Origin of the sequence: Paenibacillus sp. DMB5, assembly GCF_001517085.1 — a bacterium.
Taxonomy (GTDB): Bacteria; Bacillota; Bacilli; order Paenibacillales; family Paenibacillaceae; genus Paenibacillus_AQ.
Genome location: NZ_LRAC01000125.1, coordinates 1 through 57,671, shown reverse-complemented (window position 1 = coordinate 57,671; position 57,671 = coordinate 1). Strand labels below are relative to the sequence as shown.

At 53.2% G+C, this 57,671-nt stretch carries 43 protein-coding genes, 1 tRNA gene and 2 pseudogenes (1 of these 46 running past the window's edge); 36 read left to right on the top strand and 10 right to left on the bottom strand.

Features of this window, described 5'->3' with window-relative positions:
* The 13 genes and pseudogenes from AWJ19_RS16670 to AWJ19_RS34155 all read left to right on the top strand — a co-directional run.
* Positions 1 to 1,652, top strand: partial view of a hypothetical protein gene (locus AWJ19_RS16670; RefSeq protein WP_068725383.1) — the final stretch only. Its footprint begins 4,012 nt before the window's first position; only the last 1,652 of its 5,664 coding nucleotides appear in the window; its start codon lies beyond the left edge, outside the window; its stop codon occupies positions 1,650 to 1,652.
* 28 nt (positions 1,653 to 1,680) lie between these two features.
* Positions 1,681 to 4,398, top strand: coding sequence for a hypothetical protein (locus tag AWJ19_RS16665; protein ID WP_068725382.1), 2,718 nt, complete (start codon positions 1,681 to 1,683; stop codon positions 4,396 to 4,398).
* Positions 4,380 to 9,341, top strand: coding sequence for an S-layer homology domain-containing protein (locus AWJ19_RS16660; RefSeq protein WP_068725380.1), 4,962 nt, complete (start codon positions 4,380 to 4,382; stop codon positions 9,339 to 9,341). Before AWJ19_RS16665 ends, AWJ19_RS16660 begins: the two co-directional genes overlap by 19 nt.
* A 150-nt stretch (positions 9,342 to 9,491) precedes the next feature.
* The gene (locus tag AWJ19_RS16655) at positions 9,492 to 18,188 is read left to right on the top strand and encodes a chitobiase/beta-hexosaminidase C-terminal domain-containing protein (RefSeq protein WP_198536584.1); all 8,697 of its coding nucleotides are present in this window, start codon (positions 9,492 to 9,494) and stop codon (positions 18,186 to 18,188) included.
* A gap of 22 nt (positions 18,189 to 18,210) precedes the next feature.
* The gene (locus AWJ19_RS16650; protein ID WP_068725377.1) at positions 18,211 to 18,900 is read left to right on the top strand and encodes a serine protease; all 690 of its coding nucleotides are present in this window, start codon (positions 18,211 to 18,213) and stop codon (positions 18,898 to 18,900) included.
* A gap of 150 nt (positions 18,901 to 19,050) precedes the next feature.
* Complete coding sequence (locus tag AWJ19_RS16645; protein WP_068725375.1) at positions 19,051 to 19,422, top strand: response regulator; 372 nt, start codon at positions 19,051 to 19,053, stop codon at positions 19,420 to 19,422.
* Positions 19,423 to 19,488: 66 nt separating this feature from the next.
* The gene (locus AWJ19_RS16640; RefSeq protein WP_068725374.1) at positions 19,489 to 20,667 is read left to right on the top strand and encodes a MalY/PatB family protein; all 1,179 of its coding nucleotides are present in this window, start codon (positions 19,489 to 19,491) and stop codon (positions 20,665 to 20,667) included.
* A 105-nt stretch (positions 20,668 to 20,772) separates the two neighbouring features.
* Positions 20,773 to 21,743: pseudogene (locus AWJ19_RS16635) on the top strand (nucleoside hydrolase).
* Positions 21,744 to 21,893: 150 nt separating this feature from the next.
* A complete protein-coding gene (locus tag AWJ19_RS16630) occupies positions 21,894 to 23,117 on the top strand; it encodes a stalk domain-containing protein (RefSeq protein WP_068725372.1) in 1,224 nt (407 codons plus the stop codon).
* 186 nt (positions 23,118 to 23,303) lie between these two features.
* Positions 23,304 to 24,263 carry a radical SAM protein gene (locus AWJ19_RS16625; protein ID WP_068725370.1) on the top strand — a complete coding sequence of 320 codons (960 nt, stop codon included), beginning with the start codon at positions 23,304 to 23,306 and terminating at the stop codon, positions 24,261 to 24,263.
* Between the two features lie 212 nt (positions 24,264 to 24,475).
* Positions 24,476 to 26,509 (top strand): methyl-accepting chemotaxis protein, encoded by a 2,034-nt coding sequence (locus AWJ19_RS16620; RefSeq protein WP_068725369.1) that lies wholly within the window; start codon positions 24,476 to 24,478, stop codon positions 26,507 to 26,509.
* Positions 26,510 to 26,621: 112 nt separating this feature from the next.
* Complete coding sequence (locus AWJ19_RS36725) at positions 26,622 to 27,665, top strand: hypothetical protein (protein ID WP_068725367.1); 1,044 nt, start codon at positions 26,622 to 26,624, stop codon at positions 27,663 to 27,665.
* Positions 27,563 to 27,862 carry a helix-turn-helix transcriptional regulator gene (locus AWJ19_RS34155; RefSeq protein ID WP_241781779.1) on the top strand — a complete coding sequence of 100 codons (300 nt, stop codon included), beginning with the start codon at positions 27,563 to 27,565 and terminating at the stop codon, positions 27,860 to 27,862. The genes AWJ19_RS36725 and AWJ19_RS34155 overlap by 103 nt, the downstream gene beginning before the upstream one ends.
* A 52-nt stretch (positions 27,863 to 27,914) precedes the next feature.
* Here AWJ19_RS34155 and AWJ19_RS16610 read toward each other — a convergent pair whose 3' ends face one another.
* Positions 27,915 to 29,231 carry a histidine--tRNA ligase gene (locus tag AWJ19_RS16610; protein WP_068725365.1) on the bottom strand — a complete coding sequence of 439 codons (1,317 nt, stop codon included), beginning with the start codon at positions 29,229 to 29,231 and terminating at the stop codon, positions 27,915 to 27,917.
* Between the two features lie 328 nt (positions 29,232 to 29,559).
* On the opposite strand from AWJ19_RS16610, the gene AWJ19_RS16605 reads away from it, so the two are divergent.
* The 3 genes from AWJ19_RS16605 to AWJ19_RS16595 all read left to right on the top strand — a co-directional run bounded on the left by AWJ19_RS16605 (position 29,560) and on the right by AWJ19_RS16595 (position 33,098).
* Positions 29,560 to 30,225: an HD domain-containing protein gene (locus tag AWJ19_RS16605; RefSeq protein WP_068725364.1), complete on the top strand. Its 666-nt coding sequence runs from the start codon at positions 29,560 to 29,562 to the stop codon at positions 30,223 to 30,225.
* Positions 30,226 to 30,257: 32 nt separating this feature from the next.
* Positions 30,258 to 31,703, top strand: coding sequence for a DEAD/DEAH box helicase (locus tag AWJ19_RS16600; protein WP_068725433.1), 1,446 nt, complete (start codon positions 30,258 to 30,260; stop codon positions 31,701 to 31,703).
* A gap of 120 nt (positions 31,704 to 31,823) precedes the next feature.
* The gene (locus tag AWJ19_RS16595) at positions 31,824 to 33,098 is read left to right on the top strand and encodes a M20 family metallopeptidase (RefSeq protein WP_068725362.1); all 1,275 of its coding nucleotides are present in this window, start codon (positions 31,824 to 31,826) and stop codon (positions 33,096 to 33,098) included.
* A 208-nt stretch (positions 33,099 to 33,306) separates the two neighbouring features.
* Here the strand turns inward: AWJ19_RS16595 and AWJ19_RS16590 are convergent, their stop codons facing one another.
* Positions 33,307 to 35,022 carry an ABC transporter ATP-binding protein gene (locus tag AWJ19_RS16590; RefSeq protein ID WP_068725360.1) on the bottom strand — a complete coding sequence of 572 codons (1,716 nt, stop codon included), beginning with the start codon at positions 35,020 to 35,022 and terminating at the stop codon, positions 33,307 to 33,309.
* 201 nt (positions 35,023 to 35,223) lie between these two features.
* Here AWJ19_RS16590 and AWJ19_RS35905 point away from each other — a divergent pair, with 201 nt between their 5' ends.
* Together AWJ19_RS35905 and AWJ19_RS16585 are read left to right on the top strand one after the other, a co-directional pair.
* Positions 35,224 to 35,325 carry a sporulation protein YjcZ gene (locus AWJ19_RS35905; protein ID WP_197071419.1) on the top strand — a complete coding sequence of 34 codons (102 nt, stop codon included), beginning with the start codon at positions 35,224 to 35,226 and terminating at the stop codon, positions 35,323 to 35,325.
* Positions 35,326 to 35,523: 198 nt separating this feature from the next.
* Positions 35,524 to 36,759: an MFS transporter gene (locus AWJ19_RS16585; RefSeq protein ID WP_068725359.1), complete on the top strand. Its 1,236-nt coding sequence runs from the start codon at positions 35,524 to 35,526 to the stop codon at positions 36,757 to 36,759.
* 63 nt (positions 36,760 to 36,822) lie between these two features.
* Here the strand turns inward: AWJ19_RS16585 and AWJ19_RS16580 are convergent, their stop codons facing one another.
* The 4 genes from AWJ19_RS16580 to AWJ19_RS16570 form a co-directional block, all read right to left on the bottom strand.
* The gene (locus AWJ19_RS16580; RefSeq protein ID WP_241781778.1) at positions 36,823 to 37,434 is read right to left on the bottom strand and encodes a methyltransferase domain-containing protein; all 612 of its coding nucleotides are present in this window, start codon (positions 37,432 to 37,434) and stop codon (positions 36,823 to 36,825) included.
* On the bottom strand, positions 37,383 to 37,580 hold the full coding sequence (locus tag AWJ19_RS36720; RefSeq protein WP_241781777.1) for a hypothetical protein: 198 nt from the start codon (positions 37,578 to 37,580) through the stop codon (positions 37,383 to 37,385). The genes AWJ19_RS16580 and AWJ19_RS36720 overlap by 52 nt, the downstream gene beginning before the upstream one ends.
* 103 nt (positions 37,581 to 37,683) lie before the next feature.
* Complete coding sequence (locus AWJ19_RS16575) at positions 37,684 to 38,286, bottom strand: LysE family transporter (protein ID WP_068725357.1); 603 nt, start codon at positions 38,284 to 38,286, stop codon at positions 37,684 to 37,686.
* Positions 38,283 to 38,750 (bottom strand): Lrp/AsnC family transcriptional regulator, encoded by a 468-nt coding sequence (locus AWJ19_RS16570; protein ID WP_068725355.1) that lies wholly within the window; start codon positions 38,748 to 38,750, stop codon positions 38,283 to 38,285. Before AWJ19_RS16570 ends, AWJ19_RS16575 begins: the two co-directional genes overlap by 4 nt.
* A gap of 203 nt (positions 38,751 to 38,953) precedes the next feature.
* On the opposite strand from AWJ19_RS16570, the gene AWJ19_RS16565 reads away from it, so the two are divergent.
* The 4 genes from AWJ19_RS16565 (at position 38,954) to AWJ19_RS16550 (ending at position 43,413) form a co-directional block, all read left to right on the top strand.
* A tRNA-Leu gene (locus AWJ19_RS16565) sits at positions 38,954 to 39,037 on the top strand.
* A gap of 205 nt (positions 39,038 to 39,242) precedes the next feature.
* The gene (locus AWJ19_RS16560) at positions 39,243 to 42,716 is read left to right on the top strand and encodes a PAS domain-containing hybrid sensor histidine kinase/response regulator (RefSeq protein ID WP_082707946.1); all 3,474 of its coding nucleotides are present in this window, start codon (positions 39,243 to 39,245) and stop codon (positions 42,714 to 42,716) included.
* A 24-nt stretch (positions 42,717 to 42,740) separates the two neighbouring features.
* Positions 42,741 to 42,923 (top strand): hypothetical protein, encoded by a 183-nt coding sequence (locus tag AWJ19_RS16555; protein WP_068725352.1) that lies wholly within the window; start codon positions 42,741 to 42,743, stop codon positions 42,921 to 42,923.
* A gap of 91 nt (positions 42,924 to 43,014) precedes the next feature.
* Complete coding sequence (locus AWJ19_RS16550) at positions 43,015 to 43,413, top strand: NusG domain II-containing protein (RefSeq protein ID WP_082707945.1); 399 nt, start codon at positions 43,015 to 43,017, stop codon at positions 43,411 to 43,413.
* Here the strand turns inward: AWJ19_RS16550 and AWJ19_RS16545 are convergent.
* Genes AWJ19_RS16545 through AWJ19_RS16535 form a run of 3 tightly spaced genes read right to left on the bottom strand, consistent with a single transcriptional unit; the run spans position 43,406 to position 46,368 of the window.
* Positions 43,406 to 44,284, bottom strand: coding sequence for a TIGR03943 family protein (locus tag AWJ19_RS16545; RefSeq protein ID WP_068725351.1), 879 nt, complete (start codon positions 44,282 to 44,284; stop codon positions 43,406 to 43,408). The genes AWJ19_RS16550 and AWJ19_RS16545 overlap by 8 nt on opposite strands.
* Positions 44,285 to 44,304: 20 nt before the next feature.
* A complete protein-coding gene (locus AWJ19_RS16540) occupies positions 44,305 to 45,294 on the bottom strand; it encodes a permease (RefSeq protein ID WP_241781776.1) in 990 nt (329 codons plus the stop codon).
* A 30-nt stretch (positions 45,295 to 45,324) separates the two neighbouring features.
* Positions 45,325 to 46,368: a GTP-binding protein gene (locus AWJ19_RS16535; protein ID WP_068725349.1), complete on the bottom strand. Its 1,044-nt coding sequence runs from the start codon at positions 46,366 to 46,368 to the stop codon at positions 45,325 to 45,327.
* Between the two features lie 223 nt (positions 46,369 to 46,591).
* Here AWJ19_RS16535 and rpmG point away from each other — a divergent pair, with 223 nt between their 5' ends.
* The 9 genes and pseudogenes from rpmG (at position 46,592) to AWJ19_RS16490 (ending at position 53,045) form a co-directional block, all read left to right on the top strand.
* A complete protein-coding gene (rpmG, locus tag AWJ19_RS16530) occupies positions 46,592 to 46,741 on the top strand; it encodes a 50S ribosomal protein L33 (protein ID WP_039871924.1) in 150 nt (49 codons plus the stop codon).
* A gap of 43 nt (positions 46,742 to 46,784) precedes the next feature.
* Positions 46,785 to 47,997, top strand: a pseudogene (locus AWJ19_RS16525) (GTP-binding protein).
* 60 nt (positions 47,998 to 48,057) lie between these two features.
* Positions 48,058 to 48,765 (top strand): metal ABC transporter ATP-binding protein, encoded by a 708-nt coding sequence (locus tag AWJ19_RS16520; protein ID WP_068725347.1) that lies wholly within the window; start codon positions 48,058 to 48,060, stop codon positions 48,763 to 48,765.
* Positions 48,711 to 49,574, top strand: a complete 864-nt coding sequence (locus AWJ19_RS16515; RefSeq protein ID WP_068725345.1) for a metal ABC transporter permease — start codon at positions 48,711 to 48,713, stop codon at positions 49,572 to 49,574. The genes AWJ19_RS16520 and AWJ19_RS16515 overlap by 55 nt, the downstream gene beginning before the upstream one ends.
* A gap of 36 nt (positions 49,575 to 49,610) precedes the next feature.
* Positions 49,611 to 50,717: a metal ABC transporter substrate-binding protein gene (locus AWJ19_RS16510; RefSeq protein ID WP_068725343.1), complete on the top strand. Its 1,107-nt coding sequence runs from the start codon at positions 49,611 to 49,613 to the stop codon at positions 50,715 to 50,717.
* Between the two features lie 39 nt (positions 50,718 to 50,756).
* Complete coding sequence (rpsN, locus tag AWJ19_RS16505; RefSeq protein WP_068725341.1) at positions 50,757 to 51,026, top strand: 30S ribosomal protein S14; 270 nt, start codon at positions 50,757 to 50,759, stop codon at positions 51,024 to 51,026.
* Positions 51,027 to 51,185: 159 nt separating this feature from the next.
* The gene (locus AWJ19_RS16500; RefSeq protein WP_068725339.1) at positions 51,186 to 51,605 is read left to right on the top strand and encodes a DUF6157 family protein; all 420 of its coding nucleotides are present in this window, start codon (positions 51,186 to 51,188) and stop codon (positions 51,603 to 51,605) included.
* Between the two features lie 22 nt (positions 51,606 to 51,627).
* Positions 51,628 to 52,380 carry a GNAT family N-acetyltransferase gene (locus tag AWJ19_RS16495; RefSeq protein ID WP_068725337.1) on the top strand — a complete coding sequence of 251 codons (753 nt, stop codon included), beginning with the start codon at positions 51,628 to 51,630 and terminating at the stop codon, positions 52,378 to 52,380.
* Between the two features lie 38 nt (positions 52,381 to 52,418).
* The gene (locus AWJ19_RS16490) at positions 52,419 to 53,045 is read left to right on the top strand and encodes a class I SAM-dependent methyltransferase (protein WP_068725335.1); all 627 of its coding nucleotides are present in this window, start codon (positions 52,419 to 52,421) and stop codon (positions 53,043 to 53,045) included.
* 99 nt (positions 53,046 to 53,144) lie between these two features.
* Here the strand turns inward: AWJ19_RS16490 and AWJ19_RS16485 are convergent, their stop codons facing one another.
* Entirely contained in the window at positions 53,145 to 53,729 is a 585-nt protein-coding gene (locus AWJ19_RS16485) for a helix-turn-helix transcriptional regulator (RefSeq protein ID WP_068725334.1), read from the bottom strand.
* Positions 53,730 to 53,893: 164 nt separating this feature from the next.
* On the opposite strand from AWJ19_RS16485, the gene AWJ19_RS16480 reads away from it, so the two are divergent.
* The 5 genes from AWJ19_RS16480 to racE all read left to right on the top strand — a co-directional run bounded on the left by AWJ19_RS16480 (position 53,894) and on the right by racE (position 57,307).
* Positions 53,894 to 54,181: a Dabb family protein gene (locus AWJ19_RS16480; RefSeq protein WP_068725332.1), complete on the top strand. Its 288-nt coding sequence runs from the start codon at positions 53,894 to 53,896 to the stop codon at positions 54,179 to 54,181.
* 214 nt (positions 54,182 to 54,395) lie between these two features.
* The gene (locus AWJ19_RS16475; protein WP_068725330.1) at positions 54,396 to 54,836 is read left to right on the top strand and encodes a HepT-like ribonuclease domain-containing protein; all 441 of its coding nucleotides are present in this window, start codon (positions 54,396 to 54,398) and stop codon (positions 54,834 to 54,836) included.
* A gap of 72 nt (positions 54,837 to 54,908) precedes the next feature.
* The gene (locus AWJ19_RS16470) at positions 54,909 to 55,586 is read left to right on the top strand and encodes a metalloregulator ArsR/SmtB family transcription factor (RefSeq protein WP_068725329.1); all 678 of its coding nucleotides are present in this window, start codon (positions 54,909 to 54,911) and stop codon (positions 55,584 to 55,586) included.
* Between the two features lie 103 nt (positions 55,587 to 55,689).
* Positions 55,690 to 56,151 (top strand): YtxH domain-containing protein, encoded by a 462-nt coding sequence (locus AWJ19_RS16465; RefSeq protein WP_068725327.1) that lies wholly within the window; start codon positions 55,690 to 55,692, stop codon positions 56,149 to 56,151.
* 349 nt (positions 56,152 to 56,500) lie between these two features.
* On the top strand, positions 56,501 to 57,307 hold the full coding sequence (gene racE, locus AWJ19_RS16460) for a glutamate racemase (RefSeq protein ID WP_068725325.1): 807 nt from the start codon (positions 56,501 to 56,503) through the stop codon (positions 57,305 to 57,307).
* The last annotated feature ends 364 nt before the right edge of the window (positions 57,308 to 57,671 follow it).

Here is a 57,671-nt window from a genome sequence, read left to right as displayed (position 1 = left end):
ATGCACTTGCCAGCATGAATACTACCAGCCCGGTGAATGCCACTGTCGGTGCCAATATTGAAGTGGCGGTTCCTGCAGGGGTCAAGGTTATTGTCGGCAAGGTGAATCCAACCGTACCGGCACGCACAGGCAATACCTTTAATGTCAAAGAGAATGGCTTCTACAGCTTTGATCTGATCGACCTTAATGATGCCGAGCGTACCGACACTCTGTACATCGTTGTTAAGAATGTGGATGGAACGGCGCCGATGGCAACCGTAGAATATCCGTTCACAGCACTGACGAACAGCAATGTTACGGCACAGCTGGTTGATCCGTCAGAACCGATTATTATTACGAACAACAACGGCAAGAGCTCTTATACCTTTACAGAGAACGGCTCATTTACCTTTGAATTCAAGGATGCCGCAGGCAACACTGGCACAGCGGTAGCCACAGTGAACAATATTGACAAAGAAGCACCTAAGGTAAAAATTGTCCGCTCGTACCAGTACGGGGCTGACGGCAGCAAGGCGTTCGGCACGATTAAGGACGGCAACGGCAATGTGGTGCTCTCCTCCGGAGTAACGCTGGAAGTGCAGAAGGCGGATAACTCGGCGAAGCAGATCTTTATCACGAGCCAGAACCAGACCGTATCCCTGAAAGAGAACGGTGTAGCTTCCTTTACCGTAGCGGACCAGTTCGGTAATACGACCGTAATCAAAGAGACTGTCACCAATATTCTGAACACAGCGCCGGATGCGGATAAAATCACTTATACGTTCGTAGATGCTGCAGGCAAAGCAGTTCCTGACAGCAAGATCGTTACGATCGGCGGACAGGAGTACGCACAGGGCAAGGTGAAAGTGACGGTGTCCGGCAAGACGACGGCACCGAATATGGTGTTCTCGGGACTTAAGCCGATCCAGTCGGGCGCAAGCTACACGAACAAAATCAGTGCCGCAGACGGTACATTCACTTACTCAAGAGAATTTGAAAGCGCGGGTTCAACGGTAATGACGATCTCCGACCTGCTCGGCAATTCGAGCAAAATTCCGGTTACGGTAAAAGGTCTGGATAACACGGCACCTGAGCTCACATTGAAAAAGAGTGCTGTCGGCATTGCCCAGAACAAGCAGAACTTTAACTTCGCCGTTGATCTCGGCGGCTACACCGTCTCCGATAACGTATCGGCGGCAGGAAATGTGAAGGTGGCTATCACCGGTCTTGATCTGACAAAGCTTGGCCGCCAGCAGGTTACTTACACTGCAACTGACCAGGTCGGCAATAAAACCATGGCAACGCAGGATGTTATTGTCGTGAAGGACGGCGGACTGCTTATTTTCGGAGACGATACACTGATTTCAGCCTCCTCCGGAGAATCCGCATTGTTCAGCAGCAATACCATTACCTTCAAGATCAGCGGCTACAACACAATGAAGGTTTCGGGCGCTGACAAAGTGAATGAGTGGGGTACATTCGATCTGATGTATCAGTCAGGACTCTACCGCGAAGGGCAAATGAAAACAATCGCTACCAAAATCACCTATGATCAGCTCGTGAGCGGACAGTACAAGGTTACTTTCCCGAAAGCCGGCTGGTACACAATTATCGTGAGAACGCAGGAGCGCGACCGTGAGTATGCGACCTTCTTCGTCAGCAGCACGAACTAGAAAAGAACTATGAACAGGGGGACTATAGGTGAAGCTGCTTAAAAAAACGTGTGCGATGATGCTCTCCTTTGTGATGGTATTCCTGTCTACATCAGAGAGCCTGCATGCCCTGGCGGATGCGGCCAAGGCGACGAATACAACCACGATCGCCAATGACTTCATCAAAGTCACTGTGGATAACGCTACGGGCCGTTACGGTGTCCGTACAGTGGATGGCCAGCCAATACGCAAGAAGGACCAGACTACCAATCTGTTGTTCCAGGGAGATGATCCGGAAACGTCGTTTACGACGTTCCGGATTGACGGAACAGATTATATCTACGGCAACAAATACAAGTTCGACAGCAAGTTTTATTCCGAAACCACAGCACCGCAGATTGTGGAGAACTCCAACGGAACCAAGCAGCTCGAAATGCTGTGGAAAATCAAAGGCGTAGAGATCAAGCAGATCCTGATGCTCTACACCGACAGCCAGGATATGGTGAATTCCGGTAATATCAATATCCGCTATGAAGTCAACAACAAGAGCGGAGCTGTCGTTGAGGTCGGCAGTCGGATCCTGCTGGATACAATGGTCGGCGCCAATGACGGGCCGTTGTTCCAGATCGGCACTGCCTACCAGGCTCCGCTGATGGTAGAAAGAAAGCTGGTGCATGACCCGCGGGCAGCGGGCATTCCGGAAGAGGATGCAGCGCTGTACAAGCTTCCTTCCTACTGGGTTATGCGTGACAAGCTGGACCTGACCAATCCGCAGGCGACCAATGTTGTCGCCTACGGCTTCAACAATATTGCCGAGCAGAATATCAATATTGTGGACGAGATGATTGTCGGCCATTGGAACGGGCTGGCCAACACCAAATGGGATTACAAGGTGAACCCGAATCTGGATTTCACCCGTGACACCAATGATTACGGAAGTGCCGACTCTGCAGTCGCCTTCTACTGGAACCCGGACAAGATTGCCGCCGGCGGTTCCCAGAGCTTCGAGACCATTTACGGCCTCGGGGAAATCATTGCTCCGGATAAAGTATTCTCGATCCGCTATGTAGATCAGATTCAGCAGCTGGCGACTCTTGAGGATGACAGTGCCTACCGGGATGAGGGCATTTTCGATATCACTGCAGAGGTAGAGAATCTGGCCGCTTTTAACATGGAGCATTCCAAGATTGAAGTGCAGCTTACGCTCGAAAGCGGGCTGAACTTCGTCAGACTTGACAGTAAAGGGAACGTCGTAAGAGATGCGAACGGCAATGCGGTGCTTGAGAACACGCGAAGCCGGACGCTGGAATTCAAGAAGACGGCATCGCCTGAAGAAGCGGAGCAGGGCATCCAGCCGAAGTACAAGCCGGGTGATACGATTGCCGCATCGTTCAAGGTGCAGGCTAAAGGCAGACCTTGGCCTACTACCCGCGAATATATGATTACAGCACGCAGTCCGGAGACCCAGAGTGAGATTGAGGGTATGGCGGATGAAAGTATCAAAGCACAGTATGAGTCGAACAAATCGAACTTCATTCTGCTTCCGCCGGTAGGCGAGGCAACACCGACCTATGTATATGGAATGTCTCCTGAGGAGCTGTACAGTACAGACGTGAAGTATATGACCGTCAACCTGTCGAACATCGAAGCCTACAATACAGGCAACGAGACGACTGCGCCTAACTTTGATCTGTATCTGAAAGAGACAGTGACCGGTGAACGCTACAAGGTTAACGTCCAGGATGCTGTAGTTATGCAGCCGACTGATGACGGAATGTCCGGTGATATGAGAATCACTTACCGCGGCGGAGATAAAGTGGATGAGGCCGGCAATGTAATCGAAGAAGGCCTGGGACCTGAGCTTCCGCTCGGTGAATACCAGGTGGAGATTGACTACAAGGGCGATGCTGGCGGTGACGAGGAAATTGCCTCGATGTATGACATCACCACTGAACAGACTATTATCGTATCCGATAATGACGAATCGCGGATCCGCGAAGCCGGCATTATGGTCGTATACAAGCAGCTGGTGGATGTCAGCGGCATTGCTAACGGATCGTCTGTAAGCGGAGATCTGCTCGACGATCTGAACAGCTTGTTCCCGGACGAGCCGTTTGAAGACGGAGCCTTCCTCTATAATGCAGTAACGGAATACAAAAAGACCAAAGCGGTAATCGGAATGGCCAGCAAGGCCGTTGATCCGGAGTTCGAGCTGAGTGAATTCATGGATGATGAAGCGCTTGAAGAAACGCCTCTCTACAACTACATGCTGTTTGACTCCGAGGAAGATTTGGAGGCATTCGAGGCTGAAGCAGAGGAAGAGGAAATTGACCGCGAAGTGGTTGTTGTCATCCGCGGGATGATCAAGCAGGTCGGCTCCAAGGCTGACGAGCAGGTTATTGTTGATACCAAGACTGAACCGGCCATTATTAATGATGCTGTAGCTTATACAGGTAAAGATCTGGCGTTTGTCCGCGGTAAGCTGGACATCTTCGGAACAACGCAGTCAGATGACATGCCGTTCCTGGATACCCTGTTCATCAAAGGGGACGGAACGCTGAGTGTAGCAAGCAGCGGTTTTATTTTCCATAAAGGGGAATGGACACTGGATTTCTTCAACGGCTTCAACAAGTCACTGGGTGATGAGAACTTTAACCTTCCATCGGCCAGCACAGGTGATGACGAGGAAGAAGAAGAGGAAGAAGAAAATACGAACCCTGAAGATGATACTCAAAACGGCAGCCTGAAATGGCAGTCGGGGGCGTAGGCGACAGATTGAATCCGCTGCGTCAGGTAATGATCGAGGATGTGTATTTCAACAGACAGTCGCTGTTCGCAGCGCCGAGCTTCTCGATTGACGGCTTTGGACTTTCTTTTAATGACTTTATGTTAAGAGAAGGCGGAATCTCCTTCGGCGGTTCCCTGTCGATGAAGATTATTAATGCAGAGATCAACAACGTTGTGTTCAATGATAAAGGTTTTGTCGGCATTGACGCGGCTCTCAAATTCGACTTGGGTGAGGAAGTTGGCTTATTCGGACCCAAGAAGGAAGGCGCCAAGAAAGAGGATGAGGACGGTCCGGCAAGCCCAAGCGGTGAAATTACAGTCACCCACTTTGTCCAGGATATCGGCGGAGAGCCGGTAGAGAACCAATACGGGCTGGCATTTGATGCCCAGCTCAAGAACATGCTCGAAGTATCGGTTGAGCTGTCCCTTAAGAAGGTTAGAGACGGCCGGATCCTGCCGGATGTCATTGCCTTCGGAGCAGGACTTCCTTCTCCGGGTATTCTGATCACCGGTGCTACGTACCTGACAGGAATCCGCGGCGCGGTCCGCGAGCTTGCGGATACCATTGCCGGCGGAAGCAAGGATGATCCGTTCCCGCTGACTGTGTCAGCCGGTGTAAGCTTACGCTTCGGTATGGCTCCGGCTTACTTCTTCGGAGATGTCGATCTGACGGTGAAACGGACCGGACTGAAAGTGGAAGGCAAGATGGATTTCTCCACGATGGCAGACCCGGAAGACGATGACAAGCTGCCGATGCTGACCAAAGCGCTGCTCGAAGCCCAGTGGGTTACTCCTTGGTTCGTGCGCGTTGAGGCAGAGATGGATATCGGCGGCTGGGATATCATTATCGGTAAAGCGGGGATCTTTGTCGGGCAGAATCTCGAGAAGAACCGCACCGATTTTGAAGGCTATATCGGCTCCAAGGTCCAGATTCCTAATGATGTGCCGATAGTCGGCGGTATGCCGCTTTCCAGCATGTTCCTCGGAGTCAACAATGATAAGGTATGGGGCAGCATCGGCATTCTGCTGATCTCGCTCGGAATCACCTATTACTGGGGCGGCGGGGTTGAATTCGGAACCTCGACAGACCAGCTTCCGGATGGCGTGATTCATCTTGTTGTAGATGACCCTGAGCTCGGACCTCGTCTGATGGTTATCGGACAGGGTGTTGAGACCGTAGCAACCTCCGAAGCCGCTGTTCCGGCAGCTGAGCAGGAGAATCAGGAAATTGTCTACCGCGAAGTTGCCGAAGGTGTGGAATACGTTGAAAATGGTTCACTGAACGTCAGCGTAGGCGGCATCACGGTTAAAAACAGCGGCAGAGTGCATGAAATTCCAATGGATAATGTAACCGGTAATGCGGTTATTGAAATGGAATATGAATCCAAGGATCGTCCGGAATTCACGCTGAAGGATGGAAGCGGCAAGGTATTTCCGGTTAAATTCGACAACACGAATACAGACCCGACTGCCAATGCGTTCACCCAGTACATTCCGGCAGCAAATTCAAAAGACCAGGTGGATGTGCGTAAAGCATATATCATCGTACCAGCAGATAAGGTAAATGGCGGTACATGGACACTGACGGCGGTTTCCCCTGTCAAGACCAAGCTGCTGAACGTACCGACTGCACCGCAGCTGAACGATATTGTTCTGGCTAAGGACAGCTCGAATGCAAACAAGTTCAACGCTTCCTGGAAAGTAGCGAATGCGGCCGAAGGGGATACAATCAATCTGTATCTGGCCCAGGACGCCGTATCCCAGACAACAACTACGCTGGACAACGGAGAGCCCGTGCTTGAAGCAGGTGATCCGGGTCTGCTGATCGCCAAGGATATTCCGGTTGGCCAAAATGGCGGCGTCAACGGCGGAGTAACCAGCGGAAGCACAAGCATTGACGTAACCAATGTAACCCTCATGGGCAATCCGGAGGATATCCGCGGACTGCTGAGACAAGGCAATTACTATCTGCGTGCCGAGCTGAAGTCCAGCGCTACCTTCGCTACGAAGACGTCGGTGCAGAAGTTCGAGATTGTTGATCCGTATGCACCGCAGAACGTCAGTGATCTGAAGGTTGAACCGGCAGGAAACGGACTGTTTGCCCTTTCCTTCAAACCGGGAGCGAAGAAGGCTGGACACAGCGGTTATGAGCACAGCTATATTATTGATGCAAAACGTCTGCAGGACGGCGAAATGAAGGATTATGACAATTTTGGCGAAATCCTGTTTACGGAAACCGAGCTTGCCCCTTACTGGAATGCGGCAACTGGCAAGTATGAAGATATTCTGATCGGCGGCTGGTCTGCAACCTCTACATCAGATGTTGTGGAGCTGGGCAGTCTGGAAGGCACCACGATGGACCTGAAGGATGTGAAGTATGTCGGTCTTGAAGTCGGCTATGAATACGAAATCGGCGTGTCGGCAGCAACTGTTCCGACCGAGGCTGATGACAAAAACCAGAATTATCATTACGCAGACCGGGTTGCTGCTGCGAAGAAGCTGCTTCCTGTACCTGTTAAGCCTAAGCTGAATGTGACAGGCCAAGGTACCGTGGAGAACACCGGTGATTACATCAATCTGCTTACCAAGCAAACGGAACAGACACTGACGTTTACTTCGGATCAGAAGAATGTAACGGTTGAAGCGTTCTACGCGGAAGAATCAATCGGCAAGGTAGCACTCAGCAATACTGCAAGCGGAAGCCAGGGTACGCTGAAGCTGACCAAGTTCCAGACAGACGGACCGTTTGCTGTAGAACTGCGGGCAACCAATACAGTAACCAAGGATCTCTCCGTAACCATGCTTTATCTGACAGTTGATACCATTGCGCCTGTGCTCTACATTGACCAGCCGGCGACCGGAGCAAGAACGGTGAACGACGGTTCGGGCAACAAGATCACTGTAGGAGGGACTACTACAAAGGGAACTCTCCTGAAAGTAGGCAGTACGGTAGTGCCGGTTGCTGAAGACGGCACCTTTAATGCTCAAGTGCCTGTGGCGTCGGCTGATCCGACTGTTGCGCTTCAGTTCACCGCTACAGATGGTGCGGGCAATGAAAATTCGGCAGTTGTGAACATCTCCAATGAAAGCTTTGATGTTCCTTCAGCGCTGATTCTTGAACAGGTTCCTTCCCTGCAGCCTGGTGAGAAGAGCATCATTACCAAGGCCTATATTAAAGTGGCCGACGGCAAGGATGAAAATGGAAAGACGAAATATAAGCAAGTCGAAGTAAGTCAAAGTGACATGAGCAAAATCACCTATTCTGTAGCATCCGGGGATTCGGTTGATGTGGAGACAGTGGTTAATCAAGCAACGCAGCAGCGCACTACTACCGTTACAGCCCTTGCAACAGGCTCAAGCCTGATTACAGGGGAGTACACAGTAGCAGATGGAGTAACAATCCAGGGTTACACGGTTGCTTCGGTTGAAGTGCCTGAGCCTGTGAAGCTGGGCAGCCTCATAATCTCGGCGGCAATTGTAGGAACTGATACTGCCCATACGCAGGTTGTGGTTTCTGATTCCGGAGATATGACCGGTCAGCAGTTGGCGTACAAGATTTACAGCGGAGGGAATGCAGTGCTTCCGGAGTTTAAATCTGATCTGAGCAGCTGGAAGGTGCTGCCTGGCGATGGCATTGTTCCTGTCAAAATCGGTGATGTCATCGTTGTTGCCAAGCGGACCTCTATGAATAAGCTGGCAATGGCAGCAGCAATTACGGATGCCAATATCTTCACCAATAAGCCTGGCGGAACGGGCGGCGGAGGAGGAGGTGGCTTCGGCGGCGGCGGCGGGGCACTGCCAGTGACTCCGGCACCGACGGGGGCACCGGCGGTGACGCTCAACGGCCAGGATGCAGAAGCAGCCTGGAATGGAACAACAGCTGTAATTCACCTGACTGACAGCAGCAAAGCTGCAGAGGGCAGCGGGGATATTGCAATCAGCAGTACAGATTCAGCTGCTGCAGGCTTCGATATTACTGTTGATCAGAGCGTTGTGCAGCAGGCTGTTACAGCCAAGAAGAAAGTGGTAATCCAAGTTCCGTTCGGATTACTTGTCCTGACACCGGAGCATCTGTCCGGACTGAATGGTCCGCTCCAGATCAGCATCGGAAGCAATACAGCTGCTGATAAGACAGCCATGTCCACAATCGCATCAGTGCAGAACTTCACTGTTCTGGGAGCGGGCGAAGGGGTACATGTCGCCGTCAATCTGCCTTCCGGCAAATGGGCTCCTGCTCTCAAAGCCAATGTAGGGATCCCGTCTGGCATTACTGCCGGCGCAATTACCGCAGTGGTTCTGAAGGATGCCGGCGGAAACTGGACAACAGTACCTTGGAAGCTGAATAGCAACAGCACTGCTGTGGATGTACAGCTGACCGGCGAAGGAAGCCTGTTCTTCATCAGTAACAAGAAGGCATTCAAGGATGTGGCTGCAGGCTTCTGGGCTCAGCAGGATATCAATGCCGCTTCCGGTAAACTGTTTGTGCTGGGTAAATCGGCTGACAGCTTTGCTCCTCAGTCCAAGGTTACCCGCGCAGAGCTGCCGACGATTCTCCTGAGAGTGGCAGGTCTGATGAACAATCCGTTCAGTAAGCAGAATTTCTCGGATGTGACGGCGAGCAGCTGGTACAGCCGCAGCGTATCGATCGCTGCTGAGCTGGGTATCGTTACAGGCCAGAACGGCGGTCAATATGCACCGCAGGCTACCCTGTCACGGATGGAAGCAATGACTATGGTCGGCAGACTCCTAAATGTTATCAGCGCCGGCGGCGAGACGCTCAGCGAAGCTGAGGTTGCGCAAATTCTCGCAGCATATGCTGACAAGGATTCCATTCCGGCATGGGCTCAGCAGTCGATAGCACTCAGCATCAAATACGGCATCATCCGCGGTGTGGACGGTAAAATCAACCCGGCCGTGCATTGACCCGTGCTGAAGCAGCTACGATTGCAATCAGACTGGACCAGTATATTACAGACAATCAATAGAACAGCAGGGCCCGCATCAGCTGAGAAGCTGATGCGGGTATCCTACTGTACAGCATTTCAAACAATTTAAGGTGGTGTCATGATGGCAATGAAGCAAAAATCAATCCTTGGGTTGGCGGTTGCACTGATAGTTCTGACTATCGCAGCGGTTGCCGGTGGCCTTATGGTTAAAGCCGACGGGCAGACCTGGTCGAGTGCAGCGGATACGTCATGGTACAACCCGGTTTATACAACCTTCAAGATTGATACAGAAGCCAAGCTCGCCGGGGTGGCGAAGCTCGTCAATGAAGATATTGACGCAGACGGCGGCAAGGTAAACGGGTTTAGCGGTAAAATTCTTGAAATTGACCGTAACATGAATCTCGGTGCGTATCTTTGGGTGCCGATCGGTAACGGAGAGCATCCGTTCCGCGGAACGCTGATTTCCAAAGAAGGCTCCATGATCACCATTTCTCAAATGAAGGTGCCATCCGGTTTGTCCTACCAGGGTCTGGTAGGCAATATGATTGACGGAACCGTTGGCGGCTTTGTGTTCTCGAACGACGGTGCAATCAGCGTAACTACCGTCACCTACGATGTGTATGCAGGGGCTGCAGTCGGTAAAATGGCCGGCACAAGCATTGTGTACGACATTACAAATAACCTTAAGATTGCTACAGACAGCGCGCCTTACCATAGTTACGCCGGCGGTATCGTCGGGATGGGTGAAGGATCGGTTGCCAACTCATTTAATAATGCCTCCATCACAGTAAACGGCACATCTGCTGCAGGAGGGATTGTAGGCTACGGAGACGCCGGCGGTTTGAAGCTTAAAAAGGTATCAAACACCGGTGCTGTGCTTGCTAACGGCCAGGGCAGCGACTCCATCTATGCCGGAGGTATCGCAGGCCATGCCATCGGCTCTGTGACTATGAATGATGAAGATACGGTTATCAGCAACAGTGCAGCCGTCACCGTAAATGGCGGAGCAACAGTATATGCTGGCGGTATTGTCGGAGGAATCGACAACACAGCAGTGTTCTCCGATTCGACGAGCAACAGCGGTGCTGTAAGCATCAATGCTCCGTCAGCAACCGGCACGTATGCCGGCGGCCTTTTCGGTGCAGTGGGAGCTGTGACAAACCCTGATTTCAGTATTGCTTTTGTCAATACGGCAACTGTAACCAATAACGGCGGAACGAATGTGCATACTGGCGGTATTGCCGGTTATGCGGCCAGTACGGTTACATGGACCAAAGAATATACCAATGCTACAAATGTAACGGCTACAGGTTCGCAAAATATCTACACCGGCGGATTTATCGGTTACGCTGCGAGCGGGATTGTTCTAAATAACCCTGCAGTAGATGCTTACCAGAACACTGCACATATTCAGACAAGCGGCGGAACCTCTGTTTACACAGGCGGAATCGCCGGCTATGATGCAGGCGGAAGTATTTCCAATGCCTCCTTTACCGGTGCCATTGATGCCGTAGGCTCGGCAGATGTGTATACCGGCGGTATTGCCGGTTATGAAGTAGGCGGAAGCATTCTGGCTTCGCAGACTGGCAAAGCGGCGTCCGTTATTCCAACAATCACTTCTGACGGAACAATCGGCGGGATTGCCGGTTATCTGGACGGAACGATTAACAATGCAGTAGTAAAGAACATCCGCCTGAAAGCAACCTTTGAGGGCGGTGTAATCGGCGGGATCGCCGGTAACGCTCAAGGAACAATCAACGGCGCTTATGCCGGGGATGCCGAAAGTGCAGATTATAACAGTCTTACCATCGAGGCTGCGGTGAAGAACCCCGCTTCCGGTGCAGATAATGTTACTGCCGGAGGTCTTGTCGGTATTAATGTCAAGGCACTGACTCTGACTAACAGTCAGGCTGCCAGAGTGGGACTGATCACTGAAAGCGGAAAAAGCGGCTACACACTTGGTACAGTAGCTGGTAACCTGAACACGCTGGCTGTGATTGGTACAACGGAAGCACCGATTGTGGCGAAGGACTTTGTCATTGAAATGAATGCGGACAACGGAATCGTCGGCGGTGCTGTCGGTGTCAACCGCACTTCCGCGCTTCATCTCCATGCCGAGCGTATTGAAATTAAGGCAAAGGGTGCATCTACCCATGCCGGCGGTATTTTCGGTGAGAACCATGGTGCAGCGCCATATGTGCTTGCCGAGAACATTATCCTCAGCTCTGAAGGCGCAGATGCGCTGCTGGGCGGGGTTGCCGGTTTGAATACAGGCTCCCTTACAGATGCAACGGCACACGCCGTAAGCATCACAGCAGGCGGAATCCGTACAGAAGCCGGCGGTATTGCCGGACGTTCGGCAGGTGCGGATGCAGCTGCTAACCGCGCAAGCATCAACACTCCGGTATTCCATGCCGGCGAGCTGGCTGTAGTCACTGTTAATGGTGCGGATGTCAAAGCCGGCGGACTTGTCGGTTACGCCCAGGCTACGGATATTGTTAATCCAGTCGTTGCAGCAACAGCGCCGGATTATGTCAATATTTCCGTTAAGGGAACAGGGGCAAGAGTCGGAGGTCTGGCAGGTGCACTGGAGAACAGTACGCTAAGCGGTGACACAACGACTGTCAACCTGGAGAACCTGCTTATTAATACTACAAAAGATGCCGCAAACGGCTATACGGGCGGACTTGTCGGCTATAACGACAAATCCAGAATGGAGCGCCTGGTCGGAAAGACGCTCAACCTGACCATCAATGGTGCAAACGCCAAAACAGCGGGTATTGCCGCTTACAACCTGGGTACCAATTCAGCAGTTATTATTAACAGTTATGTAACAGCACTCAGCTTGAAGGTAAATGCAACAGCGGTCAATTCTACCATCGGGGGAATTGTCGGGCTTAACGATGCCCGCACCGGTGATCCGGTGATGAATCCGGGAACTGCAGTGAGCACTCTTCAGAACACGCGTACACTGGGCAGCATTGCTGCAACGGCCCCGTCCTCCGTCCTTGGGGGAATGGTCGGCGAGAACCGCAGCCTGATTGCCAATAACAGCATTACAGACAAAATCTCGGTATCCTCCAAGGGCAACAACGTAACCTTTGGCGGCTTAGCTGGTCTCAACACTGAAAAGGGTACGCTTTACTACACCTATTCGAATGCCAACCTGACCATTGAAGGCGCAGGCACTCTGGCCGGAGGTCTGGTAGGGGAGAACACCGGAGCAGTTAAAGGCTCTTATATCGACATTGATCTGACCGGAAAAGCGACCGGTACAGCAGGCCAATCTGTATTCCTGGGCGGTCTGATCGGCCGCAACAGCGCAGGTACTGTTGAGCAGTCCTACACCTCATCCAGAGTTACCGCCAGCGGAGTGTATACGAATGTAGGCGGTCTGATCGGTGAGCTTACCGGCGGAACAGTCAAGAATTCTTATGTGGCAAAAAGTGTGGCTGCCACAGGTGATCATTCCTATGCCGGCGGCTTTATCGGCAGAATCCGGGACGGTAAAGTATCCAATGCCTATTCTGCGGCTGAGGTTTCGGCTGCTAACGGCGCATATGCCGGCGGTTTTGCCGGACGTTATGATAATGCCAGCAAAGAGCTTTTATACAAAACCTACTATATTAAAGATGAGTCGCTGAACATCAACAAGGATCTGCCGGACTTTGCCGAAGGCAACCACCGGTGGCTGAATGTGCATGTACGGCTGACGACCATTCTTTCAGCTTCCCTGAAAGACAGAACCGTGTTCCCTGACCTGTCTGGCTGGGATTTCACAGGCGCATGGAAATACGGCTCTCTGAATGCCGATTACAAATATCCTGAAGTGAACCGTGAAGCCAATACCGGCGGCGACCTCGGCAATGATGTCAACGCCAATATCAACTGGTACATGAAGGATAAGGACGCTATCGGCTTCCAGATTACTACTGAAGCTGAGCTTGCGGGTCTTGCGTCCATTGTCAACGGCACTATCGCCGGAGTGGACAAATTCAATTTCGCAGGCAGAACAATCACCATCATGAACCCGATTCATATTCAATCTAAGCAATGGGTTCCAATCGGTGACAAGGAAGAGAATGCATTTGAAGGAACCTTCATCGGCGGCAACCATCTGATTGACGGTCTGACACTGCAGCCGGTATTCACTTACTCCGGACTGTTCGGGGTTATAGGGGCAGATGCAGCAGTATCTGATATTAATCTGGAGCCTTTGACTGTATCAGGTAACCAGTTCACCGGCGCTCTGGCCGGCCTTAACCTGGGTACCGTATCGAACGTGGATCTGAAGCTGCTGAACGGCATCAAGATCAGCGGCGGAACAGTTGGAGCTGTAATCGGCAAGAACACAGGTGAAGTTTCTGGACTTCACGTCACTTTTGACGGCGGAAGCCGGGTTGAGACTGTATACAGCGGCGGAATTGCCGGCGGTATCATCGGTGATAACACCTCTGATCTGACTGCAGCAACCTATTCTGTCACTGCTATCGACGGCAGCATCGGCAGCTCTGCGGATCAGGCTGTAATCGGCGGAGTTGTAGGTGTGCAAACCGGTGATGTAACCGGACTGAAGTCCGAGGTGAGCTCCAAACTGCAGATTGCCTCCTCCGGAATGGAGAGCATTACCGGCGGACTATTCGGTTCTTATACTGCAGGAACAGCAAGCGATCTGGAAGTGAACTTCACTGACGGAGCACTGCAGGCAAGCGGCCTCGACTCCATTCTGGGCGGTGTTATCGGACATGCCGAGGCAGGCACAGTGCTTAATAACATTACCGTTACCGGAACAGGAGACGGAGTCCAGCTTACAGGTAATGGTATAGTGGGTGCAGCAGTAGGCGTTAAGGAAGGCACTCTCGGGGGCATGAAACTTAAGGCTCTGGGGCTTGCGGCCAGCAACCAAACCTTTGACCTTGACCATGTAACTGTAAACAAGGTTACGCTGGCTACTGCTGCAGACTCTCTGAATGCAGTAATCGGCGGTATTGCCGGACAATTTGTAAGTGCAGCCATGAACGACAGTTCATTTGCAGGCACAATACAGGCATCCGGTGAAACGGTCGCTGCCGGCGGTATAGCAGGACAATCTGACAATAGCATCCTTTACAATGTGGATGCAGCACCAGTAATGAACGCAGCTGCCAAGACAGGTGAGGCAGCAGCAGGCGGTATTGCCGGACTCATTTCTAGCAGTGATATTAATGAGGGCTTTGATTTCGGTAAGCCGTATCCATTATACCGCGGCATCTACCTTGCCAATGTTCATAACGGAATTGTAACAGTTGGTGGTACAGGTCATATTATGGATCTGTATGCCGGCGGTGTTACCGGACGTAATAACGACGCTTCGGTTTACCGTTCCAGCTCGCAGGCAGAACTTAATGTCAGCGGCGGTAAAACAGTAAATCTCGGCGGTATCGCAGGCTACAGCAACGGTATTATTGTGGATGCCTACGCGGCCAACAGCCTGAAGGCTGATGACAGCAGTGTCTATAATGTCGGCGGTATTGTCGGTCAGGGAGCTGACGGCGAGATTCATTACAGTGAAACAGCAGCACCTGCCGGACAGGCAATTACAGTTGGGACTGCTTTGACACTAGAGAATTCCTTGCCGGCAACACGTACCGGCGGAGTTGTGGGTATGGGGGATCACATCAAGATCACTTACTCCCATGCGGACATTCCGATAAATATTAATGATACCAATAAAGACAACACCATTTACGCAGGCGGCTTCGCCGGTCTGCTCGGTGATACCGATGTGCGCGAGGGACAGATTACACACTCTTACGCCACAGGTGCACTGAATGTAAGCGGAAGACTGGGATCTTATGTCGGCGGCTTCGCCGGTTCAGTTGACCACTACAGCATTAGCAGTTCCTATGCATCAGGTGATGTGGCGAACACCGCTCTTGATACACGTACAGGCGGTTTTGCGGCAGCTGTAGAAAGAAATGCCGGCATCAGCAGCTCCTATGCACTGCAGGCGAAAATATCTACTACAGGAATCAAATCGGCAACCCGTTCCTTTACAGGCGGCTTTGCCGGATACAATGACGGTACCCTGAGCAATGTTTATGCTAATGTGCCAGCCATTACGGCGAGTGCAACAGGAGCTGATTTCCAGCAGGGCGCACTTGTCGGCTACAATTTCCGTGACGGTAAAATCAATAGTTCGAGTTATGTAGGCACATTGGCAGCGGTAGGCAAAAATGCCGGTGCTGCAGTTAGCGCTGTGAAACTGGCGCCAGAAGAGGCGCTGAACCCGCTGGCTTCAGGTGCCTGGAACATTGATTATGATACATCCTTCATGGATAACGCATCAGAGGGTGTAATTACACTGAATTCTGCGGAGCAGTTAACCGGAGCAGTCCTGCTCTACAATGAGACTGGTTTAGACTACTACGTTCTTTACAACAGAACGGCTACTGAAAAGCCTGAATACAATACACTGCTCCTTGGAGCGGATATTGATCTTGAAGGCAAGCCGTGGGTTCCGTTCAACAGCTTGACTGGAACATTTGACGGCCAGGGTCATACAGTATCCGGGCTGGCAATAACCTCGGCTGACCAGACCTATAGTGGATTTGTTACCGAGAATTTCGGTACCATTGCCAATGTGAACTTTGCCGGTGTTAAAGCTTCCGGTAAAAATGCCGGAGCTGCTGCCGGAATTAACCGCAGTACCGGGATCATCACCGGTGTTACCATCAGCGGTGCCCTTCAGGGTACTGAAGCTGCGGGCAGTGCGGCAGCGGTCAACGAAGGAACAATCAGCAAGGTTAATGCTGTTAACCTGACTGTATCAGGTCCGGGACGGATCGGCGGAATTACCGGCGTGAACGCAGGTGCTATCACGGCTTCCAGCTCGGGCGGCGGCATCAGCGGGAACGGACAGGCAGCCGGCGGAATCACCGGCCAGAATGCGCCTGCAGGTGTGATCTCTGACTCCGTTTCTTACGCAGATGTGAATACAGCAGCAGCCGAAGCGGTCTCCGGCGGTATCGCCGGAACCAACAGCGGCAGTATCAGTAACAGTTATGCTGCAGGAAGAATCTCAGCAGAGGGTACACAGAAGGCATGGAGCGGCGGTATTGCCGGTTATGCGGCAGAAGGTAGCATTGCTTCTTCCCTGAGTACCGGTGAGGTTAGAGCAGCTGTCAACGGTGTGATTGCACCAGGACAGGCATTCTTCGGCGGAATTGCCGGACAGAAGGCGAAAGAAGCCTCTATCAGCAGCTCTGTATTCAATGCACAAATGCTCAAGGTGAATGTGGCTTACTTTGATGCTGAAGGCAAAGCTGTAACCGGCATTGCGGGCACCTCTAATGTCACAGGACTTAAAGCGTCTGAACTGGTTAACGGAACGCTTCCTTCAGGTCTTGCAGCAGGACACTGGACAGTGCATAACGGCTACTACCCTGGACTCACTGCTTTTGAAGGGGCGAAGGAAGGAATGCTCAGCACTGCTGCAGTTATCCTTAGCCCGCAGGACCTGATTAACCGGGTAGCCTCCAGCTTTGCACTGAAAGGTGCAGACGGGGTGAATTGGAGTGCAGATCCGGCAGCCGTTGTTCTGAACGGTACGACTGGCACACTGAGAGATGGAGCCGGCACTAAATTGACGGTATCCGCTCAAGGACTAAGCAGAAGCATCATGATCAACCAGCCTGCAGTGAAATACCCTGCAACAGCTGCTGCACCGGTATTTGTTAAAGGTGCTGATACTCAAACTATTAATTACGATGTTACTGTGGAACTGGGCACCAGTGAGCCAGGCGGAAATGTTTATTACACAGTGGATGGTACTATACCAAATGAAACATCACTGCTCTATACTGCGCCAATTGTGCTGAAGAGCACAACAACAATCAAGGCGGTGACCATTGCTCCGGGCAAAGAGTACAGCGGCGTGATCACTGGTTACTGGGAAACTCTGCCTCCTGTAAGCGGAGGAGGAGGAGGAGGATTCTTCCTTCCTCCTGCCAAAGAGCCTGCCATTACAGCAGTTACCAGCAACTCAAGCATTAACGGTGACAGCGAGGCTCCGGTGAAGGTTGCCAAGAACAGCAAGCTGAAGCTGAATGCGCCTGAAGGGCAAGTCATCTATTACACGCTTGACGGCAGCACACCGACGGTGAACAGCACGAAATATACCGGTGAGCTTCTCATTACTGGAAACATGACTATCAAAATGATCACCGATCAGGATGATACAGTTATCACTATCGAGTATGCGGTTGAAAATGCCAAATACAGCCTGAAGGGCACAGCGAATGAGACCAAGTATATGACTGCTTATGCAGACGGTACGTTCAAACCAAGCGCAGCAATTACCAGATATGAGCTGATCACTTCCCTGGCGCCGCTGCTTGATATGGAGAATGTAAATGTAGGGAATCTGTTCAATGATGTGCCGGCTGAACATGAAGCGCTGACGGCATTCTTTGCTTCGGCAGGCATCATTGAGGGATATCCTGACGGCGGATTTGGCGGTACAAAAGGCTTGACAAGAGCCGAGTTTGCGAAGATTATGACTACAGTGCTTAATCTGGATCTCAAGACTGCCGGCATTACGAAACAGTCTGATCTGAAGGGCCACTGGTCCGAGCAGTATGTGAACGCCCTGTCCAGAGCAGGGTATGTGCAAGGCTTCCCTGACGGTACCTTCAAACCGAACGCTCCGATTACACGTGCGGAGGCAGTCGTAATGATCAACCGGATTGTCGGCACGAAGAAGCTGACTGTAACGGCTGTGAAGTACAAGGATCTGCCGGCCACCCACTGGGCGTTCAAAGATATCATGTCAGTAGTGCAATAAACGATAAAGGAATGATAAGCGGATGAAAAAACAGCTGGCGTATCTTTGCATTATAGTATCCCTGTTGACTGCAGCGTTCTTATACAATGGTACTACCAGTGCCGATACGTCGGTTGTCAACAACGCTGAACAGACCTATCAGCTTGCAGAAAAAGCAATGTTCTATCTGCGGGTGCTGAAAAGCGACGGAACGGCAAGTGCCACGGGTACAGGAATTATCCTGTCCCCCGGCGGCACTGCGGTCACTGCGTACCACGTTGTAAAGGGTGCGGAGCGGATGGAAGGGGTAATGGCAGACGGGACTGTAATCAGTCCTGTCAAAGTTACCAAATACGATGAGCTCAAGGATTTAGCGGTGCTGGAGCTGCCTTCGCCTGCGGCGATGAAGATAAAAGACAATGCTTATTCCTATCTTCAGGTGCGCAAGAATGCGGTAAAACACGGCGAGACGGTATTCGCACTGGGGTACCCGCTAAAGAATACGAATATTATTACCGAGGGCATCGTCAACACGCCTGCAGCTGAGATTAACGGCCGCAGCAGAATTCTGACTTCGGCACAGATAGCAAGCGGAATGTCCGGGGGGCCTCTGATGGATGCGCACGGCCAGCTGGCCGGAGTGATTTCCGGTTCCCTCAGAACGATGAATAATATTCATCTGATCATTAACAATGATGATCTCCGCAGCCTGCTGCCGGCAGCGCTGAAATAAGACGCATTGTGCTGCAGCTCATTATTCTGGCAGAAGCAGAAAGCTGAAGGCGGATTAACTTCAATCACGGCTGTCCCGGGACGTCTGTTTGACAGGCGTCAAGGGCAGCTCTTTTTTTAAACCAATTTCCTGGTGAAAGGCGGGAGAGAAATGATTAGGGCGTTTTTGCTGGATGTGAATCAGGAGGATCTCTATAAGCTGGCTGCCATGCTGCACAGGTCAGGAAAAGTCGCTGTGATCGGGATGTCTTCTCATCCGCAGAGCGCTTTGGAACAGATGGCCGGGCTGCAGCCGGATGTGCTGTTTCTGGATCTTCAGCTCCACGGCCTGCAGGGAGTACTGGTGGCAGAGCAGATTAAGCAGCAGCTGCCGGCCATTCAGATCGTAGTTACGACGGGAAGTAAACAGCATGCGCTGTGGGCTTTTGACCAGGCAATTGTGGATTATCTTTTAAAGCCGTTTGAAGAGGAAAGGCTGTGCCAGTCCCTGGAACGGCTGCGTAAAGGCAGTGATGCGGTATAGGATGCCTGATTGCCCCCCCTTGTGATACAATAATCTGAAAAGCCTAAAAGATGGGGGATTGAAGGAATGTATGACTTCGAACGCAAAATAGACCGCCGCAATACCCGATCCTATAAATGGGACCAGAGTGAAAAGCTGTTTGGCAACAGCAATATTCTGCCGCTGTGGGTAGCGGATATGGATTTTGAGAGTCCGCCCGCGGTAAAGGAAGCGATATTGCGCAGAGTGGAGTCAGGCGTTTACGGCTACAGTGTAACCGGCGAATCCTACAAGCAGGCCATTGTGAGCTGGTACAGCCGGCGTCATGACTGGAAGATTCAGCCGGAGTGGATTACCGATTCACCGGGGATCGTAACCTCGCTCAGCCTTTCGGTCGAGCTGCTTACCGAGCCCGGGGACGAGGTAATTCTGCAATCGCCGGTCTATTATCCTTTTTATGATGTCATTAATATGAACGACCGGACAGTAGCCAAGAATCCGCTGCTTTTGAACAACGGGCGTTATGAAATGGATTATACGCATCTCGAAGAGGTGATGAAGGGCGGCGCCAAGCTGCTGCTGCTCTGCAACCCGCACAACCCGGGCGGCAGGGTCTGGGAGCGTGAAGAGCTGCTGCGTCTGGGCGAGCTGTGCCTGCGTTACGGGGTAACGGTCATTTCCGATGAAATTCATTGCGATATGATCATGCCCGGACATAAGCATATTCCGTTTGCTTCCTTGTCGGAGGAGCTTGCTGACATTACGGTTACCACGCTGGCAGCAACCAAAACCTTCAACCTGCCGGGCCTGCAGACCTCTTATATTGTGGCTAAAAACCCGGAGCTGCGCCGTAAATACGAACGCAAGCTGAAGGCGCTAAGCCTGCATATGTCGCATTATTTTGCCCAGGAAGCGGTAGAGGCAGCCTACAATGAAGGAGAAGCCTGGCTGGACGAGCTGATCCAGCATATTGCCGGAAATGCGGACTATGCAATCAGCTATCTGGCAGAGCATCTTCCTGCAGTCAAGGTTATGCGGCCTGAAGCCACCTATCTGCTCTGGCTGGACTGCCGGGCACTCGGGCTGGATGCCGCCGGGCTCAAAAAGCTGATGTACAAGGAGGCCGAAGTGGCCTTTAACGAGGGTTCCACTTACGGTCCTGAAGGCGAAGGCCATCTGCGCATCAATCTGGCTTGTCCGCGTTCAGTGCTGGCTGAAGCCCTGCAGCGGTTCAGCCGGGCGGCTGCACCTTATGTCCAGCAGTAAAACTAAATAATATTACAGTAAGCTTGCCGCAGATCCTCCTGAACACTGGCTGTTCAGGGGAACGCGGCAGGCTTTTTGCTTGACTGGACCACGCTGAATACAGAGATGAATGGAGAGAGACTGTACATGAGTTTGACCCGAATGATAATTGACTGTGACACCGGAATTGATGATGCACTGGCTATACTATACGCGCTCCGTACTCCGGGTGTAGTAATAGAGGGAATTACGATGGTCTTCGGCAATACGAGCGTCGAACAGGCGGCTGACAATACGCTCAGACTGCTGGATCTGGCCAAGCCGGATTATGAAATTCCTGTTGCCCTTGGCGCTTCCAAAGCGCTGGCACGTGAGCTTGGCGGCTTCTCGCCCCATGTGCACGGGGAGAACGGCATTGGCGACGTTCAGCTCCCTCCGTCTTCCCGGCTGCCGGTTAAAGAAAATGCTGCAGCGTTTATCGTAAGACTCGCTAATGAGCATCCCGGCGAAATTGTGCTGGTGACGCTTGGCCGGCTGACCAATCTGGCGCAGGCGCTTGAACTGGACCCGGATTTGACAGCCAAGCTGAAAAAGGTGGTTGTGATGGGAGGGACGATTTTCAAGCCGGGGAATGTGACTCCGGTAGCGGAAGCCAATCTTTGGGGCGATCCGCTGGCGCAGACCGGGTATTTACCTCAGGTCTGCCCGTGCTGATGGTGGGGCTGGATGTAACCCTGGAAACGCTGATTACCTCGGAACATCTGGAACTGCTGAAGCGTCACGGCAAGGAAGAGAACCGGGCGGTTATCGAATTTATGGACCAGTCTCTGCAGCATTATTTCCATTTTTACCGGGAGGCGAATTACATAATGAATGCCGCACCGATGCACGATCCGCTGGCCATGATGGCCGCGCTGCATCCGGACCTGCTGACCTGCCGGCAGATGAAGGTCCGTGTGGAGCATCAGGGGGAGCATACCTCAGGGATGGTTGTGGCTGATCTACGGGCGCAGCCTAAGGTAGGGGAATATATTGAGATAGCTGTTGGAGTGGATGCCCGGCGTGCGGTTGGTATCTTTTTAAGCGCGTTTATGTAGGCTCTCCCGGCTGCAGGGTTCTGAAGAAATGTCATTGGCGTCATTCAAAAGTGACAATCTATTAATTTGCTAAAATGTGCTAGTTTGGTAAAATGATAGGGTCGTGATTGTCCGTCATTCAGAAATCCTGCAGATTGGAGAATAGAAGATATGAAAAGACTGAGTAAGCTGATATTATGCGCTGCAATAATGATGAGCGGTTTTACTGCTCTTTCTGTACAGCCCGCACAGGCTGCAGCAGGCAGCGTAACTATTATGCTGGACGGTTATCCGCTGCCGTTTCCGGTGTCACCGGCCGTAATGAGCGGAACAACGATGGTGCCGTTCCGGGCCATTTCCGAAGCGCTGGGCATTAAAGTGGAGTGGAACCAGGCTGCCAGGAAAATTACAGCGACCAATACCGAAGCTTCAGGCTCCAAGGTGGTCACTCTTACATTAGGCAGTACAACGGCAACAGTCAATGGCGCAGCAGTTAAGCTGGCTGTAGCACCGCAGAACATTCGCGGCACGACGATGATTCCGCTCAGCTTCTTCGGCCAGCAGTTCGGGGCAGGGGTAAGCTGGAATCAGGCGACAAAGACCGTGTCCATCACCTCTCCCCAAAGAGACCTGTATACGCTTGGTTTCTACGCCCAGAAATCTTACGGTGAAGTATCGTTGATTCCCAGCTTTGATGCAGTACATTTTGGCTGGAGCCGGCTGGACCGCAGCGGCCAGTTTACAACAAACAGTACGGACTTCTGGTGGCCGAAGGCAGACGGTGATGTAACACCGGAATCGATTGTCCAGAACGCCTCAGCCGCAGGCACGGCCCCTTATCTGATGGTCTACTCGGGGGATAAGGAGCTTGAGCTGACCAAGAATCTGGAAGACCCCGCTTTGCAGCAGCAGACCATCTCAAGCATCGTTTCGCTGGCAACGGAGAAGGGCTTTCAGGGCATCGGTCTTGATCTGGAAGGACTTGGGCTGACAGGAGACAAGCAGCTAGTACAGAGCCAGTTCAATACATTCGTGAAGAACCTGGCGGCAATGGCACGTCCGGCAGGACTCAAGCTGACGGTCATTCTGCCGCCGCTGAACGGCTCCTACAAGGGCTATGACTACAAGACGCTGGCATCGTTAGCTGATGATCTGGTCATTATGGCATACGCCTATGAAGATGAATCCAGACCGGAGCCGCTGGCGATGGTCGATCAGGGAATCCGCCTGGCGCTGGAGCAGGTCAGCAAGGACAAGCTGATTCTCGGCATCTCAGTATTCAGTGAGGATGAGACCTCTGTGAATGCGAAGATCGGCCTGGCGAAGCGCTACGGGCTGAAAGGCATCGCCATCTGGCGTCTGGGCCTGATCGGCAGCCGGTATGGAACGAGATGAGTAAATCCGTGGAATTATAAATTTGTTTTGAGGAAGGGACTGCCGTGTGCAGTCTCTTTTTTTTTGGTCTATCCGCTGTATGCCGGACAAACCCGCCACAACAAATGTCACATTAACCTGGACGCGAAACCTTTATAATTTTTAAGGTTGACCCTTAGGCTGACTATTTTATTTACAGGAGGACATTTGAGCATGAGCATAAAATATAAAGCACTGGAGCTTGATAAGCCGCTGACGTATGAGCTGGAGGGGCTTGAAGTAGGCGTTACCTCGAACTGCAATTTCCGCTGCGATTACTGCTGCGCCTATAATAGAAATGACGGAGAGGCTATCAACGGCAAGGAGGTTATCCGCATACTGGAGGAGCTTCCGGGGCTGACGCGGGTACGTCTCTCCGGCGGTGAGGTTACGCTGAAGTTCCAGGATTGTGTGGAGATTGTGTCCTATTGTTCTTCCCGCGGTATACAGACCCAGTTGAACTCCAACGGCAGTCTGCTTAATGCAGAGCGGATCGAACAGCTGGTGGAAGCCGGCCTGACCACGATACATATTTCATTTAATTTTACGACAGCTGAGGGCTTCTCGAAATATTACAACATCCACCCGACAGTCTACGAGAAAATCAGAGAGAACATCACCATGTTCGCCAAAACAGATGTGAATGTTGTGCTGGAAACGCTGCTGTTCGACCAGACGCAGGATAACATGCAGGAGATCAGCGACCATGTATATTCCATGGGGGTACGGACCCACGAAATCCAGAACAGCATCATTATGGGCCACACCGGCTGGAAGGCGATCGCAGCACAGGAGAATCTGAAGAATGCCGTAAACCAGCTGATTGCGAACCGGAAGGAAGACACTACCCTGTACTTCACCTGCATGGATCGGTTCATGGACAGACTGGGCTTTGAGGAGCAGCCGGGCGTCTATTTCCCTCACTGCATTGAAGGCAAGAAGCAGCTGCATCTGCACGGTAACGGTGATATTCTCATCTCCGAGTTGTGCCATCCGGTCATTATCGGCAACATCTACAAGGGTACCTCGCTGAACGAACTATACACGAATATGCCTAAACCGCTGGAGCGGTTCCTGGAGAAGCAGCCTTGTCCGGCGCTGGACGCCCTTTTCCCGGCAGAGGTATAGACAGCCAATGATTATAAAGCCTTTTTTCTCTGTTTGGAGAAAAAGGGCTTTATTTTTAGTCTCATCATTCGACAAACTGTGATAAAATTCGCTGAAATTCTTCATGTCATCTACAATAATCTCCGGTATAATCCGATATAGATTGTAATAATTGTTACAAAATTAAGGATTTTTAAAAGATGGATAAGATGAAGGTGGAAGGGTGCTTACAAATGAAGATTCGGATGAAGCTATCGGTTATGATGATCGCCGTTATACTGATTTCTACAGCAATGATGGGAGTTTTCACGTATTACAAATCTACAGGCACTATTATGGACCTCACCGAATCTGCCATGGCACAAGTCAACACGAACAAAGCACAGACTATTGAAGCTATGATAGACAAAGAGAAGCGGAGCATGCAGCTGGTAGCAGGAGAATCGGAAATTGCTGAGCTGCTGCTGAAGGATGCTGCCGGTGAGCTGGCCGCCGGGGATGAACTGGTGAATGAAGTGAATACCAGACTGCAGGCACAGGTTAAGGATGCAGGAAATCTTGAGCATATGTTTGTAGTTAACATGCAGGGGATCGGGATTGCCGACAGTGATACGAAGCTGGTGGGAACAGATTTCAGCGAACGCAATTATACGATTAATGTGATCAAGACCAAGGCAGCAGTGATCAGTGAAACACTGAAGTCGAAGTCCACAGGCGCTTACGTGCTGGCTTTTGCCCATCCGGTAATAAATAACGGCGAAATGATCGGGTTCGTGGCTTCAGCCGTGAATGCGAACAGCATCATCAAATACCTGGCGGATGCCAAAGTGGCCAACGCCCCTTCTTCTTATGCCTATCTGGTAGATGAGACCGGCAATATCCTCTATCATCCGGATGAATCCAGGATCGGCTCCCCTGTGGAGAATGAACAGATCAAGGGTGTGGTTGAACGGGTAAAGTCCGGGGAGACGGTTGCGGACGACAACGTGCAGTATTCTTATAACGGAGCCGAGAAAAAAGCGGCCTTTACTGTCCTCCCGCTGACCAAATGGACGCTGGTGCTGACCGGTGATCTGGGTGAAATTATGCAGCCGGTTGATAACATGACCAACTATATTATCCTGCTCGGGCTGGGCAGTCTTCTGCTGACCCTGCTGATCGGAATTATTGTGGCCACCCGGATCTCCTCGCCGATTATCAAGCTGACAGAGCTGATTAACCGGACGGCAGAGCTGGATCTGAAATACGACAAGCAGTTCGAGCATCTGGTCCGGAACAAGGACGAAACCGGTACGATTGCCAAAGCGATGTTCCATACACGTGCGGTTCTGCGCGAAATGGCCGGCAGCCTGGTCGGAATTTCGGGCAAGGTTCTGGACAATGCGGTGCTACTGGAAAAGCTCTCGGTTGATGTCCGCGAGAATGCGCACGACAACTCCGCAACAACAGAGCAGCTGTCCGCCGGCATGGAGGAGACGGCAGCCTCCACCCAGGAGATGACGGCGGCGATTCATGAAGTCCAGAACAACGTGCAGCTGATTTCCGTGCGGGTCAGAGAAGGCGCGGATGTATCCGGCCATATTACAGAGCGTGCGCTTGCCCTTCAGCATGATGCCATAGAATCGACAGACCGGGCCAAGGAGATCTATGAAGCGGTAAGAACCGAAATGGAAAAAGCGATCGAGCAGTCCGGCGCAATCCATGAGATTAACGTGCTTGCTGATACCATCCTGTCGATTACGAGCCAGACCAATCTGCTTGCCCTTAATGCGGCGATTGAGGCTGCACGGGCAGGTGAAGCGGGCCGCGGCTTTGCGGTAGTGGCTGGCGAAATCCGCAAGCTGGCGGAGAAATCCTCAGAGACGGCATCCGGGATACAGGGGGTTGTCAAAAATGTGTATTCATCAGTCGAGCTGATGAAAGAGCATTCCGAGGCGGTGCTGGCCTTCATCGACCAGAACGTGCTCGCAGACTATGAACGCCTTACCGAGGTCAGCCAGCAGTATAATGAAGATGCGTCCACGATCAATGAGCTGATGGGCCAGTTTGCCGAAGCCGCCGATCATCTGAACGAAACCGTAGGCAATATCGCTATTGCTGTGAATGAGGTTGCTGCAACCGTTAATGAAGGAGCGATCGGCGTACAGGACATTGCTGTAAAAACCGCCGACATTGTCGAGAAGACCTTCCATGAGGCTGCTATGGCAGATGAGAATACCCAGAGCGCCAAAGAGCTGCAAGTACTGGTAGACAGGTTCAAAATCTGATCCGATTTCACTCCTCAGCGGTTCTTCCAGGTATTTCAGTCCATAATAATAGTAAGAATATTATTGTGGATGTTAAGTGTTCTGCTTAATGCTGAAATAAGGGGGATAAGGGATGGTTAAAATCTCACCGGAAGAGGAGCTGCAAACGGGACGCGGACAAGTGCGCCAGCTGCAGGAGAGCTTTCTCCTGCAGCTGATTCAGGAGGACTGGCCGGGCACGGAACCGGTCAGGACACGGTTGCGCCAGCTCAAGCTGGCGCCCCTTGCCGCTGAGGGTATCAGGCTGCGGTTTGCCGCTGCTGAGCTCAAGCTGCCGCCTGAGGAAATATCACCTGCCTTCAGGCGCCGGCAGCTTGCCGCAGGTGCCGGACTCCAGCTTGTGTGCCGGGAAGCGGCAGCCGGGTGGAAGCATATTTATCCGTTTGTGAGTGAGGCTAATCCGCTGCAGGTCTATTTCCTGATTCCTGCCAGGGAAGGTGCTGAGCATGCGGGCCGTGCAAGCCGGTTTCTGACAGAGCTGGGACAGAGACTGGAGGCTGTTATTGAATATGAGTGTATCTCAGCGGCCGGTCTTGAGGTTAAGGGGCTGAAGCGGCTGAGAAATGCCTTTGCTTCCTGCCTTTGCACCCTGGATATGACCGGCCGGCCCGGTATGGGCTCCGGAGCTGCAGACGCAGTAATGCCTGTCATGTCCTGGTTATCCCCGGAGGAAGAACGAAGGCTGCTGCAAATGATTGAGACTGCGGATACCTTTGCTTTTGAGCGGGAGCTGGTAGCCCTGTTTGGAACGGACAAAGCTGCAGCGAAGCCGTCTGCCAACCAATTGTATCAGGGGTTGCGGCTCCTGCTCCTGCTGAACGTTGCCGCCGGGAAATTTGCCTTCAGAGGCACTGCCCTCTGTAAATATCTGTGGAACAGTCACGCAGCGCTTGCTGCCTGTACCTCTCCGGCACAGCTGGCAGAGCAGCTGTCTGCACTGGGGCTGCTTGTAATGGAAGAAGTGAAGCTGGCCCGCCAGTTTCCGGAAAGAGCGCTTGCGGAAGCCGTCAGAAAATATGTGGAGCGCAATTACGGCTGGGAGCTGCCGCCTTCTGCCGCGGCGCAGCTCTTCGGGGTGGAGGAGGGCACCTTAACAGGCAGTTCAAGCAGCACGTAGGCATTCCGCTTGCTGATTATACCGTAAAGATCAGAATGGGCAGAGCCGAGCAGCTGCTGCCGGATGAGAGGCTGAAGCTCACAGACCTTGCACCGCTCGTCGGCTATGCCAGCTCCAGTCATTTCGCCAGCGCCTTCAAGAAATACAGCGGCAAAAGTCCAAAGGAATACCGGGAGCGGCTGCAGCGGAGCCGCTAACCTCAAATAAAGAGGCCACTCTTGTTTAACAGGAGCGGCCTCTTTATTTGAGTTAATCTGCAGAAATGCCCGGCAGAGCATCCTCCGGCTTTGAAGCGCTCTTGATCCATTGCAAAGCCTCTTCCACAGTTACCACTTGCTCTGTCTGCAGCATCATGTCCCTCAGCCGGAGTTTCCCCAGCGCTGCTTCATTTTCTCCGGCCAGCAGGCAAAAACGTATATTTCGGGCAGAGGCGGCGGCCAGTATTTTTTTGAGCTTGCGCGTGCCGGTGTCGACATTAACCCGGACGCCTGCGTTCCGCAGCATGGCAGCAGCGGTCAGTGCCTGCGGCATGGTCTCGCCGATCGGAATCAGCAGTACGCCGGAATCGGCTTCCTGCACCGGACGTTCTCCCAGCAGGGCCATAATCGACTCCATGCCGAAGGAGATGCCGACTGTCGGCACATTGATATCGTCCCGGCCGATGAGCTTGCCGATGATGTTATCATACCGTCCGCCCCCGCCCAGACTTGCGGTATAGCTGCCGGTAGCATCAAATATCTCATATACCGTTCCGGTATAAAAAGAGAGGCCGCGTGAGAGGAACGGATCGAAGCTGCAGACCCGGGTGAGTCCGGTGGCATCTATCAGCTGCTGGAGCGCCTGAACCTCAAGTGCGCCCGGCTGGCTGCCCAGCCCATAGCGCTCTGCCAGAGTGCTGAAATCCGCCTTTTCCGTTTCCAGAAGTCCGCTTATGGCGAGGACAGCCTGTTCTGTGAGCCCTTTGCTGCGAAGCTCAGACAATACACCCTGCAGGCCGATTTTGGCCAGTTTGTCGAGGGTCAGCATCACAGACAGGCTGTCCTCTGCAGGAACACCGGCTGCTGCCAGGATTTCGCCCAGAAACCGGCGGTTGTTCCATTTCAGGACGATGGGGATATCCAGTCTGCGAAAGACCTCCGCAGCCAGCTGCATCAGCTCGGCCTCAGCCTGCGGGCCGGCAATGCCGGCCACATCGGCGTCGCATTGCAGGAACTCGCGCAGCCGGCCTTTTTTGACCGGACCGTCCCGGAATACCTTGCCTATCTCATAACGTTTATACGGAAACCGGATGCCTGGATTCAGCGCAATGACTTTGGCAAACGGTATGGTCAGATCATACCGCAGACCCAGCGTCCGTCCGCCCTGGTCGGTCAACTGGTACATCTCACGTAAGATTTCGTCACCCCCGGCATATTTGGAGGTCAGCAGCTCCAGTTCATTCAGCAGCGTAGTTTCCATCGGTTCAAAATCATACAGCTCAAACAGCCCGCGCAGCACAGTCTGGACCTTTTGTCTTACCGCCTGTTCGCGTCCGAAGTAATCATAGGTTCCTTTGATATTTTGCATAATAAGCAGCTCCCTTTAGTGTGGTCCGGAATGTCCGGCCAAAATAAAAAACGCGCCGGACCTCGTGGTCCTGCGCGTTTCCATATTACGCAGGGAGGTCAAACGCGAATAGCGTTAGCCCTCCCTGAATGCCTTCAGGTGTGCTAACGCCGCTTGAGATGATGAAGCTGATTCTGTATGATTGAAATGCTGTTTATAAGGTTCACCGGAATCAGCTCCCTTCGAATTTTGATTAATGCACATTATAGCGGATGAAATGGGGCCGTGCAAGCGCAAAATCGGCAATGTGCGGATTATGTGATAACTAAAGTGAAAAGAGGTATTGTTAATGGATCATGAACAATTAATAGCGGCAGCCGAAGGCTTTGCTAAGGAACAGCTAGGCCGGGATACTACCGGGCATGACTGGTTTCACACGGACCGGGTAAGGAATACAGCTGCGCTGATTGCCGGAATGGAAGGGGCAGATGTCCTCGTCTGCACGATTGCGGCTCTGCTGCATGACGTCGCTGATGAGAAGCTGAACGACTCCAAGGAAGCGGGGCTGCAAAAAGTTGCAGGCTGGCTCGAGGAGCATCTGGAGGACGCCGGGCAAACCGGACATATCATGCAGATTATCGGGACGATGTCCTTCAGCGGCGGCGGTGGTGCTCCCATGGCTACACTGGAAGGGCAATGCGTGCAGGATGCGGACCGGCTGGATGCGCTGGGGGCTATCGGCATTGCGCGGACAATGGTTTTTTCGGGGGCCAAGGGCCGTCCGGTGTACGATCCTGAGGAGGCTCCGCGTGATGAATCGCTGCAGAAGGAATACCGCGACTACTCCAAGGGGACGGCGGTTAATCATTTTTATGAGAAGCTGCTGAAGCTGAAGGATCTGATGAATACGTCCTACGGACGCAAGCTGGCTGAGGAGCGGCATGATTTCATGCTGCTGTACCTGGAGCAATTTTATAAGGAATGGAATCAGGGCAGCCGGAAGCCGTTAATATGAGAACAGGCGCAAACAAGGAAGGAACAATTAACATGAGCGAGCTGCAATTCAGAGATTATGAATTAAATGAAGAGATTATCAAGGCTCTTGACCTGCTGGGCTATTCGGCCCCGACCGAAGTACAGAGCAAAGTGATTCCTGTTGCCTTGAAGGGCCGGGATCTGATCGTCAGATCGCAGACCGGCAGCGGCAAGACCGCCTCATTCGGCATCCCTGTCTGTGAGCTGGTGGACTGGGCGGAGAATAAGCCGCAGGTTCTGGTGCTCACTCCAACCCGGGAGCTGGCTGCACAGGTCAAAGAGGATATCACCAATATCGGGCGCTTTAAGCGGATCAAGGCCGTAGCTGTGTACGGCAAGCAGCCGTTCGCTCCGCAAAAAATTGAGCTGGCGCAGAAAACGCATGTTGTCGTAGGAACACCGGGACGGGTGTTCGACCACATCGAACGTGGCACCCTGCCTCTGAACCGGATCCGCTATCTGGTCATCGATGAGGCAGATGAGATGCTGAGCATGGGCTTTATCGAGCAGATTGAGCAGATCATCCGGCGCCTGCCTGAAGACCGTGTAACGATGCTATTTTCCGCGACATTGCCCGAGGCCGTAAAAAGCTTGTGCCGCAAGTATATGACTGACCCGGCGGATATTGAAATTGAAGCAGGCGGGATCACAACGGCTGCTATTGAGCACACGCTGATTGAGGCCAGACCTGCGGCCAAGTTCGGCCTGCTGCTGGATCTGCTGACGGTGGAGAACCCGGACAGCTGTATTATTTTTTGCCGGACGCAGGAGCAGGTCAATGAATTGTTCCGGGGACTGGCTGACCAGGAGCTTCCAGTGGACAAGCTGCACGGCGGGATGCTGCAGGACGAGCGGTTTGAAGTCATCAATGCGTTCAGGAGAGGACAGTTCCGCTATCTGATTGCTACAGATGTGGCTGCCCGCGGGATCGACGTGGAGAACATAACCCATGTATTCAATTACGACATTCCGATGGAAAAAGAAAGCTACGTGCACCGCACCGGACGTACCGCACGTGCAGGCAGCAGCGGCAAAGCGATTACGTTGGTTACGCCTAATGAGCACAAATGGGTTGCTGACATTGAAGCCTATATCGGCTTCAGCATTCCGGTTGCCCAGGCTCCTTCTGCGGAAGCTGTGGAAGAAGCACGGGAGGCCTTTGAACGTAAGCTCGGGAAAAAGCAGGTCCGCAAGGCAGGGAAATCCGAGGTAGTGAACCGGGACATTACCAAGCTGTACTTTAACGGCGGCAAGAAAAAGAAGCTGCGTGCGGTCGATTTCGTCGGTACGCTTGCCAGGCTTGAGGGAATGACCGTCGATGACATCGGGATCATTACGATTCAGGACAACGTAACCTATGTGGATATTCTTAACGGCAAGGGCCCGATGGTGCTCCAGGCAATGAAGAATACAACCATCAAAGGCAAGCAGCTAAAAGTGCATATTGCGAAAAAATAACAGGGAGCATGTGCGGCGGCAGGTGCCCGGAGCGTGACATTTTGGGCTGCAAACCCCGGCGGAATAGCGTACATTTCAACATAATTATTTGAAATTAAGCTGCTGAAGGGGATGTGGAAGATGAAAGATGTGAGAAGCCGGGAATTTGCCGTTCCCTTTTTGCAGAGCCTGATTCAGGCGGATACCTGTAACCCGCCGGGCAATGAGCACCGTTTAGCGCTGCTGCTGCAGGATTTTTTGCAGGAGGCGGGGCTGGATAGCAGCATAGACGGAGTGGAGCAGGGCCGCAGCAATCTGGAGGCTGTGTTCACCGGCGCAGACAAGGGACGGAAGCTGATGTTCTGCGGACATCTGGATACTGTCAGCCCCTGGACGGCCGAAGCCGGAAAATTCCCGCCGCATGGTGCAGTGATTGAGGGCGGCCGGATGTACGGCCGGGGGACCTCCGATATGAAGGGCGGACTGGCCGCGATGCTGCTCGCCGCCGTGTCGCTGCTCCAGGAGGGCATCAAGCTTGGCGGCGACCTGATCTTTCTGGCGACAGCCGGGGAAGAAGTCGACAGCTGCGGGGCGCGGCAGTATGCAGAGCAGCACAGCCTGGAGGAGCTGGATGGCCTGGTAATTGCCGAGCCGACAGGCAGCCGGGTTGCCATTGGCCACAAAGGAGCTCTATGGCTGCGGATAACGCTGCATGGTCGCAGCGCCCACGGCTCCATGCCGCAGCTTGGACTGAATGCGGTGGAAGGGATGATGGAAGTGATCGCGCTGCTTAAGCGCCATGCGCTGGAATGGCAAGCCCATGATCCCGTTCTGGGATCAAGCAGCCTGTCGGTCAACTCTATCGCCGGAGGTGTGCAGACCAATGTGATCGCTGACCGCTGCAGCATCGATGTGGACATCCGGACGGTTCCTCCGCTGCGGCATTCTGAGCTGTTGGCCGAGATTACGGCCAAGCTTGACGGCATGCAGCAGCTGAATGCCGGCTTCCGCTATGAGGTGGAGGAGCTGCTGGACCGGAGTGTGGTCTACACTGATCCCGGCGAGGAGCTGATCCGCACTGCGCTTGAGCTTGCCGGCGGGGCAGGTGAGCCGGGACAAGGGGCAATTTCTGCTGACACCTGTGCAGATGCTGAGCATGTAGCCGGGGGAGTGGCCGGAACCGTTGCCGTCCCAACAGAAAGAGGAGCTGTTTCTGCAGCTGTGCACGGAGTGTCCTATTACACGGATGCTTCGGTGCTCCATAATCACGGAAAGCTGCCTGTGCTGATCTATGGTCCCGGTGATCCCAAGCTTGCCCACCAGCCGGACGAATGGATTGATATTGAAGCGTACCTTGAATCGATCAGCTTTTACCGGGAGCTGGCGCTCCGCTTTCTGGGGGGAGCGCCAGACTAGAAGGGCTGTTGGGTAAGTCCGTCATGCAGGCATATGCTGACGGGTGGAATGAATACTGCTGGCTGTGCACAAGTATGCTGATCTTTATAGCGAATCCTCGCTAAGAGCAGAAGCAGCCGGTCTGATTGCATCACAACAAAACAACCTTCCGCAGGGCGGCCGACAGGCCGGGGAGCGGAAGGTTGTTTGTTTATTCAGTCAACGTGGACTATGCGTTATACTGCGCCTGATACAGACGGCTGTAGGTGCCGCCGGTGTTCAGCAGGTCTTCGTGGCGGCCTTCCTCGGAGATGCCGTCCTCGTTCACGACGATGATCCGGTCGGCATTTTTGATCGTGGTCAGCCGGTGGGCAATGACCAGAGTGGTCCGGCCGACAGACAGCTCGGCAAGCGACTGCTGGATGGCGGCCTCCGTCTCAGTGTCGAGCGCGGAGGTGGCCTCGTCCAGAATCAGAATCGGCGGGTTCTTCAGGAACATCCGGGCAATGGCCAGACGCTGCTTTTGACCGCCCGACAGCTTCACGCCGCGTTCGCCGATGATGGTATCTATGCCGTCCGGCAGGCTGTTGATCAGGTCCTCCAGATGGGCGCGTCTGGCAGCTGTCCAGATTTCGTCCAGCGGCGCATCGAGCTTGCCGTAGGCGATATTCTCGCGGATGGTACCGGAGAACAGGAACACATCCTGCTGCACGATCCCGATCTGCTTGCGCAGGGAATGCAGCTTCATGTCGCGGATATCGGTCCCGTCCACGGAGATGGCACCTCCGGTCACATCATAGAAGCGGGGGAGCAGGCTGCAGATGGTTGTTTTCCCGGCACCGGACGGTCCGACAAAAGCAATGGTCTCCCCGGCATTAACCTTCAGGCTGATCCGGTTCAGCACAGGCCGGTCTGCCTCATAACCGAAGCTCACGTCATTAAAGACGATGTCGCCGCGCAGGGAATCTGCATCAATGGCGTCCGGCTTATCGGCAATGTCCGGCTCGGTATCAATAATTTCAAGATAGCGCTTGAACCCGGCGATGCCCTTCGGGTAACTCTCGATAACGGCATTGATCTTTTCGATCGGCCGGAAGAAGATATTGGACAACAAAATGAAAGCGACAAATTCACCGATCGCAAGCTCACCCTGGATAAAGAACCAGGCGCCGCAGATCATCACTACGATCGTAATCAGCCGGGTCATCATATAGCTGACTGAAGAGCTTTTGGCCATGAGCTTGTATGCCATCAGCTTGGTCTGGCGGAACCTCTGGTTGTCTTCGGCAAACAGCACCTTTTCATGCTCTTCATTGGCAAAGGACTGCACCACGCGGATGCCGCCTACATTGTCTTCAATCCGGGCGTTGAAATTCCCCACATTGCCAAAAAGGTTATGGTACGTAGAGGTCATATTGCGTCCGAAGTAGATGATAACCCAGGCCATAATCGGCACAATGATAAAAGTAATCACAGCCAGCTGCAGATTAAGATCTGCCATCAGGATAAAAGCACCGACCAGTGTCATCACGGCGATGAACACATCTTCCGGACCGTGGTGGGCCACCTCGCCGATGTCGTTAAGGTCATTGGTAATCCGTCCGATCAGATGACCGGTTTTATTGTTGTCAAAGAAACGGAAGGAGAGCTTCTGGATATGGTCGAACATTTTTTTGCGCATATTGGTTTCGATGTTGATTCCCAGCATATGCCCCCAGTAAGTAACCACGTAATTCATTACAGTTGTCAGGGCATAAATCGCGAGCAGGGCGATACAAGCGAGCAGAATCAGCGGCCAGTCCTTGCCGGGCAGCAGCTCATCGATAAATTTATTCACAGCGACCGGAAAAGCGAGCTCCAGCAGCCCCGCGCCCACCGCACAGGTGAAGTCGAGAATAAACAGCCCTTTGTAGGGCCGGTAGTAGGAGAAAAAACGACGCAGCATCTCTTGTTCACTCATTTCTGTATGTATTGTTAGTTGAGAGTCATTCTCAACCGTCTTATTCTTAGGATACTAAAGACGGTTACCGGATTTGTCAACCTTTGTCATGTGCAAAGGGGCAGGAATTCGTGCCGCTTCACCCAGTCCAAGCTGGATACTAAGACATATGTTATGGATATTCCAGGAAAAAAGGAGGAGTTAAGCATGAGCGAAAATGTCGGCGGATACAGCCCGTTCACTTCAACTGGCGCCATTCTGGTTTTGTTCATCCTGCTTGTAATCATTACTAAATCCCTCTGGGTATAATGAAGCAGGTCCATCCGGCTGCTCCTGCCAGTCTCAGGACTGGCAGGAGCAGTGTACATATCGGGCGCAGAACGTTAAAAACTTATGCAATTTGAGTCAGGCGGAGTTATAATATAACAATCTGTGTAAGAAAATTGGTCTGTAGCAGCTGACAATCACCGGTTGTCAGCCGTTTGTACTGCAATCAGGAGGATCATCATGACTGTAAAATCTCAAGACCGGACATCCGCAAAACGGCATGCCCGGAACCCGAACCGCCTCCGGCCCGCCTCCTCGCTGGTGCTTGGAATCTTGTTTGTTGCAGCTGCCCTGCGGGCGCCGTTCACCTCCGTTGGACCGTTGCTGGGCCTGATCCGTGACGATCTGGGGCTGTCCAATACGCTGGCCGGGTTTATTACAACGCTGCCGCTGCTTGCATTTGCCCTGCTGTCGCCGTTTGCGCCGCAGCTGGCCCGCCGCTTTGGCCTGGCCAACGTACTGCTGCTGGCCATGCTGACCTTGGCTGCCGGTATTCTGCTCCGTTCAGCTGCGGGTGCCGTAGCCTTTTTCACAGGCACTGCGCTGATCGGACTAGCTATTGCTGTCTGCAACGTACTGCTTCCCGGACTGATCAAGGGAAGATTTCCCGCGCGGATCGGCCTGATGACCGGAATGTATACCGTGTCAATGAATCTGTGTGCGGCAGCAGCTTCGGGCTTCAGCGTTCCGCTTGCGGGACGAGCAGGGTTAGGGTGGCGCGGTACATTGTCGCTCTGGTTTATTATCGCTTTGCTAGCGGTACTGTTCTGGCTTCCGCAAATGAAAGGCTTTGTCCAGAACAGCGGGGCAAAAGCTACTAAATCCTCAATAAACGTCTGGAGATCACCGCTGGCCTGGCAGGTTACCTTGTTTATGGGACTGCAATCCTTGCTGTACTATGTGCTGATCTCGTGGTTCTCGGTAATTCTTGGAGAACGCGGCTTGTCGGCCGGCCACGCCGGCTGGATTCTGTCGCTGATGCAGCTGGCCCAGCTGCCGTTTACCTTTTTTGTGCCGCTGCTGGCAGGCCGGATGAAGAACCAGCGGAGTCTGGTCCTAATCACTTCTATATTGTTCTTTATCGGAATCCTTGGCATCTGGCTGGGCAGCACGGCCTGGATGGCGCTGTGGGCGGTCTGCATCGGCATCGCCGGCGGCTTTGCCTTCGGGCTGGCCATGATGTTCTTCAGCCTGCGGACCCGCACAGCCCAGGAAGCCAGCGAGCTGTCCGGGATGGCCCAGTCTGTCGGCTACCTGCTGGCAGCCATGGGGCCTGCGCTGTTCGGGCTGCTGCATGATGCCACGGACAGCTGGAATATTCCGCTCGTCCTGCTGGCCGCCGCCGCAGTGCTTCTGTGTGCTGCCGGGCTGGGAGCAGGGAGAGACAGACAGGTTGGCGGCCTGTCCAATAAATAACAGATGAGACAGGCTATTATATTGAAGGAGCGCACCGGAACGAATCTTCCGGTGCGCTCTTTTTTAGCTCTTTACAGCAACAACACGGATTCTCCGGTAATCCATTACCCAGACGCCTTCATGGAACAGCTGCGGTCTCAGCTCCTGCTCCATGAAGGCCAGCGCTTCTTCACGCTGTACCGGGGTAAGCACACTGAGAATCCCGTCCGCGAATGTATTCAGCCAGCTGCTGAAGCCCTGCTCACCGCCGGCCAGCGGAGTCGGTCGGTCATAACAGAGTGCAAGGCTGGCAATCAGCCCGTTCTGTTCCAGCAGGGTAGTGTACTCTGCGATTCCGGGAAAATACCAGGGCAGCGCAAGCTTATCCGGGCATCCGGCCGCTGCGAAGGCGCGCGGCAGCCCCTTGGTGACCGAGGCGATATTGCCCTGGCCGCCGAACTCGGCGATAAAGCGGCCGCCGGGACGCAGGCTTGCTGCAATGCTTGCCGCAGCTCCATTGGCATCGGTCAGCCAGTGCAGGGCCGCGTTGCTGAACACGGCATCGGCGGACGGTTCAGCGGTATAGCGCTGTCCGTCTGCCAGGATGAACTCAAGCTCCGGATGCTTGCTGCGGGCTGCAGCGATCATTTCAGGCGAGGCATCGATGCCGGTAACTGCAGCGCCGTAGCCGGCAATGACGGCCGCCAGATCCCCGGTGCCGCAGCCCCAGTCCAGGATGCGCTCACCGGCTGCGGCTTCAGCAGTTCAACCAGGGATTGGCCATATTGTGAGACGAAGGCCATATCCGCATCGTAGGTTCCGGCATTCCATTTCTGATTCATGTCGGTATAACTCCTCTCCAGTTACAGTGTTATCTATGTTGTAACATGGCTGGGACTTATAAGTGAAATATATAAAGATTATAAACTTTATTATTTATACCTATTAGAGTGCGTTGAATATGCCATAGAAGCTGAAAAGAATAAGTACGGCAGCGGAGATACGGCTTAGAATCCGGCTAAAGGATCCGGGCAGCCTGCGGCTGATCCCTTTTATGATTAGAGCCAGGAGCAGCCACCAGCAGAAGGAGCCAAGGGCAATGCCGGCAGGCAGAAGCAGGGAGCTGCCGGTATTGCCCCCCAGGGAAGCAGACAGCGCCATGAAGCTGAGGATCGTAGCGGGATTAGCAAGCGTCAGCAGAAACGAGGTAAGCAGACTGTACAGAATTCCGCTGCGCGCAGTCTCCGGTATTGCAGCGGCTCCCGCAGTCCGCCAGGCTTTTACTCCGAGATAAGCGATGAACAGGGAGCCGAGCAGCTTCAGAGGCAAGGCATATGCAGCCGTAAAGTCGCCCACCGCCTTGAAGCCGGTCACCGTTACCAGCGCATAAAAGGCGTCAGCCAGCGCGATGCCTGCTCCAGTCCCCAAACCGGCGGACAATCCCTGACGCATTGTCCGGTTCATGCAGAGCAGCGACATCGGGCCGACCGGTGCAGCGACAATAAAGCCGAAGCCCAGGCCGCCCAGCAATGCAGGCCAGGGGGTCATGCTCCGTTGTCTCCATACGGAAGGGGAACATTCGGTGTCTCCTTGACGGTGCCAAGGATAATGGTCGTCCTCGTCCGCACAATACCCGGCAGACCCTTCAGTTCCTCACTGATAATCCGGTCGAGATCCTTTGTTCCCCTGCAGCGGATTTTCAGGATGTAGTCATCGTCACCTGCCGTGTGATGGCATTCCTGAATTTCCGGCAGCCCGTGTACGAGCGTAAGAAAAGCCTGCCGGTGTGCCGGACGTTCAAGGGAGACGGCAACGAGTGCAGCCAGGCTGTAGCCCGTTGATTCAGAATCGATCAGAGCCGTATAGCCTTTGATGACCCCCTGCTCTTCCAGCCGTCTTACGCGGTCAGCGGCAGCAGGGGAGGAGAGTCCGAGCATTCCGGCCAGCTCAGACCAGGTGATCCTTCCATTAGCCATTAGGGTAGAGATGATTTTTTTATCTAAAGAATCCATGTCCATCGTCCTTTCTTTACTAAGTTAAACAGAAATATAACTTATTATATTTAATCCAACAGTGATTTTTATCTTATGAATGAAATCAATATATGAGGATGAACGCTGAATCGAAAATCCATTTAAAAAATAGGTCTTGCAATTCATCTGAAAAGAGTGTATATTCTTAATTACGGTGATTAAGTCACTGAGATACATAATATGCGGTCGTGGCGGAATTGGCAGACGCGCACGGTTCAGGTCCGTGTGGTAGCAATACCGTGGAGGTTCGAGTCCTCTCGACCGCATCAGCTTTATGACGAAACCCTTCAGCAGAAGGGTTTTTTGTTTTTTAACTGTCATTAATCCCTCATTCACACCCGTGACTGGGGGATTTTGTGCAAGCTGCGGTCTCATTCCAATCAGGGACTTCAGTTCGACAGCGGATCGGCCGAAAAAAAGGTATACTATGAATGAGCCAAGACCCCCGAATGTACAGAGGAGGCAATATCATTGTCTGAAGTCCTTTATAAAACCCTATATATGCGGTCTTCCACCGGTTTTGCGGTCGTTTCGCTCACGAACGGAATGATCGAGCTGGCGAATCCCGCTTTATGCAGCATGTTCGGATACAGTGAAGAGGAATTTCTCAGCCTCCGTTATCTTGATATCACATGTATAGAGAAGAAAGACCAGGCAGACCAGGAACGGGTAATGAAGCTTCTGCTCCAGAGTCCCGGTGCGGCTGTGGACAGTGAAGAACGGTTTATCCGCAAAAACGGCGAAATCTTCTGGGTGGCACTGCACCTGTTTCTGACCTTTGATGAGGCTGAAGGCACTCCCGTCTATATGATTGCGGAATTGCAGGATATTACGGAGCGCAAGCAGGCTGAGCAAAGGGTACGGGAAGAATATAACCTGTATAACCTGATCACCCGGAATACTCCGGATATGATCTCGCTGGCTGATCCCGAGGGAACGATTATGTATGTCTCTCCTTCCGTGGAGAAGATGCTTGGGTATCCCGCGCATGAGATGATCGGCAAGAAAAGACTTGAATATTACCATATTAAAGATGCCATTGAGATGAAAGAGCCCGGCAAGCTTTATTCAGATAAAGATGTTTTTACCAGAAGAGTCCGTCACAAAAACGGTGATTATTTATGGATTGAAAGCTCCTTCCAGGTTATGCGTGATGCCCAGGGTGAAGTGGAGCAGGTGCTGACCGTTGCCAGGGATATCACAGAGCGCAAGAAATATGAAGACATGCTGGCAAGTGCCCAGTTTCTGGCCAAAATGGGCTCCTGGGAATGGAATCATGCCCGCAAGCAGATGACGGTATCCAAGGAGCTGCGCCATATTTTCGGGCACAGGGGTGACTTCAGCAATCACTCCTCGTATGATCCCAGGCTGATTCAGGACTCCATCCATCCGGAGGATTTGCCGGGGGTGATGAGAGCCATCCGGAAATGCCTGCATTCCGGGGGGAGTGACAGTATGACCTTCCGGATCACAGCAGCAGACGGGACAGATAAATATATTAATGCCCACTGGGAAGCTGTTCTGGATGATAACGGCAAAACAAGGCAGATCAGCGGCGTAGTCCAGGATGTAACCGCACACCGGATTATGGAGGAGCAGCTGCGCGAGAGCGAGCAGAATTACCGGCTGATTTCTGAAAACTCCCAGGATTTTATCACACGCAATGCGGCGGATGAGGATGCCACCTATCTGTATGCCTCCGCCGTGTGCCAGCAGATGTTCGGCTATACGCCTGAGGAGATGGTCGGCACGAAAGGGATGGGATATATTCACCCTGAGGATGAAGCCAGAGTCCAGCAGTATATCCGAGACGGGATGAGCGGATTAAGACTGGAGCCGATCGTATTCCGTTTTTTGTGCAAGGACGGCTCCTATCTGTGGGTGGAAACAACGCTGCGCCATATCCGTTACGGTACCGGAGAAACCGCCGAAATTATCGGTGTAACCCGGGATGTCTCGGAACGCAAGCAGTATGAGCTGAAAATGATGGAAAGCGAGAACCGCTATAAGTCATTGTTTGAATATAACCCTTCTGCCATCATAGCCATGAATCTGGAAGGCTGCATCCAGTCGCTTAACGCCAGTCTGCTGCATCTGACCGGCTATTCAAGGGGCAGCCTGCTGCACTCCTTCTACAGCGAGCTTATTGATCCGGAGGAGCTGGATTTTGTAACCGAAAGATTTGCACGCGCTGCCGGCGGGGAGGCACAGACCTTTGAGAGCAGGCTGATCCACAGGAATGGGCACCTGGTCGAGGTGAGTATGATTTATGTGCCGATTATGCTGGATTCCCGCGTAGTCGGTGTGTTTGCCATTACAAGCGATATCACTGAACGCAAGCGGCATCTGGAACAGATTGAGAAGCTGAGCTATGAGCATGCACTGATCCTTAACTCCGTTACCGAGGGGATTTTCGGCATAAGCCTGGAAGGGGAGACGGTGTTTATTAACCCTGCTGCCAGCGCGATGCTGGGCTACGGCTCCGGTCAGTCCGGAGGAAGCATTGAGCTGCACGCGATACGTCAGACCTGGCTGGACGGAGAGCCTTATCCGGGAGGCGGCAAGACACTGCCTGAATGGTTCTCGGAGCATCTGTCCTATGAAGAGAAGGAAGGGGTATTCTGGCGTCAGGACGGCTCCAGCTTCCTGGTCAGATACCGGATGACTCCGCTGTTCGACAACGGGGAGCAGAAGGGTGTTGTTGTCGTATTCCGTGATATTACGGAGGAAAAAGCAATTGTAAGGGCTAAGGAGTCAGCCGAACAGGCGGACCGGGCCAAATCGGAGTTTCTGGCCATTATGAGCCATGAGCTGCGCACACCGATGAACGGCATTATCGGGATGACGGATCTGCTGACAGGCACCGAGCTTAGCGAGGAGCAGGAATACTACACGCAAATTATCAACAAGAGCAGTGCATCACTGCTGCATATCCTGAATGAGGTGCTTGATTTCAGCAAAATAGAGGCCGGCATGATGACTGTGGAGCTGCAGGCCGTTGATCTCCGGCAGGTGATGTCTAATGTAACCGAAATCTTTTATCCGCGTGTAAAGGAAAAAGGGCTTGTGCTACAGACAGAGATTGATCCTGAGCTTCCGCCGCTCCTTGTAACCGATGAGGGGAGACTGCGTCAGATTCTTATTAATCTGGTCGGCAATGCCGTTAAGTTCACTGATGAAGGAACGGTCAGCATGACTGCGCAGCTGGAAGCGGTCCGGGAGAACGGTGCGGTTATCCTCAAATTTACTGTAAAAGATACCGGAATCGGCATTGCCCCGGCCAGCCAAGGGCTGCTGTTCCAATCCTTTTCCCAGCTTCATCCCTCCATTAACCGCAAGTACGGCGGAACCGGACTGGGACTGGCGATCAGCAAAAAGCTGGTCGAGCTGCTGGGCGGAGCGATCGGGGTGGACAGCCGGGAAGGTGAGGGGGCAACGTTCTATTTTACCATTGAGGCCCTGATTCCGCGGGAGGCTTCCGCACAGGAGCTCATAACGGCAGGTGAAGGGGACAAGCAGGTAACGGTGCAGAACAGGCGCAGCGAGTACTCGTTCGGTGAATATGGGCCGCTGTCGATCCTGATTGCTGAAGATCATCCGGTTAATCAGCAGATTATGCAGGCTTTTCTCAAAAAGCGGGGGTATCATGCGGATGTTGCCTTGAACGGGCAGCAGGCAGTGGAGGCAGTGCGTTTGCGCCAATATGACCTGATCTTTATGGATATCCAGATGCCGCTGATGGACGGCATGGAGGCTGCCATGCGGATCAGGGAGGAGCACGGCCTGTATCCGGTGATTGTGGCCGCTACCGCGTTTGCCCAGAAGGAAGATAAGGAGATGTGCCTGAGAGCGGGAATGCAGGATTTCATCTCCAAGCCGATCCGTACAGAGGAGCTGGACAGGGTGCTGCGGGAATGGTCAGCCCAGCTCCGCAAACAGGAGTAAACCGCGTACGAAGGAGGACAGTAAATGAAAGGGCTCGTGTATACAGGGTTTGGCGTTATGTACGCACTGGTCAGCTTTTTTGGATTAGGTCCGGTGCTGTTTGCGGATGGGACGGTATCTGAACGGATTTTGACACTTGTTGTGGTGCTGCTGATCTATGTCCTGCTTACGCTGGGCCTGCTGCTCGTGAGGAGACGTCTATCATAAACATTGACAATCTTTTCTTGGCTGACTATATTTATATTATCCGTAATTTTTACGAATAAATTTAGCCAGCGAGAGGATCTTTGCACCGGATATGATGAAACGCGGCGATTTTATACTGATTGTTCTGGTTCTGCTGCTTGCAGGCGGAATCTATGGTGTCAAATGGCTGGACGTACGGGGGGAGCACTATGAGCAGGGAGACCTGCAGGCCGTGATTACAATCAACGGCAAAGCCTACCAGACCGTTAAGCTGACCAAGGAAGAACAGACCATTGATATTCAGACCAAATTCGGCCATAACATTCTCAAGATATACGACTATGGCATTCAAATGACCTATTCCGATGCCCCGCTGCCGATTGCGCTGGATATGGGGTTCATCTCCAGGCCGAAACAGCAGATTATCTGCATTCCGGCCAGACTGATGGTTGAGGTTGTCAATCCGGATGCCTCGATCGATAATGACGAGGAGCTGGATGCCGTTATTTAGCCTCTTTTACTCCCGGACTGCTGCTGATCTGTTCCCAGGCGGCTACAGAATCGGCGTTGGAGTAGACATAAGGCGTCGATGGCTGAGGAATCGGAGTTACCGTTTCGGGAATAATCTGAATCACAGCTTTACCTTGATAATCAGCGGTATGAAGCTTGCCCCGCACCTCAATCCAGGTGTCTGCGGGCAGGCTTATTTGCGTCTGCGGATCAAGCAGAATGCCAAACGGGGTCGCGTCTGCCGTGCAGCATTGCACCAGAAAACGGCTTACCGCATAAGAATCTCCGGCAGCCCCCTGTTCACGGTACAGGAACCCTGAGACTGTGATTTCCTTGCCTTCAAACTGCTCCTTATACAGGTCGATGGCCCCGAAGGTTTCAGAGAAAATCTCGGGATGTACAGTGATGACAGGCTGTTTATACAGCTTTCCTGCAAGCTCGGCGAATTCCTCCTGGTACGGGTTTGCGGCGGCAAACCGTTCCTCCCTTCCTTCCTCGGGCGAAATGTAGGTCAGGGAGACCCCCTTTCTCGCTGCTGCAGCTGTCCCGAGCGCCCGGTCCGGCAGCACAAAACCGAGCAGCAGGGGCAGCAGGAACAGGCCGTAGAGAGCAGTGCTCTTGAACATGGACCGGGGCAGCTGGTGCTCACAGTCGCATAGTGCACTGCTTTTGCCGAAAAGAGCCTGTATTCCAAGACTTACGGCCATCAGCGACAGAGGCACCGGACAGAGCCGGATCCAGCGGGCGAGCTTGGGGGCGACATAATAATGCAATGCATCCTGCTGGCTTAAATGTGCAATATACAGCGCAAAACCGAGCAGAAGGGCCGCCCTGAGCAGATAATGTACGCGGATGCTGCGCGGGTCGTTCATAGGGACCTCCTGAAAGTGGACTAGAGCCAGAATGATGCCAGCACCGAGCCGACGAAAACGGCCGAGAAAATAAGAAAGAACAGATAAAAGGCGAATCTGGTCTTGAACAGCGAGAGCAGCATCAGCGAATTTTTGAAATCAAGCATCGGCCCGAGCACCATGAAGGCCAGAAGAGAGCCTGACGGGAAAGTATGCAGGAAGGTTGCCGCGACAAAAGCGTCGGAAGTCGAGCAGAGAGACAGCACGAAGGCAAGGCCCATCATGAACAGATACGAGCCCAGCGGCATGCCGCCGATGGCTTCCAGACTGCCGTGATCCATGAAGGTCTGAATGCCGGAAGTCAGCAGGCAGCCAATGATTAAATATTTGCCCATCTCGAAAAATTCATCCGAAGTATGAACAAGCACGGATACGAATCTGCCCCCGCGGGCTGTTAGCCGGTGTGCTTCACCGCTTTCCCGCCGGATGGACAGCCGCAGCGGTGACTTGGTCACAGTGACGTATATGATTAGCCCTACAGCTGCTGCTACGGCAAAAGCCAGTCCCATCCGTGCGTAGGCGAGCCAGGGGTGCGTGCGGAAGGCGGTCAGCGTGGCCCCGTATACGACAGGATTCAGGATCGGGCCGGACAGTATGAATACTATGGCGACATAGAGCGGCATTCCCTTCTGCATCAGCCGGCGGACAAGCGGGATCATTCCGCATTCGCAGACAGGGAAAAGGATGCCGAGCAGGCAGCCGAACAGGATCGCGGGAACCGGCCGCTGCGGAATCCAGCGCGAGATCCATTCGTCCGGAACGAACACGCGCAGCAGCGAGGACAGCAGGGCTCCCAGCAGCACGAACGGCATGGCCTCCAGCAGAATGCCGATGAAGGCTGTTTTGAAGCTGTGGACATATGCGTTCTCCAGCAGCTCCGGATGCTCCGGCAGCCAGACTATGCCAAGGACGATCAGGAAGACGGCGGGAATAAGCAGCGGCAGCATTTTGAGCGGAAAAAAAGATGTCAATACATGTTAGCTCCTTCCCGTTGCATAGCTTCAGCCAAACAGACTGGACCATTGCGCTGTCAGCTGCTGCTCATCAAGCCCCAGTCCGATGAACACAATATAGGGCTGGCCGGGGTAGCGTGATGCCTCCCAGCTGATGCGGTTTCCGGCGAACTGGACCAGCTGGACAGGCTGCAGCCCGTGCTCCGGGCCAATTAAACGGACATGCCCCTTGGCTCTGAGCAGGCTGCTGCCCCATTGCTGGAAAAAGGCCTCAAGCTGTTCACCTGAAATGCCCTGCTCCGCCGACTGCGGGAAGGTAAGGGTGACGGCGGATACCTGGGAATAGGAACCGCCGGAATCGGCTTCCCGCTCCTGTACCGCGGTAGCTCCCGGAGTCTGTCCGCTGTGCATGCGTTTCAGCGGAACGCCGCTGACCGGAAGCGTGCTGCGCAAGGCGGCTGCATTACGGGGCTCCTGCGGGTATATGCCGGCCAGCAGCGGAGCAAGATTGATCTCGCTGTAATGGGTGAACACAATCTCCGAGTCCGTGTTGTATTTGCGGACGGTTTTTTCGATTCGCCACAGACGCTCTGGCTCAACAAGATCGGATTTGTTGACGATCAGCAGATCAGCGCCGGCAAGCTGCTTGCGGAGCGTCCTGACCAGCTGTTTGTCGGACGAGAAGCGGCTGTTGTATTCCAGCACGTTCTCTGCATCCAGTACGGTAACTGTATAATGCAAATTTACTCTCTCGCTAAGCGGCTGCTCCTGCAGCGCCAGGGCAATTTCTTCAGGATCGGCCACTCCGGTTAGCTCGATATAGATAATGTCGGGACGCCGGGCGAGGACGGCACCTAGGCTTCTGGGCAGATCCTCTTTGCGGCTACAGCAGACACAGCCATCCAACAGCTTTTCCACATTGGCCCCGGTCTGCTCCTGCAAAATATATCCGTCTACGTCACGTTTGCCCAGCTCATTCATCACAACTCCCGCATTTAGCCCCCGTGCCTTGCTCTCCTGCAGCAGGGTGAGCAGGAGGGTTGTCTTCCCGCTCCCCAGAAAGCCGCTCAATATCATCACCGGTATCTTCATGGTCCACACTCCCGCCTTTATTTGTTATGAATCACTGCAAGAATCATAGTTTCATAATTCCATCTATACGTGCTGCCAATGGCAGAAAGACCATCTTTTTTGAGAGATTAAGTCCGGCGCTGCTAGGAATTTTTTTGGCTGCAGACAGTTGACATTTGGTCAGAGAAGACGTTATGATGTGTAAATCGTAAGAATTACGATTAAATAAAAGGAGCTGAAACTTATGAGAGTAACTGTAACTTTGGCCTGCACGGAAACAGGCGACCGTAACTATACCACCGTCAAAAATAAGAAAAATAATCCGGAGCGTCTGGAAATGAAAAAATATTCTCCGCGTTTAAAGCGCGTAACACTGCACCGGGAGACCCGCTGATTCGTAAACGGCTGATCCCAATAAAACCATTACAGTAAGGAGCATAATCATGAAAAAAATACCTGTAACCGTGCTGAGCGGCTATCTCGGCTCCGGCAAGACGACACTGCTCAACCATATCCTGCAGAACAGGGATGGCCTGAAGGTGGCAGTAATCGTCAATGACATGAGCGAAGTGAATGTAGATGCTAATCTGGTTAAATCCGGTAACACCCTGTCACGGACAGAGGAGACTCTTGTGGAGATGTCCAACGGATGTATCTGCTGCACCCTGCGCGACGATCTGCTGCGCGAAGTAGGCAGGCTGGCTGCCGAAGGCCGGTTCGATTATATCCTGATTGAATCCTCCGGGATCAGTGAGCCTGTGCCGGTGGCCCAGACCTTCACTTACGCCAATCCGGACCTCGATATTGATCTGACGGAGCTGGCCAGGCTCGATACGATGGTCACGGTGGTCGATGCCAACCGGTTCTGGCATGATTTTGCATCAGGGGACAGCCTGCTTGACCGCAGCATGACCGCCGGGGACAATGATGTCCGCGATATCGTCGACCTGCTGATCGACCAGATTGAAACCTGCGATGTGCTGCTGCTCAACAAATGCGATCTGGTGGAGGAGCAGGAGCTGAACAAGCTGGAAGCTGTACTGCGCAGGCTGCAGCCTTCCGCCAAAATAATCCGCACCGTCAAGGGTGTGGTTGATCCTAAAGAAATTCTGAACACCGGCCGGTTCGACTTCGAAAAGACAAGCATGTCCTCCGGCTGGATTGCCGAGCTGAACAAGGAAGAGCATACGCCGGAGACGGAAGAGTACGGCATCACCTCGTTCGTCTACCGGCGCAGAGCGCCGTTTCATCCGCAGCGCCTAAGCTTCTTCTTTAGCAACTGGCCGGAAGAAGTGGTGCGGGCCAAAGGCTTGGTCTGGATTGCCGCTAAAGGTGATCTGGCGGCAACCTTGAGCCAGGCCGCCCGTCGATCCAGTTCGGCCGGCCGGTTACTGGCTGGCGACGCTGCCGGAAGCGCAGCAGCTGGAGGTACTGGAGACTGAGCCGGATGTGAAGGCCCGGTGGGATGAGCGGTGGGGCGACCGGATGAACGAGATCGTGTTCATCGGCATCGGGATGGACCGGGCCGCTCTGGAAGCACGGCTCGACAGATGTCTCCTGACTGCTGAGGAGATGAGTCAGGACTGGAAGCAGTTCAACAATCCGCTGCCTTGGCCGACTGAGGAGCTGCTGGCTGCAGGGCAGGAGTAGCGGCGGTGGTTTAGGGCCGAGATGGGTTAATCTTAATAATTAAAGAAGGGAGGCAGTTCCATGCTATTGTCATCCATGCGGAATGTAGTGTTCGGTTATGGTGAAGAGCCGGTCATCGACCGTCTCTCGCTGGATATTGAAGCCGGACAATTCATCGGTATCACCGGACCGAACGGGGCGGCGAAGACGACTCTGCTCAAGCTGATGCTGGGCCTGCTGCGGCCGTGGGGCGGGACGGTTGAGCTGAACGGTGAGCTGACAGGGGACGGTAAGCTGAATATCGGCTATGTTCCACAGCAGATTGCTTCGTTTAACACTGGATTTCCCAGTTCTGTTATTGAATTAGTCCGGTCCGGCTGCTACGGGCGGCTCGGATTGTTCCGCCGTTTCACCAGGGAACAGGATGAGCTGGTGGAGAGATGTCTGCGGCAGGTAGAGATGTGGGACTACCGCAGCCGCAGGATCGGCGAGCTGTCCGGCGGACAGAAGCAGCGAATCTGCATCGCCCGGGCGCTGACCCAGCAGCCGCAGGTGCTGGTGCTGGATGAGCCGACAACCGGGATGGATGCGGCTAGCCGTACGGGTTTTTATAAGCTGATGCGCCATTATGTCAAATCGCATGGCAGGACTGTCATTATGGTCACACACGGTCAGGAGGAAGCGGGTGCCTATTTGGACAGTGTAATCAGCCTGGAGCGCAAGGAGAGGGAGGGATGGACATGCTTGGTTACGAATTCATGCAGCGCGCATTTTGGGCCGGCGGATTGATCGGCATTATTGGCCCCTTGCTGGGGGTCTATCTGATGCTGCGCCGCCAGGTGCTGATGGCCGATACCCTGTCGCATGTGTCGCTTGCCGGAGTGGCGCTCGGCTCGGTGCTCCAGCTAAATCCCGCGCTCAGCGGCTTCGCCGTCGCGGTTGCCGGCGGCCTGGTCATCGAGCAGCTCCGCCGTCCTTACCGTACATACAGTGAGCTCCCGGTAGCCATTATCATGACCACAGGGCTCGCACTGGCTGTTGTGCTGATGAGTCTGAAGCAGAATCTGAGCAAAAGCTTCAGCTCATACCTGTTCGGCTCCATTGTCGCCGTCAGCGATACCCAGCTGAGGCTTATCGCGATTGTTGCGGCCGTTGGCCTTGTGTATTTCATTGTGCTGCGCCGGCCGCTCTATAGCCTGACTTTTGATGAAGAGACAGCCAGCATCAGCGGTGTCCGTACAGGTCTGCTGTCCTTTTCGTTCGCTGTGCTTACAGGCATGACTGTTGCCGCTGCCATGCCTGTTGTTGGTGTGCTGCTGGTATCGGCGCTGATCGTTCTCCCGGCGTCACTCGCCCTGCGCATTGCCTCCGGCTTCACCGCCGCTATTCTGATTGCGGTATCTGCCGGGCTGCTCGGCGTGTTCAGCGGTTTGACTGCCTCCTACTATATAAATACGCCTCCCGGAGGTACGATTGCACTCATTTTGCTGCTGTTCCTGCTGGCAGCCATTGCTGCACAAAGGCTGATCAGGCTGAAACGCCGCCACAGTAAATACCGGAGTCCCCTGCACAGCGGGAAATCCGTTCACGAAATATAGAATTCATATAGAAGAAAAGGAGTGTCACACCTCATTATGCTAACGTTCAAAATCCGTCATCTTGCCGTCCTGTCCCTGTCGGCCATGCTGATTGCTGCGGGCTGCGGCAGCAATAACAGTCCCTCTGGCAATGCTGCTGCCACAAACGCTGGCGGTAATGCAAATACAGCCGCTGCTGATACGGCCGCAGCTCCCGCTGACAAACTGGATATCAAAGTAAGCTTTTACCCGATGTATGAGTTCACCCGGCATATTGCCGGCGATCTGGCCGATGTCGAGCTCCTGGTACCGGCAGGTGTCGAGCCGCATGACTGGGAACCGACATCCCAGGATATGGCCCGGATTACTGATGCAGATATGCTCATCTATAACGGGGCCGGGATGGAGAGCTGGACCGCCCAGGTACTGGACAGTGCCTCCGGCAGCAAGCTGATTGCTGTTGAGGCAAGCAAAGGGCTGGAGATTATGGAAAGCGCCGAAGGGGAAGAAGGCGGTCACGCTCATGAGCATGCGGAAGAAGCTCATAGCACTGAGGATCACGATCATGAGCACGCTGAAGAAGCCCACGGCACTGTGGATCACGATCATGCTGAAGCAGGCCACACTCATGACCATGGCGGACTCGATCCCCATGTCTGGCTGGCGCCTTCCCTGGCCATCAAGGAGGTGCGTACCATTGAAGCGGCACTCACCTCAGCTGCGCCGGCGCATGCTGCTGCATTCAAAGCTAATGCCGACAGCTATATTGCCGAGCTTGAGCAGCTGGATAAGGACTTCAAAGAGGGGCTGGCGGGTACCAAGCGGAAGGATTTCATAACCCAGCATGCCGCCTTTGGCTACCTTGCCAAGGAATACGGCCTGACTCAGGTGCCTATTGCCGGCCTGTCTCCGGAGCAGGAGCCCTCTGCTGCCCAGATGGCTGAAATTGTTGAGTTTGCCAAGGCCAACGATGTAAAAACGATCTTTTTTGAAACTCTGGTGTCATCCAGTGTCGCCGAAACTATTGCCCAGGAAATTGGAGCGAAGACAGCCGTTCTGAACCCGATTGAAGGTCTTACAGATGAGGAACGCAGCAGCAATATGAATTATATATCCGTTATGCGCCAGAATCTTGAAGCGCTGAAGATAGCATTAAATGAATAGAACGGCCGGATTATCCGGAATAGAGAGGAGTTCATACGTATGGCAAAGAAATCCAAAGTGGTAAAAGAGCTTAAGCGCCAGGAGCTGGTCGCCAAATACGCGGACAAACGCAGAGAACTGAAGGCAAAGGGAGATTATATGGCTCTGCAGAAGCTGCCGCGCGATTCCTCGCCGACACGCCAGAAGAACAGATGCGCTGTTACAGGCCGGCCAAGAGGGTACTTGAGCAAATTCAAGATATCCCGGATTGTGTTCCGTGAGCTGGCACTGAAGGGTCAGATTCCCGGCGTCACCAAATCCAGCTGGTAGTCCGGCGGTACGTCAGCAGTCTTAAGACAAGACAGCAAGCATGCTATAAGGAAGAAACAGCCATTTCCGGTATTTCAGGAAATGGCTGTTTGTGCTGTTTGTAAATCCCTTTACCTGAGCAGTCCTGTAAATTAAGATAGGAGAAAAGGAGGCGGGAAAATGAGCTATATTAATACGTTTATCCGCGTCGCGGCAGATTGTCCGGTGGAGACAGGTATCATACCAGTCACCTCCAAGCCGCAGCTGCCTGCACATATCATCCAGTATGAGCTGCTTGCAGAAGAACCCTACCGCTATACACATGAGGAGCTGCTGTATGAGGTCCATGTGCGCCACAAGCAAATTCCCGAGGAAGAGCGTATCTCCCGCCGGGCTGAAATATGGGCTGAGCTTTTCTCAAGGAAGCATCCCTGCCTGCGAGCGTCCATGCTGCCCAAGCGCTACGGCTGGGGTGTCCATTTTGATGCAGAGGGCAGAATTGCCATCTATGCAATGGAATCGCCTGAATACGACCGCTATACTTCCGGGGAGAACAGCGGGCTGACCCTGCTGAATGCGATGCGGAGCAAACGAAGCTAGTGCCAGAAAGGAGAATGCGGCTGTGTACAAAAATATTGAAGAGCTGACCCTGAACACCTGGCCGGCGGAGCAGAGTGTGCTGCTCGAGGGCTGGATTCTGCGGTCAGCCTCGGGTTATACGAAACGGTCGAATTCCGTTAATCCTTTATACGGGCCTGCAGAGATGGAGCATGGCCTTGATGTGAAGCAAAAAATCCTGCTATCCGAGCAGTATTATGAGCGGGCCGGAATGCAGACGGTATTCAAAATCACCCCCTACATCAACCCTGCCGGGCTGGATGATCTGCTGGAGGAGTTGGGCTACCGGATGGACAGCCCCTCATCCGTGCGGACTCGCGATCTGGAGCAGCTGCCGCCGCTGCAGAGCCGGCATACACTCATAATCAGCGGGCATCTGACAGAGGAATGGCTCGCGGCGTTCTCCCGTCAGGCGAAATTGTCCGGCACAGAGCCGGATACCCTGTGCCGGATGCTGTCCGCATCCAGCCTGCAGCAGGGATATGCGCTGCTGCTTAAGGACGGCGTGCCGGCAGCCTGCGGCCTTGGTGTAATACAGCATGGATATATCGGGCTGTACGATATCATTACAGCACCCGAATACCGAAGGCAGGGACTGGCAGAGGAGCTGATTCTCGGGCTGCTGCACTGGGGGTGTTCGGAGGGTGCGGCATCTTCATTTTTGCAGGTGGTGCTGGCAAATGCCGGCGCTTCCGCATTATATGACAAGCTGGGCTATAAAGAAATCTATCAATACTGGTATAGGATTAAAGACTAGATTCCAGCAGCAAAATTCCGGCAGCAAAGGAGATAACCATGTCACAATATTGGAGCGGGCGCTTTGCCCGGGAAGGCATGATATGGGGTAGTGAGCCCAGTCCGTCGGCCTGGCAGGCGGAGAAGCTTTTTAGGGCGGAAGGTGTGGAATCGGTGCTGGTTCCAGGTGCGGGTTACGGACGCAATACCAAAGTGTTCTCGGCACGGTTCACAACCTACGGGATCGAGACGAGTACAGAAGCCCTGGAGCTGGCGGCAGAGTGGGACCCGGAGACTACTTTTATGGCCGGATCGGCCCTGGAGCCGCAGTTGAGCGTACAGGTGGATGCTGTATACTGCTACGATGTGCTTCATTTATTTCTGGAGGTGGAACGCAGGAAGCTGATTGCCGCATGTCTTGCCCAGCTGAAGCCCGGCGGACTGCTGTATTTCACCAGCTTTTCCGATGAAGACATGAACAACGGCCGCGGCCGCAGGCTTGAACCGGGAACCTACGAGTACAAGGAAGCAAAGTACGCGCACTTCTTCAGTGATGCTGATTTGAGAGACCATTTTGCCGGAACCGCAATAAGGGAGACCGGAACGTTCCCCGAGAGTCTGCACAGCAGCCAGGGCGGAGCCCATGAATACATACTGCGGTACATCATCGCACGCAAAACATACTGATATAGCAAAAGACGTCAATAGGCCCTCCTTTTATAGAAAGAAGGGCCTTAAGTATAGTTGTCTCCAAGGTGTAAAAAGATCATCCGGGCGCTCAGTCCGCTATCTCAGCTCACAATCAGCGAATAAAATATGCCGCGGAATCCGGAAAAAGCTCTCGGCCTTTTCCTGCAGGGCCAGGGTTGGAAGATGGCATTGGTGAAGCCACTTGCGGAAGGTGCCCGGGTGGACGCCGATCCAGATGCTGACATCGGTTACAGAGAAGTCATACACCATGCATAGCCCTGTCAAAATAACGTTATTCTGCGGAGAATGGGCAAGCGTTCTTTTCATAAAACGTGATGGGGTAGGCTGGCAGACAATCGGACTTTGCCGCAGAAGTGCTTCGTTGAACAGGATATGGGACGGATACCCCAGCAGACGGCAGACCTTGTCCAGATTGTTTCTGGAAGGAATGCGGCCCTCGTACACCCAGGCGCTTACACTGCGCGAGGAGACGGAGAGCTCTTCCGCAAGCTTGGATAATTTGATGTCCTTGGCCATCAGAACGGCCAGCAGCACCCGGTTGCGGATCTGGCTGCGCTTAGGTCTGCGGAACCGTTTTACACGTACGCCCTGTCCAAGATATTTGCGGTTGATCAGAGACCAGGCCTGAATTTTGTGAGGTTCTTGTTGATTCTTAGGCATACTTCCTCCGAATTTTTAACGTTATACTACAATACTTTCCGGTACGCTGCAATGGTTAATGCTGTAATTGCTGACATGGGGGTTAAGTTTCTTTCAGAAGTGTTACCGTTATGATATATTTTTAGTAATCAAATTTACAATACTCACAGCAGGGAGCGAAATAGATGATCAAGCATATCGTATTTTTTAAACTGAAAGACCGGTCTCCGGAGAGTGTGGCTACTACAGTCGGAGTGCTCCGCAACATGGAAGGAAAGATTCCGCAGCTGCTCTCCATTGAGGTTGGTGCCGATGTGATTCATTCGGAGCGGTCTTTTGATATCGCACTGGTGACCACCGTTGCTTCACTCGAGGATCTGCAGGCATACCAGGTTCACCCGGCGCATAAAGAAGTTATCGCCCATATTAACGAGGTTAAAGAGCTTTCTGTCGCTGTGGACTACGAAATCTAAAGAGCTGCCGGCTGCGGCAGGGTTCCCATTTTATACCGGAAGCGGTGAGGTAAATGCGTGAGCTTGAGTATCCGATGGAAGCATTGACGTACCTGGTCGTTTTTCTGGCCGCCTGCTTCATCATGCTGTTCTGGCTGAAACGCCGGGGCAGACGCGGCAAGTAAGTTTAGCACATTAGCATTCTTGCATACCACCTGACTTGGAGGGTTCAGCTGTGTACTATGTTAACCGGAAGCAAATTGAGAATATACTGGATCAGATTCCCGCGATCGGGGCCGGTCTGCGCAGTGCTGCGGATTCCTGGGATGGGGGCATTATGAACGGACTTGTGCAGGAGCGTTGTCTGCATCTGGGGATCGAGGTAGTGACGGATGTCGGAAGCTGCCTGATTGACGGCTTCATTATGCGAGATGCGGGAAGTTATGAGGATATCATTTCGATTATCAATGACGAAAAAGTGCTCGGGGACAGCGGAATCTACGATACCCTGATTGAACTGGTAGCGCTCCGCAAGCCGCTGGTGCAGGATTATTATGTCTGGGAACGGAGCAGGCTGCACCCGCTGACCGCAAAGATTCCGGATGTTCTGGACCGATTCGCCCTGGAAGTGCGCAGGTATCTGGATCAGGAGCTGGGTGCAGAACTTACGGTCTGATCTGTATCCATCGCAAGAACGGAGGACTGAAATACACTGCCGACAAGCCTTAAGGAAAGAAGGTGCCTGAGCATGAAAAAAGGGCAGGAGAGCGGTTCGACAAGGCGCAATATAATGACGCTGCTCAAAATGAGGGGGCCGATGACCATCGGCGCGCTGGCCGAAGAGCTGGGGATTACGGAAATGGGGGTCCGGCGTCATGTTTTGCAGCTGGAGCAGGAATCACTGGCCAAAACCAGGGTCGTCCGCCAGGCGATGGGCAGGCCCCTGCATGTGTATTCGCTGACGGAGCGGGCCGAGGAGCATTTTCCCAAAACCTATCACAATCTGGCGCTGGAGCTGCTGCGGGAGCTGGATCATACGAGCGGGATTGAGGCGGTCAATGTGCTGTTTGAAGGCCGGCGCAGACGGATGCTTGCCCAGTACACACCGATGATGGAAAACCGGAATCTGGAGGAACGGGTAGCTGAGCTGGCCTCGATCCAGAATTCCGGCGGATACATGGCCGAGTGGAGCAAGGAGGAGGACGGCAGCTTTGTGATGCGGGAGTATAATTGCCCGATCCGCCAGGTTGCATCCCAGTACCGCAAAGCCTGCCAGTGTGAACAGAGCCTGTTCGAGGAGCTGCTCGGGGCAAAGGTAACGCGCAGTGAATGTATGGCTGAAGGCGGCCAATGCTGCCGGTATGCAATTACACCGGATCCCGGTCATCCGGCCAAACGGGACAAAACCTACGAAAAGTCTTCCTGAAACAGTCACAGGACAAACTCTCTATGCTTATGATATAGCAGAACTAGGCGAACGCCCGGGGGTGACGGGCAGAGGCACTTTGAATCCAAAGGAGAGATTGACGATGAAAAAGGATACCAAAAGCTTGCTGTGGGGAATTCTGGCAGGTAGTGTGGTCGGTTCAGTGACTGCGCTGCTGTTCGCCCCTAAACCGGGAAAAGAGCTGCGCCAGGACATTGTGGACGGAACGAACGGTGCCATTGATAAAGTGCAGGAAATTGCGGGTGCAGCAAGTGAAAAAAGCTCGGAGCTGTACGGTAAAGCCAAGGACGCAGTGGAATCTGTCGTCAGCGAAGTGAAGGAATGGAGCAAGCAGTATACCCAGATTGATGCGGAGGAAGAGATTGCCGTGGTTAGCGGTATTGTTGCCGAAGAAGCTGCCGTAAATCTTGATGAAGCTGAGACCGCAGAAATTATTGCGGCAGCTGCAGAGGATGCCCAGGATGTGGCTGACGCCGGAGACAGTGCGGATGCTGTGCTGGAAGACGGTTCTGCTGCAAAAGATGACAAGGACGGCGTTCTCTAATAACGGGCACGGGACAGCCGGTGTGTGGTTAACTCAGGGGGACCCGGTTGCTCCCTTTGCTGGAAAATATGGCTTACTGAGTTCCGGACAGATAGGCTGAAGCCGCCTCCGGCCGCTTGGCACCGCTTCTCGCATACCTTGCGGGAGGCGGTTTTATATGTTTCCGGGGCCTGTGCAAAGTACCTGAGTCAGCTTCTTGTCAAGGCCCGCTTTGTGGGGTTATTTTTAATCCTTCCTTGAACTGGAGCCCTAAAAAGAGTATTATCTGCAATTGGGGCTAAAAGTCAGGTACACTTGTGTCTGACCTTACATAAGCTACACAAAACAAGTAAAAGGAAGCGGTGTGTTCGTGCAGCAGGCTATAGCTATACTAGACTCAGGTGTGGGGGGGCTTACGGTTGTCAAGGAAGTCATGAGACAGCTTCCCAGGGAAAAAATCATCTATTTCGGTGATACTGCCCGTGCCCCTTACGGACCCCGTTCGACAGAAGAAGTGAAATTGTTCACTGAACAAATCGTTGACTACTTAATTCAATTCAATCCTAAAATGATAGTAATTGCCTGCAATACTGCAACAGCAGCAGCGCTGGATTATATTTCGGCCAAGGTGTCCATTCCGGTTATCGGTGTGATCCATCCCGGAGCCCGCGCCGCGATCAGCGCCACCAAAACGGGACGGGTCGGTGTTATCGGGACGGTGGGTACAATCAAGAGCGGAGCGTATACCGCTGCGCTGAAGGAGCTGTCCCCGTTCGTGGAGGTGGTCAGCCAGGCTTGTCCGGCGCTGGTGCCCTTTGTGGAGCAGGGCATGTTCCGTTCCGAAGAGAGCCATATTGCGGTAGCAGAATCTCTGAACGGCATCAAATACGAGCCTATCGATACTATGATTCTCGGCTGTACTCATTATCCTTTTCTCATAGATCCGATTGGCAAAGTGATGGGGCCGGGAGTGAAACTGATCAGCTCGGCGGATGAAACAGCGCGGGAGATCAGCACGATTCTCTATGACAAAGGCCAGCTGGCCCGGGGGGATGAAACCCCGATTCACCAGTTTTTCTGCAGCGGGGATGCCGAGATGTTTCAGCGGATCGCCCGTGACTGGCTCGGCGAGCAGCTTAAACGGACGCCCGTAGTATGGCAGGTGTCCTCTCTGTAAGCTGAGGTGTTTGGAATAGGGACAAACCTCTAAAGTAGATCGCATTAAACCGGGAGTTATCCCGGTTTTTTGTATTTTTGCGGCATGTTGGAAAAGGGAGAAGAAGAGGACGAGGAAAAGGATTGAGGAAGTGGAACATAGCTTTGTTTCTAGCAGAAGCGGGCGAGTGTGCGAAGTGAGAGGAGTGAGAGGAGTGAGAGGAGTGAGAGGAGTGAGAGGAATGAGAGGAATGAGAGGCAAAAATCCCCTCGATTTCGGGCGGAATGGGCTAATGTGCGCGAAATGAAGGCAAAAATGCCTTTGATTTCGGGCAGAACGGGTGAATATGCGCGAAATGAAGGGCAAAAATGCCTTTGATTTCGGC

What these genes read in the sequence shown, in the direction of transcription:
- AWJ19_RS16660 (WP_068725380.1), top strand. Translation starts at nt 4,380, where the DNA reads ATGGCAGTCGGGGGCGTAGGCGACAGATTGAATCCGCTGCGTCAGGTA.
- AWJ19_RS16655 (WP_198536584.1), top strand. Translation starts at nt 9,492, where the DNA reads ATGAAGCAAAAATCAATCCTTGGGTTGGCGGTTGCACTGATAGTTCTG.
- AWJ19_RS16650 (WP_068725377.1), top strand. Translation starts at nt 18,211, where the DNA reads ATGAAAAAACAGCTGGCGTATCTTTGCATTATAGTATCCCTGTTGACT.
- AWJ19_RS16645 (WP_068725375.1), top strand. Translation starts at nt 19,051, where the DNA reads ATGATTAGGGCGTTTTTGCTGGATGTGAATCAGGAGGATCTCTATAAG.
- AWJ19_RS16640 (WP_068725374.1), top strand. Translation starts at nt 19,489, where the DNA reads ATGTATGACTTCGAACGCAAAATAGACCGCCGCAATACCCGATCCTAT.
- AWJ19_RS16630 (WP_068725372.1), top strand. Translation starts at nt 21,894, where the DNA reads ATGAAAAGACTGAGTAAGCTGATATTATGCGCTGCAATAATGATGAGC.
- AWJ19_RS16620 (WP_068725369.1), top strand. Translation starts at nt 24,476, where the DNA reads ATGAAGATTCGGATGAAGCTATCGGTTATGATGATCGCCGTTATACTG.
- AWJ19_RS36725 (WP_068725367.1), top strand. Translation starts at nt 26,622, where the DNA reads ATGGTTAAAATCTCACCGGAAGAGGAGCTGCAAACGGGACGCGGACAA.
- AWJ19_RS16610 (WP_068725365.1), bottom strand. Translation starts at nt 29,231, where the DNA reads ATGCAAAATATCAAAGGAACCTATGATTACTTCGGACGCGAACAGGCG.
- AWJ19_RS16605 (WP_068725364.1), top strand. Translation starts at nt 29,560, where the DNA reads ATGGATCATGAACAATTAATAGCGGCAGCCGAAGGCTTTGCTAAGGAA.
- AWJ19_RS16600 (WP_068725433.1), top strand. Translation starts at nt 30,258, where the DNA reads ATGAGCGAGCTGCAATTCAGAGATTATGAATTAAATGAAGAGATTATC.
- AWJ19_RS16595 (WP_068725362.1), top strand. Translation starts at nt 31,824, where the DNA reads ATGAAAGATGTGAGAAGCCGGGAATTTGCCGTTCCCTTTTTGCAGAGC.
- AWJ19_RS16590 (WP_068725360.1), bottom strand. Translation starts at nt 35,022, where the DNA reads ATGCTGCGTCGTTTTTTCTCCTACTACCGGCCCTACAAAGGGCTGTTT.
- AWJ19_RS35905 (WP_197071419.1), top strand. Translation starts at nt 35,224, where the DNA reads ATGAGCGAAAATGTCGGCGGATACAGCCCGTTCACTTCAACTGGCGCC.
- AWJ19_RS16585 (WP_068725359.1), top strand. Translation starts at nt 35,524, where the DNA reads ATGACTGTAAAATCTCAAGACCGGACATCCGCAAAACGGCATGCCCGG.
- AWJ19_RS36720 (WP_241781777.1), bottom strand. Translation starts at nt 37,580, where the DNA reads ATGAATCAGAAATGGAATGCCGGAACCTACGATGCGGATATGGCCTTC.
- AWJ19_RS16575 (WP_068725357.1), bottom strand. Translation starts at nt 38,286, where the DNA reads ATGACCCCCTGGCCTGCATTGCTGGGCGGCCTGGGCTTCGGCTTTATT.
- AWJ19_RS16570 (WP_068725355.1), bottom strand. Translation starts at nt 38,750, where the DNA reads ATGGATTCTTTAGATAAAAAAATCATCTCTACCCTAATGGCTAATGGA.
- AWJ19_RS16555 (WP_068725352.1), top strand. Translation starts at nt 42,741, where the DNA reads ATGAAAGGGCTCGTGTATACAGGGTTTGGCGTTATGTACGCACTGGTC.
- AWJ19_RS16550 (WP_082707945.1), top strand. Translation starts at nt 43,015, where the DNA reads ATGATGAAACGCGGCGATTTTATACTGATTGTTCTGGTTCTGCTGCTT.
- AWJ19_RS16545 (WP_068725351.1), bottom strand. Translation starts at nt 44,284, where the DNA reads ATGAACGACCCGCGCAGCATCCGCGTACATTATCTGCTCAGGGCGGCC.
- AWJ19_RS16535 (WP_068725349.1), bottom strand. Translation starts at nt 46,368, where the DNA reads ATGAAGATACCGGTGATGATATTGAGCGGCTTTCTGGGGAGCGGGAAG.
- rpmG (WP_039871924.1), top strand. Translation starts at nt 46,592, where the DNA reads ATGAGAGTAACTGTAACTTTGGCCTGCACGGAAACAGGCGACCGTAAC.
- AWJ19_RS16520 (WP_068725347.1), top strand. Translation starts at nt 48,058, where the DNA reads ATGCTATTGTCATCCATGCGGAATGTAGTGTTCGGTTATGGTGAAGAG.
- AWJ19_RS16515 (WP_068725345.1), top strand. Translation starts at nt 48,711, where the DNA reads ATGGACATGCTTGGTTACGAATTCATGCAGCGCGCATTTTGGGCCGGC.
- AWJ19_RS16510 (WP_068725343.1), top strand. Translation starts at nt 49,611, where the DNA reads ATGCTAACGTTCAAAATCCGTCATCTTGCCGTCCTGTCCCTGTCGGCC.
- rpsN (WP_068725341.1), top strand. Translation starts at nt 50,757, where the DNA reads ATGGCAAAGAAATCCAAAGTGGTAAAAGAGCTTAAGCGCCAGGAGCTG.
- AWJ19_RS16500 (WP_068725339.1), top strand. Translation starts at nt 51,186, where the DNA reads ATGAGCTATATTAATACGTTTATCCGCGTCGCGGCAGATTGTCCGGTG.
- AWJ19_RS16490 (WP_068725335.1), top strand. Translation starts at nt 52,419, where the DNA reads ATGTCACAATATTGGAGCGGGCGCTTTGCCCGGGAAGGCATGATATGG.
- AWJ19_RS16485 (WP_068725334.1), bottom strand. Translation starts at nt 53,729, where the DNA reads ATGCCTAAGAATCAACAAGAACCTCACAAAATTCAGGCCTGGTCTCTG.
- AWJ19_RS16480 (WP_068725332.1), top strand. Translation starts at nt 53,894, where the DNA reads ATGATCAAGCATATCGTATTTTTTAAACTGAAAGACCGGTCTCCGGAG.
- AWJ19_RS16470 (WP_068725329.1), top strand. Translation starts at nt 54,909, where the DNA reads ATGAAAAAAGGGCAGGAGAGCGGTTCGACAAGGCGCAATATAATGACG.
- AWJ19_RS16465 (WP_068725327.1), top strand. Translation starts at nt 55,690, where the DNA reads ATGAAAAAGGATACCAAAAGCTTGCTGTGGGGAATTCTGGCAGGTAGT.